The 57,671-nt window shown below is 70.0% G+C and carries 44 protein-coding genes and 1 tRNA gene (1 of these 45 running past the window's edge); 30 read left to right on the top strand and 15 right to left on the bottom strand.

Annotated features, from left to right (window positions below; translation table 11 throughout):
* Positions 1-719, bottom strand: partial view of an ATP-dependent chaperone ClpB gene (clpB, locus tag MUN33_RS00710; protein WP_244802992.1) — the start only. The gene continues 1,873 nt to the left of window position 1, outside the view; only the first 719 of its 2,592 coding nucleotides appear in the window; it begins with the start codon at positions 717-719; the stop codon falls past the left edge of the window.
* 189 nt (positions 720-908) lie between these two features.
* On the opposite strand from clpB, the gene MUN33_RS00705 reads away from it, so the two are divergent.
* Entirely contained in the window at positions 909-2,120 is a 1,212-nt protein-coding gene (locus MUN33_RS00705) for a ferredoxin reductase domain-containing protein (protein WP_244802991.1), read from the top strand.
* Positions 2,121-2,127: 7 nt separating this feature from the next.
* Here MUN33_RS00705 and MUN33_RS00700 read toward each other — a convergent pair whose 3' ends face one another.
* On the bottom strand, positions 2,128-3,027 hold the full coding sequence (locus MUN33_RS00700) for a carbon-nitrogen hydrolase family protein (protein ID WP_244802990.1): 900 nt from the start codon (positions 3,025-3,027) through the stop codon (positions 2,128-2,130).
* Positions 3,028-3,063: 36 nt separating this feature from the next.
* Here MUN33_RS00700 and MUN33_RS00695 point away from each other — a divergent pair, with 36 nt between their 5' ends.
* The 5 genes from MUN33_RS00695 (at position 3,064) to MUN33_RS00675 (ending at position 8,713) form a co-directional block, all read left to right on the top strand.
* Entirely contained in the window at positions 3,064-4,539 is a 1,476-nt protein-coding gene (locus MUN33_RS00695) for a SulP family inorganic anion transporter (protein WP_244802989.1), read from the top strand.
* A gap of 173 nt (positions 4,540-4,712) precedes the next feature.
* Positions 4,713-5,027, top strand: coding sequence for a hypothetical protein (locus MUN33_RS00690; RefSeq protein WP_244802988.1), 315 nt, complete (start codon positions 4,713-4,715; stop codon positions 5,025-5,027).
* Entirely contained in the window at positions 5,027-6,427 is a 1,401-nt protein-coding gene (locus tag MUN33_RS00685) for an alpha/beta hydrolase (RefSeq protein ID WP_244802987.1), read from the top strand. Before MUN33_RS00690 ends, MUN33_RS00685 begins: the two co-directional genes overlap by 1 nt.
* On the top strand, positions 6,428-7,597 hold the full coding sequence (locus MUN33_RS00680; protein ID WP_244802986.1) for an NAD(P)-binding domain-containing protein: 1,170 nt from the start codon (positions 6,428-6,430) through the stop codon (positions 7,595-7,597). It abuts the gene before it with no gap.
* A gap of 33 nt (positions 7,598-7,630) precedes the next feature.
* Positions 7,631-8,713 (top strand): LLM class flavin-dependent oxidoreductase, encoded by a 1,083-nt coding sequence (locus MUN33_RS00675; protein WP_244802985.1) that lies wholly within the window; start codon positions 7,631-7,633, stop codon positions 8,711-8,713.
* 45 nt (positions 8,714-8,758) lie between these two features.
* Here the strand turns inward: MUN33_RS00675 and MUN33_RS00670 are convergent, their stop codons facing one another.
* Positions 8,759-10,081, bottom strand: a complete 1,323-nt coding sequence (locus tag MUN33_RS00670) for a helix-turn-helix domain-containing protein (RefSeq protein WP_244802984.1) — start codon at positions 10,079-10,081, stop codon at positions 8,759-8,761.
* A gap of 134 nt (positions 10,082-10,215) precedes the next feature.
* On the opposite strand from MUN33_RS00670, the gene MUN33_RS00665 reads away from it, so the two are divergent.
* The 9 genes from MUN33_RS00665 to MUN33_RS00625 all read left to right on the top strand — a co-directional run bounded on the left by MUN33_RS00665 (position 10,216) and on the right by MUN33_RS00625 (position 21,339).
* Positions 10,216-11,553 carry a Glu/Leu/Phe/Val dehydrogenase family protein gene (locus MUN33_RS00665; protein ID WP_244802983.1) on the top strand — a complete coding sequence of 446 codons (1,338 nt, stop codon included), beginning with the start codon at positions 10,216-10,218 and terminating at the stop codon, positions 11,551-11,553.
* Between the two features lie 282 nt (positions 11,554-11,835).
* Positions 11,836-13,065, top strand: coding sequence for a YkvI family membrane protein (locus tag MUN33_RS00660; RefSeq protein ID WP_244802982.1), 1,230 nt, complete (start codon positions 11,836-11,838; stop codon positions 13,063-13,065).
* Positions 13,066-13,210: 145 nt separating this feature from the next.
* Positions 13,211-14,908 (top strand): alpha-keto acid decarboxylase family protein, encoded by a 1,698-nt coding sequence (locus tag MUN33_RS00655; RefSeq protein WP_244802981.1) that lies wholly within the window; start codon positions 13,211-13,213, stop codon positions 14,906-14,908.
* 71 nt (positions 14,909-14,979) lie between these two features.
* Positions 14,980-15,894, top strand: a complete 915-nt coding sequence (locus tag MUN33_RS00650) for an exodeoxyribonuclease III (protein WP_244802980.1) — start codon at positions 14,980-14,982, stop codon at positions 15,892-15,894.
* Entirely contained in the window at positions 15,891-16,577 is a 687-nt protein-coding gene (locus MUN33_RS00645) for a GyrI-like domain-containing protein (RefSeq protein WP_244802979.1), read from the top strand. The genes MUN33_RS00650 and MUN33_RS00645 overlap by 4 nt, the downstream gene beginning before the upstream one ends.
* A gap of 9 nt (positions 16,578-16,586) precedes the next feature.
* Positions 16,587-17,975 carry an alpha/beta fold hydrolase gene (locus MUN33_RS00640; RefSeq protein WP_244802978.1) on the top strand — a complete coding sequence of 463 codons (1,389 nt, stop codon included), beginning with the start codon at positions 16,587-16,589 and terminating at the stop codon, positions 17,973-17,975.
* Between the two features lie 21 nt (positions 17,976-17,996).
* Complete coding sequence (locus tag MUN33_RS00635; RefSeq protein WP_439647813.1) at positions 17,997-19,532, top strand: amino acid permease; 1,536 nt, start codon at positions 17,997-17,999, stop codon at positions 19,530-19,532.
* A 38-nt stretch (positions 19,533-19,570) separates the two neighbouring features.
* Entirely contained in the window at positions 19,571-20,461 is an 891-nt protein-coding gene (locus MUN33_RS00630; protein WP_244802977.1) for a PhzF family phenazine biosynthesis protein, read from the top strand.
* Between the two features lie 446 nt (positions 20,462-20,907).
* On the top strand, positions 20,908-21,339 hold the full coding sequence (locus tag MUN33_RS00625) for an MmcQ/YjbR family DNA-binding protein (RefSeq protein ID WP_244802976.1): 432 nt from the start codon (positions 20,908-20,910) through the stop codon (positions 21,337-21,339).
* A 3-nt stretch (positions 21,340-21,342) separates the two neighbouring features.
* Here the strand turns inward: MUN33_RS00625 and MUN33_RS00620 are convergent, their stop codons facing one another.
* Both MUN33_RS00620 and dnaJ read right to left on the bottom strand, forming a co-directional pair.
* Entirely contained in the window at positions 21,343-21,801 is a 459-nt protein-coding gene (locus MUN33_RS00620) for a heat shock protein transcriptional repressor HspR (RefSeq protein ID WP_244802975.1), read from the bottom strand.
* 20 nt (positions 21,802-21,821) lie between these two features.
* Entirely contained in the window at positions 21,822-23,024 is a 1,203-nt protein-coding gene (gene dnaJ, locus MUN33_RS00615; RefSeq protein WP_244802974.1) for a molecular chaperone DnaJ, read from the bottom strand.
* A gap of 191 nt (positions 23,025-23,215) precedes the next feature.
* Here dnaJ and MUN33_RS00610 point away from each other — a divergent pair, with 191 nt between their 5' ends.
* Positions 23,216-24,283 (top strand): hypothetical protein, encoded by a 1,068-nt coding sequence (locus MUN33_RS00610; protein ID WP_244802973.1) that lies wholly within the window; start codon positions 23,216-23,218, stop codon positions 24,281-24,283.
* Between the two features lie 56 nt (positions 24,284-24,339).
* Positions 24,340-25,440, top strand: a complete 1,101-nt coding sequence (locus MUN33_RS00605; RefSeq protein WP_244802972.1) for a hypothetical protein — start codon at positions 24,340-24,342, stop codon at positions 25,438-25,440.
* Positions 25,441-25,645: 205 nt separating this feature from the next.
* On the opposite strand, the gene grpE is transcribed toward MUN33_RS00605, so the two are convergent.
* Together grpE and dnaK are read right to left on the bottom strand one after the other, a co-directional pair.
* Positions 25,646-26,254: a nucleotide exchange factor GrpE gene (gene grpE / locus MUN33_RS00600; protein WP_244802971.1), complete on the bottom strand. Its 609-nt coding sequence runs from the start codon at positions 26,252-26,254 to the stop codon at positions 25,646-25,648.
* 2 nt (positions 26,255-26,256) lie between these two features.
* Positions 26,257-28,116, bottom strand: a complete 1,860-nt coding sequence (gene dnaK, locus MUN33_RS00595) for a molecular chaperone DnaK (protein WP_244802970.1) — start codon at positions 28,114-28,116, stop codon at positions 26,257-26,259.
* A gap of 199 nt (positions 28,117-28,315) precedes the next feature.
* On the opposite strand from dnaK, the gene MUN33_RS00590 reads away from it, so the two are divergent.
* From MUN33_RS00590 to MUN33_RS00565, 6 genes are all read left to right on the top strand, one after another.
* On the top strand, positions 28,316-29,245 hold the full coding sequence (locus MUN33_RS00590; RefSeq protein WP_244802969.1) for an alpha/beta hydrolase fold domain-containing protein: 930 nt from the start codon (positions 28,316-28,318) through the stop codon (positions 29,243-29,245).
* Between the two features lie 156 nt (positions 29,246-29,401).
* Positions 29,402-30,544, top strand: a complete 1,143-nt coding sequence (locus MUN33_RS00585) for a hypothetical protein (protein ID WP_244802968.1) — start codon at positions 29,402-29,404, stop codon at positions 30,542-30,544.
* A gap of 124 nt (positions 30,545-30,668) precedes the next feature.
* Positions 30,669-31,925: a pyridoxal phosphate-dependent aminotransferase gene (locus tag MUN33_RS00580; RefSeq protein ID WP_244802967.1), complete on the top strand. Its 1,257-nt coding sequence runs from the start codon at positions 30,669-30,671 to the stop codon at positions 31,923-31,925.
* Positions 31,926-31,937: 12 nt separating this feature from the next.
* Positions 31,938-33,251 carry a sensor histidine kinase gene (locus tag MUN33_RS00575; RefSeq protein ID WP_244802966.1) on the top strand — a complete coding sequence of 438 codons (1,314 nt, stop codon included), beginning with the start codon at positions 31,938-31,940 and terminating at the stop codon, positions 33,249-33,251.
* A gap of 39 nt (positions 33,252-33,290) precedes the next feature.
* Positions 33,291-33,479, top strand: coding sequence for a hypothetical protein (locus MUN33_RS00570; protein WP_244802965.1), 189 nt, complete (start codon positions 33,291-33,293; stop codon positions 33,477-33,479).
* Positions 33,480-33,502: 23 nt separating this feature from the next.
* A complete protein-coding gene (locus MUN33_RS00565; RefSeq protein WP_244802964.1) occupies positions 33,503-34,258 on the top strand; it encodes a response regulator transcription factor in 756 nt (251 codons plus the stop codon).
* Positions 34,259-34,558: 300 nt separating this feature from the next.
* Here the strand turns inward: MUN33_RS00565 and dcd are convergent, their stop codons facing one another.
* Positions 34,559-35,170 (bottom strand): dCTP deaminase, encoded by a 612-nt coding sequence (gene dcd, locus MUN33_RS00560; RefSeq protein WP_244802963.1) that lies wholly within the window; start codon positions 35,168-35,170, stop codon positions 34,559-34,561.
* 90 nt (positions 35,171-35,260) lie between these two features.
* Between dcd and MUN33_RS00555 the strand changes: the two genes are divergently transcribed.
* Positions 35,261-35,334: transfer RNA gene (locus MUN33_RS00555), tRNA-Gly, on the top strand.
* A gap of 87 nt (positions 35,335-35,421) precedes the next feature.
* Here the strand turns inward: MUN33_RS00555 and MUN33_RS00550 are convergent.
* The 4 genes from MUN33_RS00550 to MUN33_RS00535 all read right to left on the bottom strand — a co-directional run bounded on the left by MUN33_RS00550 (position 35,422) and on the right by MUN33_RS00535 (position 41,743).
* On the bottom strand, positions 35,422-37,221 hold the full coding sequence (locus tag MUN33_RS00550) for an oleate hydratase (protein ID WP_244802962.1): 1,800 nt from the start codon (positions 37,219-37,221) through the stop codon (positions 35,422-35,424).
* A gap of 16 nt (positions 37,222-37,237) precedes the next feature.
* A complete protein-coding gene (locus tag MUN33_RS00545; protein ID WP_244802961.1) occupies positions 37,238-38,956 on the bottom strand; it encodes an AMP-binding protein in 1,719 nt (572 codons plus the stop codon).
* Between the two features lie 65 nt (positions 38,957-39,021).
* A complete protein-coding gene (locus MUN33_RS00540; RefSeq protein WP_244802960.1) occupies positions 39,022-40,005 on the bottom strand; it encodes a GDSL-type esterase/lipase family protein in 984 nt (327 codons plus the stop codon).
* 265 nt (positions 40,006-40,270) lie between these two features.
* The gene (locus MUN33_RS00535; protein ID WP_244802959.1) at positions 40,271-41,743 is read right to left on the bottom strand and encodes a GntR family transcriptional regulator; all 1,473 of its coding nucleotides are present in this window, start codon (positions 41,741-41,743) and stop codon (positions 40,271-40,273) included.
* A 166-nt stretch (positions 41,744-41,909) separates the two neighbouring features.
* Between MUN33_RS00535 and MUN33_RS00530 the strand changes: the two genes are divergently transcribed.
* Positions 41,910-45,533 carry a proline dehydrogenase family protein gene (locus MUN33_RS00530; RefSeq protein ID WP_244802958.1) on the top strand — a complete coding sequence of 1,208 codons (3,624 nt, stop codon included), beginning with the start codon at positions 41,910-41,912 and terminating at the stop codon, positions 45,531-45,533.
* A 205-nt stretch (positions 45,534-45,738) separates the two neighbouring features.
* Entirely contained in the window at positions 45,739-46,470 is a 732-nt protein-coding gene (locus tag MUN33_RS00525) for a DsbA family oxidoreductase (RefSeq protein WP_244802957.1), read from the top strand.
* 19 nt (positions 46,471-46,489) lie between these two features.
* Here MUN33_RS00525 and MUN33_RS00520 read toward each other — a convergent pair whose 3' ends face one another.
* From MUN33_RS00520 to MUN33_RS00510, 3 genes are all read right to left on the bottom strand, one after another.
* Entirely contained in the window at positions 46,490-48,145 is a 1,656-nt protein-coding gene (locus tag MUN33_RS00520) for an MFS transporter (RefSeq protein WP_244802956.1), read from the bottom strand.
* Between the two features lie 893 nt (positions 48,146-49,038).
* Entirely contained in the window at positions 49,039-50,628 is a 1,590-nt protein-coding gene (locus MUN33_RS00515) for a VanW family protein (protein WP_244803070.1), read from the bottom strand.
* A gap of 242 nt (positions 50,629-50,870) precedes the next feature.
* Entirely contained in the window at positions 50,871-52,130 is a 1,260-nt protein-coding gene (locus MUN33_RS00510) for a glycoside hydrolase family 3 N-terminal domain-containing protein (protein WP_244802955.1), read from the bottom strand.
* A gap of 97 nt (positions 52,131-52,227) precedes the next feature.
* Between MUN33_RS00510 and MUN33_RS00505 the strand changes: the two genes are divergently transcribed.
* The 4 genes from MUN33_RS00505 to MUN33_RS00490 form a co-directional block, all read left to right on the top strand.
* Positions 52,228-52,812: a universal stress protein gene (locus tag MUN33_RS00505; RefSeq protein ID WP_244802954.1), complete on the top strand. Its 585-nt coding sequence runs from the start codon at positions 52,228-52,230 to the stop codon at positions 52,810-52,812.
* A gap of 58 nt (positions 52,813-52,870) precedes the next feature.
* Complete coding sequence (locus tag MUN33_RS00500) at positions 52,871-53,065, top strand: DUF2613 domain-containing protein (protein ID WP_244802953.1); 195 nt, start codon at positions 52,871-52,873, stop codon at positions 53,063-53,065.
* A gap of 24 nt (positions 53,066-53,089) precedes the next feature.
* A complete protein-coding gene (locus tag MUN33_RS00495) occupies positions 53,090-56,680 on the top strand; it encodes an alpha-(1->3)-arabinofuranosyltransferase domain-containing protein (RefSeq protein WP_244802952.1) in 3,591 nt (1,196 codons plus the stop codon).
* 434 nt (positions 56,681-57,114) lie between these two features.
* The coding region (locus MUN33_RS00490; RefSeq protein WP_255804934.1) for an MspA family porin at positions 57,115-57,671 on the top strand (557 nt) is incomplete at its 3' end.

The following is a 57,671-nucleotide window of genomic DNA, read 5'->3' as shown; positions in this document are numbered from 1 at the left end:
CTGATCAGCGTCTTGCCCCGCAGCGACTCGGGGACGTCGCCGGCGACGATACGCCGGGCGAGCCCTTCGACGATGGCGGTCTTGCCCACGCCGGGTTCACCGATGAGCACGGGGTTGTTCTTCGTGCGGCGCGACAGCACCTGGACGACGCGGCGGATCTCCTGGTCACGTCCGATGACCGGGTCGATCTTGCCTTCGCGGGCCCGTGCGGTGAGGTCGGTGGAGTACTTCTCCAGCGCCTGGAACTGGCCTTCCGGCTCCTCCGTGGTGACCTTGCGGTTGCCGCGGACGGACTCGAAGGCGCCACGGATGGCGTCGAACGTGCCGCCGCGGGCGTGCAGTGCCTTGGCCGCCTCAGAGTCGCCCTTGGCGATGCCGGCGAGCAGCACCTCGGTGGAGACGTAGGTGTCGCCGAGCTCCTCGGCGAGTTCCTGGGCGGCGGTGAGGGCGTTGAGGGCGTCCCGGTTGAAGTTCGGGTTCGCCAGGCCGGAGCCGGAGGCCTGGGGGTAGCCGGCGACGAGGTCGCGGGCGTCACGCAGGACACCGTCGGCGTCGACGCCTGCCGCCTGCAGGACGGGGCGGGCGATGGAGTCCTCCTGGTCGAGGATCGCCACGAGAAGGTGGGCCGGACGGATGTCCGGGTTCCCGTTGGCACTGGCCGACTGCAGTGCAGCCTGGAGTGCCTCCTGGGTACGGGTGGTGGGTGTGAATCCGCTCATCGTCAGTCTCCTGTTCTGCGTGTGCGTGCCGGGTTCTACTTTAGCGCGTCAGTATCAACTTTCGCTTACGGTCATTCCAACGCCAGTCATCTTGAGTCTGTTCCACTCAACCTTACTTTCTGTGTGTGATGTACGACACTTTTCCCGGGTGGACCGGAGGATCCGCGACGACGTGTCACAATGGTCCCCATGACAGACGAGAGGGGACGCGCGACCACCGACGTCGCCGCGCTGGACGCACTCGGTCCGGCGGTCCGGAGCGCCCGCACACGCATCGACGGCATCACCGCACGCGCCCGGGACCACCTCCGGACGCTCACCTCCCCGCTCGCCCCGGACCACTCACCCGCCACCGCTACCGGTGCGGCCGTGCCGCCGGCACCAGTCCCGCCGGAGATGCTGCGCCGGGCCATCCTGCACGCCGCGGACGGCATCGTCGCCGGCCAGACGGCGTTCACCGCCGACCACACCGCCGACCTCGCGGACATCGGCCGGGACATGCGCAAGTACGGGGTGACGCTGGCCCACTACGAGGCCGCGGCGGAAGCGGCCGGACGTGCCGTCTGCGAGGAGTTCGGTGTCCCCTACCCGGGGGTCGGCCTGACCTACCGTCGCGCCGCCGAGCTGGGCATCCCCGACGGACTGACCGAGCTCCTGCACGTCGTGGACGACGCCGTCCGCATCGTCGCCCTGGGCGCCGTCGAGGACGACGAGGCCGGGATCCCCGCGTGCCTGTCGGCGACGGTGCTCGACGTCGCACACCGCACCACCCGGACCACCGTGGTGCGCCTGCAGGCGTCCTCGCCGGAGACCGGCTGGGCGGGCCAGGCACTGGAGGTACGCACCCCGGCCATGCCGGACGTCTGGCACCAGTACGCCTCCGCCCTGCCGCCGAACCCGGCCGGCTACCTGGAGTTCCACTGCCCCGCGGCCGCCGGCGAACCGGAGGTCGGCGAGACGTGGGTCATCGCCAACCCGACCGGCGGCCTTGGGGTCCCGACCGGCGCAGACTCCCCCGCGACCGTCGTGATGATCGCGGTGAACACCGGACTCGCCGCCCTGCGGGCACTGGTCCTCGACCTGTCCAGCCTGGACGACCCGCCGCCGGTGCACCTGTTCTGGGGCGCCGACACCTCCCGTGACCTGCACAGCCTGGGGGACCTCCGGGGCCTGGAGGCCGGATTCCCCTGGCTCACCGTCACCCCGGTCGTGGTCGACGAGGACCACGTCACCGCCGCGGAGGCCGCGCTCGACGCCGCGTTGGGACGGACGCCGGGGGACGGACGACGCGACGGCGCCTTCGTCCTGGTCTCCGGCGACGACCCGGACACCGTCCGCCGACAGGTCCGCATCCTCACCGACGTCGGCGTCGACCCGGAGCAGATCATCGCCGAGCCGTGACGGTCCGCTACTCCCCGGTGGTGCCCCGGCGGCCGATCTCCAGGTCCTGACGGTGCCCCTTGAGCACGGGCAGTCCCTTGCGGACCTTCTCCACGTGGTTCGGGTCGATGTCGACCATGAGGATCTGGGCGACGTAGCCGGACTCGGCCAGACGTGCACCACCGGGGCTGACGATCACGGAGTGGCCGATGCCCGTCGGGCCGTCGTTCTGGCCGTACCGCTCCGGGGAACCCGGACGTGCCTGGCCGGCGGCCACCACGTAGCTGGTGGTGTCGAGGGCGCGTGCGGCGGTGAGGGTGCGCCACTGGTCGAGCTTGCCCGGACCGTCCGTCCAGGCGGTGGGCACGACCATGACGGTGGCCCCCTCCTCCGCCAGGGCGTAGAAGTGTCCGGGGAACCGGATGTCGTAGCAGGTCGCCAGGCCGATGGTCACGCCGTTGACGTCGTAGGTGACCCGGCGGGTCCCCGGCTTGACGGTGTCGGACTCGCGGTAGCCGAAGGCGTCGAAGGTGTGGATCTTGTGGTAGTGCTCCGTGCCCTGCGGCCCGGTGATCAGCAGGGTGTTGTGGACGCGACGGAACTTGTTCGCCTGGCCCGACCCCTCCACCGGTTCGGCCTGCAACTCCCCGGAGGGAAGCCGGTAGACGGTGTCGGCCGGGGTGAACATCCCGACGACCGCCGTCGTCCCGGCGTCCGCGGCCGCCTTGGCGACGGCCCTGGCGAAGGGACCGTCGAGCGGCTGGGCGACGACGTCCAACCTGCCCGCGTCGAAGGGGAACATCGCAGCCTCAGGGAACACCACCAGGTCAGCGCCATTCTCGGCGGAACCGGCGATATAGGATCTGATCTTCTCGAGGTTCTTGTCGACGTCCGGCACGGAGTTCATCTGGATGACGGCGATGCGCATGCTGCCAAGGGTACGTGACCGGTCTAGGATTGTCGGGTGAGTTCTTCTGTGGCCCAACGTTCCCCGTCCCGGGTGCTCGACGCACTCCGGAGCCCCCGCCTGCTCACCGTGGAGATCCTCGGCGGTCTGGTCACGGCGTTCGCCCTGATCCCGGAGTCACTGAGTTTCGCGATCGTGGCGGGGCTGGATCCGATGATGGGCCTCTACGCGGCGTTCACCATGGCGTGCGTGACCGCGGTCCTCGGCGGACGCCCGGGCATGGTGTCGGGGGCAGCGGGGTCGATCGCCCTGGTGATCTTCCCGGTCGCCCGCGATCACGGGGTGGAGTACCTCCTGGCCACGGTGATTCTCGGCGGCGTGCTGCAGATGGTCATGGGCGCGTTGGGGGTGGCCAAGCTGATGCGCTTCATCCCGCGGTCGGTGATGGTGGGTTTCGTCGACGCGCTGGCGATCCTGATCTTCTCCGCACAGCTGCAGCACCTGTTCGACGTCCCGTGGCTGGTGTACCCGTTGACGGCGGCCGGGCTGCTGGTGATCATCGTGTTCCCGAGGCTGACGACGCACTTCCCGGCCCCGTTGGCGTCGATCCTGCTGATCACCCTGGCGGTGATGGTGTTCAGCTGGGACGTGCCGACGGTCGGCGACCAGGGCGAGCTGCCGACGTCCTTCCCCGGGTTCGGCGTGCCGTCCGTGCCCTTCTCCCTGGAGACACTGGGGATCGTCGCGCCTTACGCGGTGGCCCTGGCCCTGGTCGGCCTGATGGAGTCGCTGCTGACGGCGAAGCTGGTGGACGACCTGACGGACACGCACTCGGACAAGACACGCGAATCCCTGGGCCAGGGTGCGGCGAATGTGGTGACCGGCTTCTTCGGCGGGATGGGCGGCTGCGCGATGATCGGCCAGACGATGATCAACGTGAAGCAGGCCGGCGCCCGGACACGGATCAGCTCCTTCCTCGCCGGGGTGTTCCTGATCGTCCTGTCGGTGTCGTTGTCAGACCTGGTGGGGCAGATCCCGATGGCCGCCCTGGTGGCGGTGATGCTGGTGGTGGCGTTCACGACCTTCGACTGGAACAGCGTACGTACCCTGCGGGTGATGCCGCTGTCGGAGACGGTGGTGCTGCTGGTGACGGTGGTCTCCACGGTGCTCACCAACAACCTGGCCGTCGGTGTGATCCTCGGGGTCCTCACCGCGATGGTGGCGTTCGCCCGCCGTGTGGCGCACCTGACCAGGGTGGTGCAGACCGACGGGCCGGGCGGCGGACGGTACCGGGTGGAGGGGCAGCTGTTCTTCGCGTCGTCCAACGACCTGGTGTACCAGTTCGACTACGCCGGGGACCCGGACGAGGTCACGGTGGATTTCTCGGGCGCCACGGTGTGGGATTCCTCGACGGTCGCCGCCCTGCAGGGGGTGCGCGAGCAGTATGCGCGACGGGGCAAGTCGGTGAGCTTCACTGGTCTGGACGCCACGAGCCGGGGGTACATCGACCGCCTGGAGGGCCGGCTGGGCTGACCTCGGCCTCGTCCGGGTTATGCACAGGGCCGGGGTGGTTCCGCGGCGAATTCGACGAAAGTTGTCCACAGGTTCGCCCGTCGCCGCCGCGGCCCCTTCTCCTTCCGCGTGCTCCTGTCGTAGTCTCCGTGGACCGCTGTTCACCGGATGCTCCAGGAGGCACCATGACGACCGTGACGACCGTATTCGGCATCGACCCTTCACAGGTCAGCGCGACAGCACACGCGTTGGACGCCGAGGCGTCCGAGGTGGCGGCGACCGCGGAACACCTCGCCGACGGCGTTCCTCCCGCGGCGTCCCTGCCGGGTGGACGGACCGTGGCGGCACTGGCCGAAGGGGCGGGCAGGGTCGCCGCGGCGGTGGACGGGGAAGCGCGGGTGGTCGAGGTCGTCAGCCGGGACCTGCGCACCTTCGTCGAGGCCGTGGACCTCGCAGAACAGGATGCGGCGGCGTCGTTGACGGCCACCACGCCGGGAGGTGGGCGCTGATGGACGTCCACGACCTCGCCGCGGCACCGATGGAAGACGCCGCCGAGGCCGCCGGACGGTGGACGTCGGCGGCACACCGGGCGGACTCGGCGGGAACGGCGGTGCGGAGGCACGGTGAGCTCCCGGGATGGACCGGCAGCGCGTCGGACGCGATGCGCCACCGCCTCGACGGTTCCGGAAACCGGCTGCTCGCCGTGTCGGTGGCGGCCCGGTGGGTGGGTACCGTCCTGCACCACCACGCCACAACGCTCGCCCAGGTCAAGGCACAGGTCGCCCCGGTCCTGTCCCTGTCCCGCGCCACCGGGATGCAGGTCTCCCCGGCCGGCACGGTGACCCCTCCGGTGCCCGTGCCACCGTTGAACGCGGTCGCGGCCGCCTCCTCACTGGTCCTGCACGCCTGCCGCGCCCTCGCCACCACCGTGGACGGCGCGACGGCGTCGGTCGTCTCTGCGGCATGTTCGGTCCGCGACGCCCCCACGGTGTCCGCGGTGGACCTCCGGACCCCGGACGCCGCCGCTGCCACCGCAGAACTCGTCGCCGCCCCCGGGGCCACCGCCACGTCGGTGACCATTCCCGGGGGACTGGCCGGGTCACTCGACAGCTCACGTGAAGAGGCGTTGCGCCGTGCGGTGGTCGCCAGCCGGCAGGAGCTGGCGTTACGCGGACTGGACCCGGACGCCGTCGGGGTGTCGGTGCAGCAGATCGGCGGGGAACCGACGGTCGTCGTCGGCGACATCCGGACCGCGGAGAAGGTCACCACGCTGGTCAGCGGTGTCGGCTCCGCCTCGGACGGTGCCCTGGTGGGCTCGGCCGCAGGTGCGGGCCGCATCGCCGGCTCCGGACACGCCGTCGTCGCCTGGCACGGCTACACCGCGCCGGGCACGGTGTTCCACGGGATGAGCCCCACCTACGCCGGTGCCGGTGCCCCGGCGCTCCGGCGTATGCAGTCGAGCCTGCGGGAGACGTCGGCGGAGGGCGCTGAGCTGCAGGTGGTCGCCCACAGTTACGGCACCACCCTGGTCGGGGCGGCGGCGCGTGACCCGTCCGCTCCCCTGGCCGCCGACACGCTGCACCTGCTGGGCAGCCCCGGTGTCGGGGTCGACCGGGCCGGGCAGCTGCATGTCGACGCCCTCGACGGGGACGCGGAGGTCCACGCCTGGCGCGCTCCTGGCGACCTCATCGGTGCGGCGACCGGGGCGCTCGGCGGTGTGCACGGGGTGGACCCCACGTCCGCGGGGTTCGGGGCCGACACCGCCGACGGGATCCCCGCCGACCGGCAGGGTGGCGTGGTCGGACGTATCCTGGGGCGCATGACCGACGGTTACCTGTGGTTCCGGGGCGAGTGGGACTCGCACAGCAGTTACCTCGCCGACGACCACGTCCTGGAACAGGTGCGCTGAATGTACCCGGTGATCGTCGTCGGCGCCGGGCAGGCCGGCCTCGCCGCGGCACACGCCCTGGCCCGCCGGGGGTTCACCCCGGGTCGCGGGATGCTCGTCCTCGACGGCAACGACGGGCCCGGCGGGGCGTGGCGGCACCGGTGGGACTCGTTGACCCTGGGACGTGCCCACGGCATCGCCGACCTGCCCGGGCTCCCGATGCCACGTCCCGACCCCGCCATCCCCGCCTCCCGGCTGGTGGCGGACTACTACGGGACCTACGAGGAGACCTTCGACCTGCAGGTCCGGCGTCCGGCGCGCGTGATCCGCGTCGAGGGGGACGCACCGGGGCCACTCACGGTGACGGTCGTGGTCGACGGGAGGTGCGAGCGGCTGCAGACCAGGATGCTGATCAGCGCCACCGGCACCTGGACGCACCCCTACATCCCCTACGTGCCCGGGATCGACACCTTCGCCGGGCGTCAGCTGCACACCACCGACTACACGCGGAAAGAGGACTTCGCCGGGGAGCGGGTGCTCGTCGTCGGCGGTGGGCTCAGCGCCGTGCAGTTCCTGCTGGAACTGCACGAACCCGGCGGGGCGGCGTCCACGGTGTGGGCCACGCGCCATCCACCGAACTTCGTGGAGCGCACCTTCGACAACGACGACGCCTCCTGGGGACGCGACGTGGAGCGGCGGGTCCGCGCGGACACCGAAAGCGGCCGACGCCCGGCTTCGGTGGTGCGCAACACCGGCATCCCTCCCCTGCCCGCCTACCTGGACGGTGTCGCGGACGGGACGCTGGTCTCCCGCGGCATGTTCACCGGCATCAACACCCGTTCGGTCACCTTCGGCGGCCCGGACCCGGCGGCCGACCCTGTGGCACAGCAGGAGCTGGTGCAGCCTGCCAGCTGGCGGCCTTTCCCCGCGGGGCACCGGGAGCCGGTGGACGTGATCTTCTGGAACACCGGTTTCCGTCCGGCGTTGACCCACCTGGCACCGCTTCACCTGCGGGAACGTGGCGGCGGGATCACCGTGGCCAACGAGGTCGAGGTGGTGCGCGACCGGCGGGTCCTGCTGGCCGGGTACGGGTCGACGGCCTCGACGGTGGGGGCGAACCGGGCGGGCCGCCTCGCCGGGCAGGTGGCGGCACAGCGCCTTGTGGAGATGCCGGACACGCCATATAGTTGACATATCAACTACTTCCGTCCCTCAGGAGACGTCATGAAAGCCTTCGGGTTCCTCAGCTTCGGCCACTACGACCTCGGGGCGTCCGGCCCCTCCACCCCGGGCCGCACCATGCCCGGCGCGAAGGAGAACATCAGGAACGCCGTGGAGATCGCCGTCGGCGCCGACGAGATCGGTGCCAACGGCGCGTACTGGCGTGTGCACCACTTCGCCCCGCAACACGCCGCCCCCATGCCAATCCTCGCCGCCGCAGCCGCCCGCACCTCGCGCATCGAGGTCGGTACCGGCGTGATCGACCTGCGTTACGAGAACCCCCTCCACCTGGCGGAGGAAGCGGCCCAGCTGGACCTGCTCGCCGACGGCAGGGTCGCGCTCGGCGTCTCCCGGGGATCGCCCGAGCCCGTGGACCGCGGATACGCCGAGTTCGGCTACCACCCGGAGCCCGACGACCCGAAGGGCGCCGAGATGGCGCGGCAGAAGTTCGACCGCTTCATGTCCGCCGTCGACGGACAGGGCATCGCGACCGCCCTCCCCCTCGACCAGCAGTACCCGCGGATGTACCAGCCGAATGCGCAGGTCCCGGTGATGCCCACGTCACTGTCACTGCGTAAGCACGTCTGGTGGGGCGCCGGTTCGCGCGACACCGCCGTGTGGGCCGCGCAGAAGGGGGTCAACCTGATGAGCTCCACCCTGCTGACCGAAGCCAACGGGGACGAGTTCTCCGACCTCCAGGCCGACCAGCTGCGCCTGTTCCGGCAGGCGTGGAAGGACGCCGGGCACACCTGGACCCCGCGGACGTCGGTGTCCAGGTCGGTGTTCCCGATCCTCACCGACACGGACCGCCGCATGTTCGGCTCCGGCGACGACGGCGGGGTCGGCTACATCGACGACAGCACCGCCACCTTCGGACGGACCTACGCCGACGAACCCGACAAGCTCGTCGAGCAGCTGAAGCAGGACGCGGCGGTGATGGAGGCCGACACCCTGATGCTGACGATCCCCAGCCAGCTCGGCGTGGACGCCAACCTGCGGATCCTGTCTGCCTTCGCCGAACACGTCGCCCCGGAGCTGGGGTGGGAACCGAACACCGACGGCCCGGTACAGGGCTACCCCGTCTAGGAGACCGGGATCCCGTCCAGGATCCCCGGCCCCACGCATCGCCCGTCAGGTCAGCGAGCCGGCGGTGTCGTTGCGCGGGGCGGACACGTCCGCCCAGCCCGGGAGCGCCGGCGGGGTCGGCACAGCGGCCCCGTCCCGTCGCCGCCCCTCCAGCAGCGCATGGAGCCGCAAGGCGATGTGGAACGCCGACGACGACCAACCGTCGTCGAGGACCCCGCCGACGACGTCGCGGATGCGCTGCAGCCGGTAGTGGAGCGTGGCGCGGTGGATGAACAAGCTGGCGCTGGTGGCCGTGGTGTTACGCCCGTGGTCGAGGTAGCTCAGGGCCGTCCGCCACTGGTCGGCGTTGCCCGCCATGGTGAGCCGGTGGGCCTCGGGACTCAACGCCTGGACCGTGGCCCCGGTCAACTGCCACCCGTACAACAGCCTCCACGCTCCGGCGTTCTCCCAGGACAACGGCTGCTCACCCAGCCCCGCCAACGCGGCGACCTCGGACAGGAAGCGCGCCCTGCGCATCGACCCCTCGGCCACGCCCGAGCTCTCGATCTCGGAGGACCCCACCGCCTCGACACGTGCCCCCGTGCTGGCCACGGCCTGTCCCAGGTCCGTCGCCACCCGGCAGGACTCCACCGCCGAACGGCTGCGCTCGACGACGACCAGCACGTCCTTGCCGTCCACACCCCCGACCCCGTCCGACACGAGGAACGGCCGGAGCGGGTGAACCCGGCCGAGCTCGAAGAGCAGACGCTGGAGCACGTCGTCATCGCCCTGCCCGACGGCGTCCAGCCGGGCGGCCGGCCCCTCCAGGCGCACGACCTGGACCGCGAGCGCACCGTCCTCGGGCAGGTACCCCTGTTCGACGGCGCGGGCCACCGCCCCCTCCACGCCACCGAGGATGTCACTGGTCAGGGTCCGCGCGCGGCCCGCCCTGCCGACCGCGCCGTGCGGACCGCCCCCGAGCAGTCCCGCCAGGGTGCCCGACAGCGCCGTCGCCGCCTCGATCTCCTCGTCGGTCACCGGCGGCTCGTCGAAGAGCCACAGGTACCCCAGCAGACGGTTGTTGCGGCGCACCGGGAAGCAGACGCGCGCCAGCATATCGAAATCCGGGTTGGCCGGTAGCCGCACGTGGGAGACCGCGTCCTGCAGGCCGTACCCGAGCATCCACGGCACCGGCTCCGGCGGCGACGACCGGTCGATGATCGCCGCGATCCGCCGGTCGTCGATCGCACCGATCTGGGCACTGGCGCACACCAGCTCGAGCGCCGGGTTGTCGACCGCCACCGACCGCCCCAGCGACTCCGCGAGATCGTCCACCAGCTTCTGCACCTGGGTGAGGTCCCAACCTGCACCGTTGCTCTTGTACGACATATGTCAAAACTAACTTCAACCGAATGCTGGTGACAAACCATCCTGTGATCCACGACCATGGCCTGCATCCCGATGGCCTGGATCACACCACCCCGGGTGATCCGGTCGGACACCACCGAACACAAGGAGACCACGTGGACCGCAGTATCTTCACCCCGCTCGAGAAGGCAGGCCTGACGACCCTGAAGCTCCAGTACAACTGGCGCACCGACGAGCACACCCTGTGCGCCGCACGCGAGTGGGACACCGAAACCGACTTCTCCCGCTACAACGCCGACTTCACCGCCTACACCACGCTGAGCCACGACGGCGAGTACCTCAACACCGCACAGGTCCGGGAGCTTTTCGCGGAGCACGGCCTGGCCGACTACCTCGACGAGGTCCTCGACCTGGTGCGTCAGGGCCGCCACGAGGGCATCGAGGCCTACTTCCACGCCGGCAAGAACATCCGCTTCATGTGCCACCAGCACAGCCGCCGCCTGGGACTGCGGAACAAGCACCACGCCATCATGGCCGGAGGGACCCGTCGCCACCCGCTGTCCACCCCGGAGATCGACGTGATCAGCGACGGGCTCAACCTCGGCCGCGCGATGAGCTTCAAGAACATCGCGGCCGGCCTGGACTTCGGCGGCTGCAAGACCACCGTCCACACCGACGGGATCGACCTGGACGACCTGGAGGCGCTGGGCTTCCTGGCCTTCGCGATCGACAGGTGCCGCACGATGACCAGCCCGGACCTGGCGTTCCCCACCGCCATGGCCGACGCCATCAACGAGCACTTCTCCATGCAGTTCACCAACGGCCCGAGCTCGCCGATCGGCGCGAGCGGCAAGCCCACCGCCTACGGCACCTACCTGGCCCTGCGGGAGGCCGTGCGCTTCACCGAGGGCGACGACGACCTGACCGGCAAGACCGCGGTCGTCATGGGCCTGGGCGAGGTCGGCTGGTACCTCGCGGAGCACCTCATCGACGCCGGCGCCCTGGTCACGGTCTCCGACCTGGACGCCGACCGGGTCACCGCCCTGCAGGACAAGCACCCGGACGCGGCGGTGGACTCGATCCCGGTCGACGAGGTCCTCACCCACGAAGCCGACATCTTCTGCCCGGCGGCGATCGGCGGCCTCCTCGACGACACGACGATCGCCGGGCTCCGTTACCGGTACGTCTTCGGTCCGGCGAACAACCAGATCAAGGCGACCAACCAGGCCGAGGAGGAGCGTCTGGCACAGCTGCTCCAGGACCGCGGGATCCTGTTCCAGACCGAATGGTGGCACAACACCGGCGGTGTCTCCGGCGGTGCCGAGGAGTACCTCAACGGCGCCGACGCCTCCCCCGAATCCCTGCGTAAGCGCGTGGAGGACATCATCCCCCGCAAGACGCGCGAGAACCTCGAGCAGGCCCGGGCCAAGGGGGTCACCCCGACGACCAACGCCTACCTGACGTGTGTGGAAACCCTCTACGGGGACGTCTAGCCCGTCCAGCGACTCCGGCCGCTGCGTCCCCTGCGCCCCCCTGCGCCCCCTGCGCCCACCACCACACCACCACGAAAGGTGCACCGATGACTGTCTCGGTCACACGGCACGTCCCACCACCACAACCACCGTCGACGCCCCCTCGTGGACCGGCAACCACCGGGTCCGCGTCCCCCGGCACACCGGGGGCACCGGAGGCACCGACACCGGGGCGCGCCACCGTCCCCCACCCCGACAACGCCGGACGACCCGGACGGCCCGGACGACCCGGAGGGATCTGACATGACCGACCACAGCACACCGACCAGCACACCGACCAGCACACCGACCAGCACACCGACCAGCACCCGGCCACAACACCAGACGTTCGGGGACGTCTCCACCGTGTTCGGCCGCATCAAACACATCCTGCTGTTCACGGGCGCCCAGTGCTCGTTCTTCATCGGCGCCGGCATCGCGACCGGCCAGGAGAGCATGCAGTACTTCACCGCCCACGGGTGGTGGGGCATGGCCGCGATCATCGTCGTGATCGTCCTGTTCTCCTGGATCCTGTCGTCGTTGACGGAGTGGGGCAGGCGACACCGCGACGACAGGGTCGACCCGTTCGTGGACATCTGCGGAAAGTTCCTCGGCACGATCCTGCGTATCTGCGTCCCCGTGTTCGTCTTCATGATCGCGGTCACGATGTTCTCCGGCGCCGGGCCCCTCGTCGCCGACGTCTTCAGCCTGCCGATCTGGGTCGGCACCATCAGCATGGCCGTCATCGTCGCCGTCACCCTCATGCTCGGCTTCCGCAACCTCGTCGAAATCATCGGACGCATCGGGCCGCTGGTCATCGTCATCATCGCCGTGGTGACCGTATGGGTCGTCATCGAGAACGCCGGCGCACTGCAGGACGCGAACGAGAACCTCGCCCAGTACCCGCCGACCAAGGCCACCGACAACTGGTTCCTCGGCACCGTGCTCTACTGCACCGCCGTCCTGATCATCGCCGTGCCCTTCCTGACCCGTCTCGGCCGCACCGACCGGGCTGTACGCACGACGGTGGCGCCCAGCACGCTGACCGGGTTCGTCTACGGCGGGGTCATGGCCGTGTGCGCGCTGGCCCTGCTCGCGACGCTGCCCCGGACATTCGACCAGGCGACGCCGCTCGTCATGCTCGGTATCGACCTCGCCCCGTGGCTGGGCTACGTCTTCTCCGGAATCACCCTGCTGGGCATCTACTCCACGGCCGCCCCCATGCTGTGGACCGTGGCCGACCAGTTTCCCGTGAAAACGGGTCCCAGCTACTCCGCCATCTGCCTCGTCCTCACCGTCGCCGCCCTGGTCGGCGGACTGACACTGCCATTCGAGGACCTCGTCGGCTTCGTCTACCCCTCGACCGGCTACTTCGGGCTCGTGTTCTTCGGGATGATGGCGTTCCGCCAGGTCGTGGCGCGGGTCCGCCGGCGACAGCGGCACCCCTCCGTCGCCACCGGGGAGCAGGCCCGCGACGACGTCCCCGCCCACTGACGAACCCCGCCACAGCACCTGTGACCGTCCCCGTGGCTGTCCCCGTGGCCTTGCACGCCGCGGCCATGGTGTCATAGGTGCGCCGCCATCCCCCGGCCCGCCCGGACGGGACCAGACACCTTCAATCCACAGAGGAGAAATGACGATGCGCGTCACAATCGGTGACTTCCTGCTGACACGACTCAAGGACATCGGGATCACGGAGGTGATCGGCGTCCCGGGCGACTTCAACCTGAACCTCATCGAGCAGATCGACGAGACCGACGACCTGCGCTTCGTCGGTACCTGCAACGAGCTCAACGCCTCCTACGCCGCCGACGGCTACGCACGCTCGCGGGGGGCGTCGGCCCTGCTGACGACCTACGGCGTCGGAGAGCTCAGCGCCCTCAACGGCATCGCCGGGTCCGCGGCCGAGCACGTCCCGGTGATCTCCATCGCGGGGGCACCGCCGCTGTTCGCCACCGAGGGCCGCTACGACCTGCACCACACCATGGCCGACGGGAACTTCCGCAACATGCTCGACAGCATCGGCGAGTTCACCGCCGCGGCCGTGCGCATCACCCCGATGAACGCGGTGGAGGAGATCGACCGCGCCCTGCACACCTGCCTGCGGGAGAAGCGCCCCGTCCACGTCCAGCTCCCGTCCGACATCTCCCACCTGACGATCGACGCCCCGGAGACCGCGTTCGACCCCGCACTCCCCGCCAGCGACCCGGAACGTCTGGAGTCCGCACTCGAGCGGATCCTGGAGCTCTTCCGCGCCGCCCACCGGCCGGTGATCCTGGCCGACCTCGACGCAGACCGGCACGGCTTCGTCCCGCTGCTCCAGGAGTTCGCGGAGAAGACCGGGACGCCCTACGCACACCTGAGTTCCGGAAAAGGGCTCCTCGACGAGCAGAGTCCCCTGTTCCTCGGTGTCTACAACGGCCGGGGCTCCGCACCGGAGGTCCGCGAGGCCGTCGAGACGTCCGACTTCCTGGTCACCACGACGCCGCGTTTCATCGAGGCCAACTCCGGCGCCTTCACCCACAACCTGCCGGCCGGGGCGACAATCGATGTCGGCGACCAGCACGTGAGCATCCACGGCGAGCACTACGTGGGGATCACCGTGCTGGAACTCCTCCAAGAACTGGTCGAACGCGTCGACACCGGCCCGGCCGCCACCGCGTCCACCGCCCCGGCCACCGCGTCCACCGCTCCGGCGGAGACGCCGGACTGGGAGGTACTCCCCGACGCACCCCTGAGCCAGGAACGCATCTGGCCCCGGTTCGCCCGGTTCTTCCGGACCGACGACGTCGTCATCACCGAGGCCGGGACGTCCACCATCGGCCTCGGCCCGCACCCGCTGCCGTCCGGGGTCAAGTACATCAACTCGAGCATCTGGGGGTCGATCGGCTTCACCCTGCCGGCGTTGCTGGGGAGCCAGCTCGCCGCACCGGAGCGACGCCACCTCCTGTTCATCGGCGACGGCTCGTTCCAGCTGACCGCACAGGAGCTCTCGACCATCCTCCGTGAGGACCTCGCACCCGTCATCGTCCTGGTCAACAACCGCGGCTACACCATCGAACGCCTGATCCTCGGGATGAACTCGGCGTACAACGACATCGCCGCATGGAACTACGGCCAACTGCCCGCCGTGTTCCGGCCCGACACGACGATGGTGTCCTACTCCGCCTCGACGGAGGGCGAACTCGAGAGGGCTCTCGACGACATCGAGAAGTCCCCCCACGGGGCCTTCCTCGAGATCCACCTCGACCCGGAGGACGCGCCTGCCGGACTGAAGTCCTTCGGCCCCATGACCGCCGAGTTCGACTACGGTCCCCGGGGTCCCCGGAACCCCTGACCGGGACGTCCCCGGACACCGCCGGACGTCCCCGGACGTCCCCGCACACTGCCGGAAGGTACCCTCGGTGCATGCTCCGCGTCGCCACGGTCAACGTCAACGGGATCCGCGCCACCCACCGCCGGGGGTTCGGTGACTGGTTGGCGACCCGCGGCTGCGACGTGGTGACACTGCAGGAGGTGCGGGCCCAGGCCGACAAGCTCCCGGACGGGGCGTTCGGCGACTACCACGCGGCGGTGGACACCGGCGACGTCGCGGGACGCAACGGGGTCGCCGTCCTCACCCGCCAGGCACCCGCAGCCGTACGGTCCTGGAGCGGTACCGCGCTGCTCGCCGGCCCCGGCGCGCTCCGGGAGGTCCCCGCGCCGGACCGCGTGACGCTGGCCCGGGAACTGCGGGCGGTCGCCGGCCAGGGCCGCTACCTCGAGGTCGACCTGGCGGACCACCCGGTCACGGTCGCCAGCCTCTACCTCCCCAAAGGCGGGCTCCCCGCGGAGCTGCAGCGTCCCGGGCGGATGCGCGAGGCGCCGGACGGCGGTGCCCGCTACAGGCGCAAGATGGCCTTCATGGCCGGCTTCTCCCGCTACCTCACCCGCACCCGTCGGGCGGCCACCGCGGCAGGACGGGAGTTCCTGCTGACGGGGGACCTCAACATCGCCCACACGCGTCAGGACCTCGCGGCGTGGCGCCGCAACCAGCAGAACGACGGTTTCCTGCCGGAGGAGCGGGAGTGGTTCGGCGACCAGTTGTCCGCCCGCACGCTCGTCGACGTCGTCCGGCGGCTGCACCCGCAGGAGGACGGCCCGTACTCGTGGTGGTCCTGGCTCGGCCGGTCCTTCGCGACGGACGCGGGCTGGCGGCTGGACTACCACCTCGCCACTCCCCGTCTGGCACGGGCCGCGGTGGGCGACAGCGTCGACCGGGACCACCACGGCGTACGGCTCTCCGACCACTCCCCGGTCGTCGTGGACTACGACCTGGCATGACCACCGGCAAGATCGACCTCAAGAAGACCCTCGACGCCTACCGCGACACACGGGGGACGTTCCGCGTCGTGGACGTGCCGACGTTCCGGTACATCATGGTCGACGGACACGGCGACCCGAACACCTCGCCGCTCTACCCACGGTCACTCGAGGCCCTCTACCCGGTGGCGTACGCGATGAAGTTCGCCAGCAAGCGCGACCTGGGCCGCGACTACGTGGTCCCGCCGTTGGAGGGGTTGTGGTGGGCCGAGGACATGGCGGCGTTCACCACCGCCCGGGACAAGTCGCGCTGGTACTGGACGATGATGCTCATGGTGCCGCCGTGGGTCGGCCGCGACATCTTCGACGCGGCGGTACAGCAGGTGGCGGCGAAGACGGCGAAGACGGCGAAGACAAAGGCGACGCCGGAACGGCTGGGCGACATCCGGCTGGAGGAGCTCTCCGAGGGACGGTGCGTGCAGACGCTCCACATCGGCTCCTTCGACGACGAGGCCGCCGTCCTGGAGCGGATGCACGGGGAGTTCCTCCCCGCCAACGGACTGCGCCTGGACGGGACCCACCACGAGATCTACTTCAGCGACCCACGCCGGACGGCACCGGAGAAGCTCCGCACCCTGCTACGCCAACCGGTCGCGCCGGCGAGTGCACCTGCCCAGGACAGTCCCGGGCCGTCTCCGGTATGACTGGACGACATGAACTCCAGCGCCTCCCCAGACCTGCGGACCACGTCCACCCGCCGCCACGGACACACCGTCCGGGAGCACCACCTGACCGTGCCTCTGGTCCACCCAGGCGTACACACCCCCGGCGCGTCCACCTCCCCTGACCCCCGCACCATCGAGGTCTACGCCCGTGAGTACGTCCCCGACGGCGGCGAGGACCGTCCCGCGCTGCTGTTCCTCCAGGGCGGCCCCGGCCACGGTGCTCCCCGGCCCGTCGCGGACGGCGACGGCGGCGTCCTGTCCGGCTGGCTGGGCGAGGCGCTCCGCCACTACCGGGTGTTCCTGTTCGACCAGCGCGGCACGGGACGCTCGACGCCGGTCGACGTCGCCGTCCCCGAAGCGCTCGGCCCCACGCCGCGGGACCAGGCCGACTACCTGACCAGGCTGCGTGCCGACAGCATCGTCGAGGACGCCGAACTGCTCCGTGACGCCCTCGGCGAGGAGCCGTGGTCGCTGCTCGGCCAATCCTTCGGCGGGTTCTGCATCACCACCTACCTCTCGCGGCGTCCCGGAGGGGTGCGGGAGGCGTTCTTCACCGGCGGTCTGCCCGGGTACATCGCCGACCCACACACCCGGGTGGATGACATCTACCGGGCGACCTTCGCCAAGACCGCGGTCCGCAACGACCGGTTCTACGCCCGCTTCCCCTGGGCGGAGCAGCGTGTGGCGGAGATCTGCCGTCACCTCGACGACACCGAGGAGACGCTGCCCACCGGGGAGCGTCTGACCTCGCGCAGGTTCCGCACCGTGGGCATGGAGCTGGGCCGTACCGGCGGGTTCGACACGCTGGCCTACCTGCTGGAGGACCCGTTCCGCAGTGTCCCGGGCAGCCCCGGTGCGGCGGGACGGCGCCGGCTGCGCACCCCGTTCCTCACCGGCCTGTCCGCGCACCTCAGCGTGTCGGACGCACCGTTGTACGCGGTGATCCACGAGACGATCTACGGCGTCGACGGTGCCACGGACTGGTCGGCCCACCGTGTCCGTGAGGAGGTCCCCGGCTTCGGCGAGCACGCGGGACGCACCGACGGTCCCCTCTACCTCACCGCCGAGCACTTCTTCCCCTGGCAGTTCGAGGAGGACCCGGCGCTCCGGCCGTGGAAGGCGGTCGTCGACCTCCTGGCGGCGAAGGACGACTGGACGCCGCTGTACGACGCCGCGCAGCTGCGGCAGACCGAGGTGCCCACGGCGGCCGCGGTCTACCTGGACGACATCTTCGTCCCGTTCGAACTGTCGATGGAGACCGCCGCGACGATCCGGGGCCTGCGTCCCCACGTCACCAACCGGTGGGAGCACAACGGGATCAGCCAGGACGGTGCCGCTATCCTGCGCCATCTGCACGCGCTGGTGAAAGATCACTGATCCGGGATAGTCTGTCTCCCCGTGACTGACACCTCCACAGACCCCGGCAGCTCCAGTACCCGGGAGCACCCGGCCCGACGGGACACCGTCCGCCTGCCGACCCTGGTCTCCCTGATCGTCGGCTCCTGCGTGGGTGCCGGTATCTTCGCCCTGCCGCAGAACATCTCCGCCGTGGCCTCGCCGGGTGCCGCGGTCATCGGCTGGGTCGTCACCGGCATCGGCATGCTGTGCGTGGCCTTCGTCTTCCAGGCGTTGGCGCACCGCAAGCCGAAGCTGGACTCCGGGGTGTACAGCTACGTCCGGGGTGGACTGGGCGACTTCGTGGGCTTCGCCTCCGGCTGGGGCTACTGGCTGGGCAGCATCATCGCCCAGGTCGGCTACGCCACCCTCTTCTTCGGGTCCCTCGGCCACTTCGTCCCGCTGTTCGCCGACGGGCAGTCGCTGGTCCAGGCGTTCTTCGTCTCGGGGTTGAACTGGGTGATCTTCCTGGCGCTGTCGCGCGGGGTCCGTCAGGCGGCGGTGCTGAACGTGGTCACCACCGCGGCGAAGCTCCTGCCGATCCTCGCCTTCCTCGGGATCCTGGCCTTCGCCGGGTTCCACACCGAGGTCTTCACCGCGGACTTCTGGGGCTCGGCGGCGACCTTCGGCGCCGACGCCGATGAGGCGTCTAGCCTGTCCGACCAGGTCAAGGGCATGATGCTGTTCACGGTGTGGGCGTTCATCGGTGTCGAGGGGGCGTCGACCTACTCCCGGCGCGCCCGCCGACGCAAGGACGTCTCCCTGGCGACGCTGCTGGGCTTCCTCACCGTGTTCCTGCTGCTGGTGATGGTCAGTTTCCTGTCCTACGGTGTCGCTCCCCGCGAAGAGCTCGCGGCGATGGGCGACAACTCGATGGCCGAGGTCCTCGAACTCGTCGTGGGCCCGTGGGGTGCCGGGCTGGTGTCGGTCGGCCTGTGCATCTCCGTGCTGGGCGCCTACGTGTCCTGGCAGATGCTGTGCGCCGAGCCGATCACCCTGATGGCGCAGGACGGGCTGCTGCCCCGCCGGCTCGGGTACGTCAACCACCGCGGCGCGCCGGTGGTCGCCCAGCTGTTCTCCGCAGTGGTCATCCAGCTGTTCATCGTGGTCTTCTACCTCAACGAGTCCGCCTACACCACGATGGTGCAGCTGGCGACGTCGCTGTACCTGATCCCCTACCTGTTCTCCGCGCTGTACCTGGTGTTCCTGTGCACCCGCGGGAAGGGGCTGTCCCACCCGGACGCGGGGACGAAGTTCGACCTCTCCGGACCCACCGTGGACTCCCGCACCAACCGCGTGCACCTGCTCACCGGGACCCTGGCATTGGTGTACTCGCTGTGGCTGTTCTACGCCGCCGACGTGAAGTACGTCCTGATGGGCATGGTGCTGATCGTGCCGGGCATGGTCGCCTACGTCATCACCCGCCGCCGCGCAGGTGGACGGGTGTTCAACCCCTTCGAGTGGGTCATCGCGGTGGGCGTCACCGTGGCCGCGGCCGTCGCCGTGGTCCTCATCGTGCAGGGCACGCTGAGCCTCTAGACCTGAGCATCTAGACTTCAGCCTCTAGACTCCGGGGTATGACCCACCACCGCTTCGCCCAGGTCGACGTCTTCTCCAGGGAGCCCTTCCGGGGCAACCCCGTCGCCGTGATCCTCGATGCCGACGACCTCACAGAGGAGCAGATGCGGCGCATCGCCCGCTGGACGAACCTGTCGGAGACCACGTTCGTCCTTTCGCCCACCGGGGATGCTGGGGGCGCCGGGACGCCGGCCGACTACCGGCTGCGGATCTTCACCCCGGGCGGGGAACTGCCCTTCGCCGGCCACCCCACCCTCGGCAGCGCCCACGCGTGGCTGGAGAACGGCGGGACGCCCCGACGGTCGGACGTGATCGTCCAGGAGTGCGCCGCGGGCCTGGTGGAGGTCCACCACGAGCCCGGGGCCGCGGCCCCGCTGTCCTTCACCGCCCCGCCCACGACCCGGTCGGGACCGCTGTCCGACGACGACCTCGCCAGGGCCTGCACCGCCCTGCGCATCGACCCGTCCGACGTCGTCGCCCACCAGTGGGTGGTCAACGGCCCACAGTGGGCGGCGGTCCAGCTCGGGAGCGCCCGGGACGTGCTCGACCTGGAGCCGGACTTCAGCGTCGTCGACGACATGGACATCGGTGTCTTCGGCTTCTACGGCGACGCGGACCCGGACCGTCCCGCGGACCTGGAGATCCGCGCGTTCACCCCGTCCGACGGCATCGGCGAGGACCCGGTGACCGGTTCCCTCAACGCCTCCGTCGGCCAGTGGCTGGTCCGCACCGGCGTGGTGGACGGCCCCTACACCGCCGCCCAGGGCACCGTCCTGGGCCGGACCGGACGGGTACGGGTCACCCCGACCGGGGACGGCGGCGTGCGGGTCGGTGGCGCCACCACCACGCTGTTCAGCGGCAGCGCGGTGCTGCCTGAGCCCACCAACTGACCCGGCGCCTCCTGTCCCCCCTCCCCCGATGTCGGATTGTCGCCCTCCGGTGCAGCAGTCAGGCCCGAAACCCTGCCTGGGAGGGTGATCGCGCGACATCGTCGGATCGCAAGGGTGCGCTCGCCCGAAGCAACGTGCCCCGTGGGACTCGACCGTGAAGACCATGGAGACCGTGCATCCCACGGAGCAACCCCAGGGGACGGTGGGACCAACCCCCGGGGTTGCCGTCTCGCGAAATCAGGAGCCACGGGAACAACCCGCCCACACCCCTACCGCACCGACGTCGACGACATTGAGCGCCTCGACCGCCTCGACCGCCTCGACCGCCTCAGCCTCTCCGAGACCGGCCGTATCACCTACGACCTTCCCCCAGGGGGCGTAGGTCCCCGCTCCCCACCACCGAGAATGTACCGTCGGAAGCGAACCCAGATGAGGAGAGGGACAACGTGGACAGCACAGGGAACACCACACCCCCGGACGACACCGGCGGCGAGGCCCTGCAGGAGCGTGCCCGGGTACGCGCCCGGGAGCTCCCCGTCTCGGAGCTGACGCACCCGTTCGGCCCGGAGTGGGACGTCTACAAGGTTCGGGGCAAGGTGTTCATGCTGCACACGGAGGTCACCGGCGAGCCGATCGTGATCCTCAAGGCCACCCCGGGCGACAGTCTGGCCCTGCGGCAGCAGTACGCGGACATCACCCCCGGCTACCACATGAACAAGAGGCACTGGATCACGCTGCACCCCACCGGGGCCCTGCCTACCGGGCTCGTCGACGAGCTCGTCACGGAGTCCTACCTGCTGGTGGTGGAGACGATGCCGCGGGCCCGGCGTCCCGTCGACCCCGCGACCTTCGCCCGGGACGCTCAGGACCGCCGCTGACGGTCAGCGTCCGTCGCCCGACGCGGCGTCCTCTCCCCCGTCGCCGCCACCGCGTCCCCGGCGGCGGCGCTGCTCCCACAGCACCACCGCGGTGGAGCGGGGGACATGGACGATCTCACCACGACGCCCGCCCCGGGCGGACTGCTCGGCCGAGGCGAGCCGCAACCGCAGCTCGTCCACCTCGTCCCGGAGGTCACGCACCTGGTTCTGCAGGTCGATGATCGCCTTGATCCCGGCGAGGTTCACCCCCTCGTCGTGGCTGAGCCGCTGGATCTCCTGCAACTGCTCGATGTCGTCGCGGGAGTAGCGTCGCCCACCGCCACTGGTGCGTTCGGGCGAGACCAGCCCCAGCCTGTCGTACGTGCGCAGGGTCTGCGCGTGCATCCCCGTGATCTCCGCGGCGACGGAGATCACGAACACCTCCCGGGACTCGCCCGGGTCGTCTCCGTTCCGGTCACTCATCGTCAATCACCAGCTGCCTGTCAGTTCCCGGACCAGCCCGCACGGGGGTCGAAGCCGGTCCGCTTCTCCTCCTCAGCGTAGTGACGCAGCGCACTCGCCGCGCCCTCGTCGAGGTTCTTCGGCACCGCGACCTTCACCGTCACCAGCAGGTCGCCGGAGGCGCCGTTGCGCTTGGTCACGCCACGGCCCCGGACGCGCAACGTGGTGCCGTCCCCGGTGCCGGCCGGGATCTTCACCCGTACGCGGGTGTCCAGGGTCGGCACGGTGACCGCCCCGCCGAGGGCGAGCTCGGTGAAGCTGACCGGCACGGTCATCTTCAGGTCGTCGCCGCTGCGGGTGAACAGTTCGTCGGGCCGCACGTGGACGGTGACGAAGAGGTCACCGGCGGGACGTCCGCGTTCCCCGGCCTCGCCCTGCCCGGCGAGCCGGACCTTCTGGCCGTCGACGACACCGGCGGGCACGCGCACCGTGATCGTCCGGGTGCGGGTGACCCGCCCGGTGCCCGAGCAGTCGCTGCAGGGGTCCTCGATGCGGGTGCCGGTGCCGTTGCAGTCCGGGCACGGGCGCGAGAACCCGAAGGCGCCTCGGTTCTCGGAGACCACGCCGGCGCCGGAACAGGTGCCGCACCGGGCGCTCGAGGTCCCGGGCGTCGCACCCGAACCGTGGCACGTCGTACAGGCCGCCGGGCTGGTCAGCCGGATCGGGACGGTGACACCCTTGGTCGCCTCACGGAAATCCAGGGTGATCTCGGTCTCGACATCGGCGCCCCGGGACCGCCGCTGGGTACGCGTCCCGCCGCGGGACGCCCCGGACCCGCCGAACATGTCACCGAAGACGTCGCCGAAGCCACCGCCGCCACCGCCGGCCCGGTTGAACAGGTCGCCGAGGTCGAAACCGTCGAAACCGCCGGCTCCACCTGCTCCACCGCCACCGGGGGCACCACCGAAGCCGCCGAAGCCGCCTCCCGGTGCGCCGTAGCCGCCGCTGGCGACCATCTGCTTCAGTTCGTCGTACTCGGCGCGCTTCTCCTTGTCACCGAGGACGGAGTAGGCCTCGGAGGCGGTCTTGAACCGGTTCTCGGCCGCGGTGTCCCCCGGGTGTGCGTCGGGATGGTTCTCCCGCGCGATCTTGCGGTACGCCTTCTTGATCTCGTCGGCGTCCGCGGTGGACGACACGCCGAGGTCGGCGTAGTAGTCCTTGTCGATCCACTCCTTCTGGGCCACCTGGTTCCTCTCTTCCTGAACAGTTCCCGGTTGTGCCGGGTCTCCGGTCGTGTGCTTGTCTCTCCGGGGGCCGCCGTCACTGTCCGCGGGTCCCGGAACCCTCTCATGAAACTTGAGCCTATCACGCTAAGGTCTATCTCCTGCAACGCATGACGCACCGCCGTCATTCCCGCCTGTTAGGCTGGATTCCCATGTTCTCCAGAGCCGGCCGGAAGCGCCCCACCACTCGGCGGGTCGTCGACCCGGAGGCACCCGACACGATGTTCCCCCACCTCGCCCGATGGCGCGCCGACCTGGTACGCGAGGAGGCGATGCGCACCCTCCACGCCGAAGGTTTCGACACCTCCTGGACGGCCGACGGCGGCATCCGTGCCACACCCGCCGATCCACGGCTGCACCGCGTCATCAGGCTCGACGGCCTGGCGCACCGCATCGCCTCGGCACCGTACATCCCCTCCCCGGACGTCACCGCACTCGTGCGGGACTTCGTCACGGCACTGCTCGCCGAGGCCGACGTCGACGGCGTCACCGAGGCCGAGTTCCTCCGCCGGCTGCGCGTCCGGCTCGTACCGCAGAGCACCCTGGACGCCGCGCCCGGCACCGTCGCCGACGCCGCCCGGGACTTCACCGGGGACCTCCGGGCCTCCCTGGCCCTGGAACCCGCGGACGGTGCAGGTCCGGCGACCACCCTGAACGACCTCGCCCTCGCCGCCCACGGCACCGCCACCGCCGGCCAGCTCGACGACCTCCACCGTGTCGCCCACCGCAACACCTGGCAGGACCTGGACGACGCCACTATCGAGGTCGCCACCGTCGACGAGATGGCCGGGTTCGCTGAACCCACCGGGTCTGCCGGGTCTGCCGGGGCCGCCGGCTCCACCGGGGCCCGCCTCCATGTCATCGAGTCGGACTGCCGCAATCTCGCGAGCGCCCTGCTGTTCCTCGACGACCTGCTGCCGCGCTGGCTGCCCGACGTCGACGCCTCCGCCGGGGTCATCGTCGCCGTCCCGCACCCCCGGATGCTCCTCGTCAGCGAGGTCGCCACCGGCCAGGAGCTGATCGACGGCATCAACACCATGACCACGGTCGCCCTCACCGAGCTGATGTCGACACCCGAACCGCTCACCGCCCGGCTGCACCTGGCCTACGACGGCCACGTCCACGCGTTCACCGACGTGACCATGGACGAGGAGGGGCAGCAGATCCTCCAGGTCGAACCGGACAACTACCTGTTGTCGCGCCTCGAGGGCGGGAACTGACGCCCGGACCACGATGCTCTACCGCGCGGTGTGACCGGGCGATAGTGTGGATAGGCATGTTCTTCCGAAACGGCCCGAAACGGCGCACCGGTCGGCGGGACGCCGCCCCCACCGCACCGGACGGCATGTTCCCCCACCTCCCGCGGCACCGCGCGGACTTCCTCCGCCAGCAGACGCTGCGCCTGCTCGACGACGAGGGTTTCGACACCACCCTGCGGGAGGACGCCGTGATCGAGGCCCGCCACGTCACACCGGCGGAGAACCCCGCGGACGCCCCGGTGCCCGCGACGTTGTTCATCGGGTTGGAGGCGCTCTCCCTGCAGCTCGCCGACGCCGGCGCACACGCCAGCGGGTCCGAACTGCTCGACCTCATCCGGCGCCACATCCGGTCCCACACCTCCTCCGCCGTCCGTCCCGGCCCGACGGCGTTCTCCGCCGCCGACTTCCTGCGCTACCTGCGCATCCGGCTGACGACCGCGGAGACACTCGGGGCCATGTCCGGCTCCTTCGACGACGCCTCCCGCGCCCTCGCGGGCGACCTGCATGTCTCACTGGTGCTCGATGCACCGGACAGTGTGGTGGTGCTCGACGACGCCGCCCTGGCCGCCCACGGTTCGGCGACGGCCGAGGAGCTCGGCGACCTGTACCGGGTCGGCTACCGCAACACCTGGCAGGACCTCACCGAGTGCCGTGTCACCACGACACCCGTGCAGGAGTTCGTGCAGGGTTCGGTGAACGGAGCCCGGAGGGAGGCCGGGCAAGGTCATGGCGCCGGCGTGGACCCGGCCGCACGGTACTGGACGGTGGAGTCCGACTCGTTCTTCCTGACCAGTGCGGTGGAGTTCCTCGACGAGATCCTGCCCCGCTGGATCCCCGACCTGGACACCTCGGCCGGGGTGCTCGTGGCGGTCCCCCACCGGCACCTGATGCTGGTGCGCGAGGTGAGCACCGGACAGGACCTGGTGGACGGCATCAAGGCCATGAGCACCGAGGCGCTGACCCGGCTCCGGAGCAACGCGGGTCCGCTCAGCGCCCGGCTGCATGTCGCCCACGACGGAACGTTCACCGCGGTCACCGACGTCTCCACCAGCGTGGACGGCCAACAGGTCGTGGCCATCCAGCCGGACGCCTACCTGGCCTCCCGCATCGAGTCCTGAGCTGTACCGCGGGGCGGGGATGGCGGTCAGCCGAGGCTACCCCCAGCCCACCCGAACCCAGACAGCAGAAAAGTCTCCGCCCGTGCACGTCAATCGGAGAGAAACGTGCACGGGCGGAGACTTTTGCGGCCGATGGGCCGCCGGAATGCCGGACCGGCAGACCAGCAAACCAGTGGCCCGTCCGGCCAGACGGCCCCGCAGTCGCCTACCGGTCGGCGATGACCACCATGGCGGTCCGCAGCACCCGGTCGCCCATGCGGTAGCCCTTGCGCAGGACGGTGCCGACGGCCTTGTCGTCACCGCTGGAGGCGTCCTGCACGGCCTCGTGCTTCGACGGGTCGAACTCGTCGCCCTCGGCACCGAAGGTCTCGACCTTCAGTCCCGCCAGCACGGAGTCCAGCTTGTCGGCCACGGCCTTGAGCGGCCCGTTGAGGTCACCGTGCTGCTCGGCGAGGTCGAGGTCGTCCCGGATGGGCAGCAGGGACGCGGCGACGTCGGCCTTGGCCGCTTCACCGATACCCACCCGGTCCCGTTCGGTACGACGACGGTAGTTCGCGTACTCGGCGGTGACACGCTGCAGGTCGGCGGTGCGCTCGGCGAGCTGGATCTCCGCGTCGGAGAGCTCACCGGAGTCGTCGATGTCAGCCTCCGCGGTCTCGGCGACGCCGTCCTCGGAGTCACCGGCGAGCGCCTCGGCCACCTGAGCGTCGGCACCCTCGGCGACGACCGCGTCCTCTTCCGGCGTGGTCTCGGCCAGGTCCGGCGAGGTGTACTCCTCGTCGGTCACGGCCGGGTCACCGGGGTTGTCGGGCATGGTCACTTGGAATCATCCCCGGACTTGGTCTCGTCCTCGTCGACGACCTCGGCGTCGACGACGTCGTCCTCCGCGGAGGCACCCTGGGCACCCTCGGCACCCTCGGCGTTGGCGGCCTCGGCCTCGTAGATGGCCTTGCCCATCTCCTGGCTCTCGGCCGACAGCTTCTCGACGGCGTCCTTGACGGCCTCGATGTCGTCGCCCTTGAGCGCCTCGTCGACGGCTGCGGCAGCCTCCTCGACCTTGGTCTTGGTCTCCTCGGAGACCTTGTCCTCGCTCTCGGACAGGAACTTCCGGGTCTGGTAGGCCATGGACTCGGCGGAGTTACGGACCTCCTGCTCCTCGCGGCGCTTCTTGTCCTCCTCGGCGTGTGCCTCGGCGTCCTTCACCATCTGGTCGATCTCCTCCTGGGACAGACCGGAGCCGTCCTGGATGGTGATCGAGGTCTCCTTGCCGGTGCCCTTGTCCTTGGCGGTGACGTGCACGATGCCGTTGGCGTCGATGTCGAAGGTGACCTCGATCTGCGGCACACCACGCGGGGCCGGGGCGATGCCGCCGAGCTCGAAGGAGCCGAGCAGCTTGTTCTGCTGGGCCATCTCGCGCTCACCCTGGAAGACCTGGATCTGCACGGAGGGCTGGGAGTCCTCGGCGGTGGTGAAGGTCTCCGACCGCTTGGTCGGGATGGTGGTGTTGCGCTCGATGAGCTTGGTCATCACGCCGCCCTTGGTCTCGATACCGAGGGACAGCGGGGTGACGTCGAGCAGCAGCACGTCCTTGACCTCACCGCGCAGGACGCCGGCCTGCAGGGCGGCGCCGACAGCGACGACCTCGTCCGGGTTGACGCCCTTGTTCGGCTCCTTGCCACCGGTCAGTTCCTTGACCAGCTCGGAGACGGCGGGCATACGGGTGGAACCACCGACGAGCACGACGTGCTCGATCTCGTCGACGGAGATGTCGGCGTCCTTCAGCACGGCCTCGAAGGGCTTCTTCGTGCGGTCGAGGAGGTCCTGGGTGATGCGCTGGAACTCGGTGCGCGACAGGGTCTCGTCGAGGAACAGCGGGTTCTTGTCCTGGTCGACGGTGATGTACGGCAGGTTGATGCTGGCCTGCTGGGAGCTGGACAGCTCGATCTTGGCCTTCTCCGCCGCCTCACGCAGACGCTGCAGGGCCATCTTGTCCTTGGACAGGTCGACACCGTGGGCGGTCTTGAACTTCTCGACGAGCCAGTCGACGATGCGCTGGTCCCAGTCGTCGCCACCGAGGGAGTTGTCGCCGGAGGTGGCGCGCACCTCGACGACACCGTCGCCGATCTCCAGCAGGGAGACGTCGAAGGTACCGCCACCGAGGTCGAAGACCAGGATGGTCTGCTCCTTGTCGCCCTTCTCCAGGCCGTAGGCCAGCGCAGCCGCGGTGGGCTCGTTGACGATACGCAGGACGTTCAGGCCGGCGATCTGGCCGGCGTCCTTGGTGGCCTGACGCTGGGCGTCGTTGAAGTAGGCGGGCACGGTGATGACCGCGTCGGTGACGTCCTCACCGAGGTAGGACTCGGCGTCCCTCTTGAGCTTCTGGAGGGTACGGGCGGAGATCTCCTGGGCGGTGTACTTCTTGCCGTCGATCTCGCTGGTGGTCCAGCTGTCGTCGCCGATGTGGCGCTTGACGGAGCGGATGGTGCGGTCGACGTTGGTGACCGCCTGGTTCTTCGCGGACTGGCCGACGAGCACCTCACCGTTCTTGGCGAAGGCGACGATCGACGGGGTGGTCCGGGCGCCTTCGGAGTTGGCGATGACGGTGGCCTCGCCACCTTCGAGCACACTGACGACCGAGTTGGTGGTTCCCAGGTCGATACCGACTGCACGTCCCATAATGACTTCCTCCTGCTGTTCTTGAGCTTGTTAAGTGAGTCGCGCTCAAGTCTGCACCTGACATTCCGAGGTGTCAACCTGAGTTGAGTGCTTGCGACTCAATGTCTGACATACCGTACAACCCGCGGCCCCGGAAAGTTGTTCCCGATCCGCTCAACTTTTTTCCGGACGGTGGCGGACTCCCCTAGGATCGACGTCCATGAGCCTGCAGATGCGCCTCCTCGCCGCCCTGTCCGCCCTCCCCGGACGGAGCACCTGGTCCTCGGCGGAGAACGTGCGCGACCTCATGGAACGACCCCGTCCGTCGGCACCCGTGCCCCACGAGCTCTACCAGGTCAACCACGTGGTCACCGACACCGTCACCACCGACGACGGCACGTTCACCACCCACAGCCTGGTGCCGGCCACCGACGCCCCGCGGGACACCCCGCTGGACATCTGCATCTACGTGCATGGCGGCGGCTACGTCCAGGGCCTGGGCACCGTCCACTGGAACCTCGTCAGCGACATCGCCGGCGCCGGGACGAAGGTCGTCGTCCCGGACTACGGACGCGCGCCCGGGTACGAGGCCACCGCCGCCGCCCGCCTGCTCGACGCCGTCCTCGAACGCGCGGTCGCCGAGGCCGACGCCGCCGACCTGGGCATCCGCCTGGTCGCGGACTCCGCCGGTGCCGGACTCGCCCTGGGGTGGATGCTCGACCGGCTCGGGCGTGCCGGGACCACCGCGTCCCAGGCCGGGCGGATCCGCCGGATCGACCGGGTCGCCCTGATCTCCCCCTGGCTCGACGCGACCTGCGACAGCCCCGGCACCGAGGACCTCGTCGCCGCCGACCCCCGCCTGAACCCCGACGCGCTCCGCGTCGCCGGCGAGGCGTGGGGACGCCAGGCGGGCGTCCGGTCGGTGCTGGTCAGCCCACTGACCGCGTCGGACGAGCTGCTGGCGTCGCTGCCGGAAGTGCACACCTGGAGCGGCACGCGGGACGTGCTGCACGCCGACGCCGCACTGCTCGCCCGACGCACGGGGTGCCCGACCACCGTCGTCGACGGTGCCCTGCACAACTTCCCGCTGCTACGCACACCGGAGGGACGGGCCGCACGCGCCGAGGTCATCGCGTTCCTGGCGTCCTGACGACGGCGTCAGCGTCCCCCTGCATCGCACGACGACACGGCCGACGCCGCCGGGGATTAGGGTGACGGTGTCCGGCGGTTAGAATGGACCCGACCGTTCCATGCGCCGATGCCATTCGGCCCGCCGCAGAACCGTGTGACGAGATGAAGAGACCAGATGAGTAACCCCTCAGACCCCCAGCGCCACCACGGTGCCGACCTCCCGCGCGACACCGACGCGTTCGAGGACACCGAGTTCTCCATGGGCGACCGGACGGGAGCCGCGGAGACGTCCGTCGGCGGTTCCGGCGCGCCCCGGGGGGCCGAGGGCTACGACGCGGAGGTCGCCTCCACCGGTGACGGGCAGGAGACCAACCGTGAGGTCATCGACGCCGAATCGACCGAGGTGACCGACGGGGCCGAGGGCGCCGACGGGACTGAGGGGGCTGCCGCGGCGCCGCTGGGTTCCGCCCGCGACCCCGAGGTCACCGGCATCATCCCGATCGTCGACGACGAACGCATCGCCGAGCACGAGCAGAAACTCAACGACACCACCGCGACCACCGTCCTGCCCACGGCCGCAGCAGTCGGCGCAGCCGGCGCGGGAGCCGCCGCCTCGGACGGCACCGCAGCCGCCGGCACCGGCTCCTCCGACGCTGACGACGCCGCTGGTGCCGGCTCGTCCGACGACGGCTCCGGGGCGGACGGCCCGCCGCCCGGCGACGGCTCACGCCCCTGGTACGCGCCGTTCCCCACCTGGGGCTGGATCCTCGTCATCGGTGTCGGACTGTCCGTGGTCGGCGCGGCGACGGCCGTCGCACTGATGACCTCCGGCGACGAGGACGAACGGCACTCCCCGTACTCCAGCGTCGTCCCGGAGTACCCGCGGCCCAAGGCGTGGGACTCGAAGAACCCGATCGAGCCGGCTCAACCCGACAACAGCGCCGGCTACTACTACGAGCCTCAGCCCGAGAAACCGGAGGAGTACGCCCCCTCCACGGCGGAGGAGACCGAGGACGCCGCACCGTCCAGCCGGGCGCCCTCCCCCAGCGAGCCGAACCCCGGGAACGGCGGCGGCACCGGCGGAAACGGTGGCAACGGCAACGGCGGTGGGAACACCGGCGGCGGCAACGGCGGTGGCCAGACCACCCCGGGCAACCCCGGCGACGGCAACGGCAACGGAGGCGGTGACACCGGCGGCGGAACCGGGGGTGGCGGAACCGGCGGGGACACCGGTGGCGGGACCGGCGACGACACCGGCACGGGCGGCGACACCGGCGGCACCGGGACCGGCGACACCGACGGGGCCACCGGCAACTGACCACCCTGATCGGGGCAGGGGTGGGGCAGGATAAGGGCAGGATCAGGGCCCGGTCGACAGCCGGCGCCACCCAGTTCGGGCAGTCGGCTGTCACCGCGGCGGGGTGACTGGCACAATTGCTGGAATGAGCACTGAAGAGAAGAACGCGACAGGGGCCCGGCAGCCGCGCCCGCTGGACCAGTCGACGAAGCTCCAGAACGTCCTCTACGAGATCCGTGGCCCGGTCAACGCCGAGGCCGAGCGGATGGAGGCGGACGGTCACCGCATCCTCAAGCTCAACACCGGCAACCCGGCGGCCTTCGGGTTCGACGCGCCGGACACGATCGTGCAGGACATGATCGCCGCCCTGCCGTACGCGCAGGGGTACTCGCAGTCGAAGGGGATCCCCTCGGCCCGCCGGGCCATCGTCGCCCGCTACGAGATGGTCCCCGGTTTCCCGGCGTTCGACATCGACGACGTGTTCATCGGCAACGGTGTCTCCGAGCTGATCACGATGACCACCCAAGCCCTGCTCAACGACGGCGACGAGGTGCTCATCCCCGCGCCGGACTACCCGCTGTGGACCGCGGCGACGACCCTCTCGGGCGGCAAGCCGGTGCACTACCTCTGCGACGAGGAGGACGACTGGGCCCCGTCGATCGAGGACATCGAGTCGAAGATCACCGAGCGCACCAAGGCGATCGTGATCATCAACCCGAACAACCCCACCGGCGCGGTGTACAGCCGCGAGGTCGTGCAGAAGATCGTCGACATCGCCCGTGCGCACTCCCTGCTGCTGCTGTCCGACGAGATCTACGACAAGATCCTCTACGACGACGCCGTGCACGTGAGCACCGCGTCGCTGGCGCCGGACCTCCTGTGCATCACCTTCAACGGCCTGTCCAAGGCCTACCGTGTCGCCGGCTACCGCGCCGGCTGGGCCGTGATCACCGGGCCGAAGGAGCACGCGAAGGGCTTCATCGAGGGCCTCACGCTGCTGGCGTCCACCCGGTTGTGCGCCAACGTCCCGGCCCAGTACGGCATCCAGGTGGCGTTGTCGGGGCGGCAGTCGATCGACGACCTGGTGCTGCCCGGCGGACGTCTGCTGGAGCAGCGCAACACCGCCTACACCAAGCTGAACGAGATCCCGGGGATCAGCGTGGTCAAGCCGATGGGCGCGTTGTACGCCTTCCCGAAGATCGACCCCGAGGTCCACGAAATCCACGACGACGAGCAGTTCATGTTCGACCTGCTGCGCTCCGAGAAGATCCAGATGGTGCAGGGCACGGGCATGAACTGGCCGTCCCCCGACCACTTCCGGGTGGTCACGCTGCCGTGGAAGCAGGACCTCGCCGAGGCCATCGAACGGCTGGGGAACTTCCTGTCGTCCTACCGCCAGTAGGACGCCCCGGACGTGAACGCCAGTTCCAGGACGCCTCACCGTCCCCGTCGGCTGCCGCCTGTCCTCCGCACCCGACGTCTCACGCAGCTCGGCGTGATCGAGACGGTACTGGCCACCGTCCTCACCGTCTTCGAGCTCGCCTCGACCCCGGACGACGCGTTCGTCGGCACGGCCCTGCTCGCCGGGGCCACCCTGCTCCTCGTCGCCGGCACCGCGAGGATCCCGGTCGCCGCGTCGATGCTGTCGCTGCTGCTCGTGCTCGCGGCATTCGTGGTCAACGCGGCCGACGGGGTCGTCCCGCTGTACTCGATCTTCTTCACGATGCTCATCGTGGAGATCGTGGCCGCCTGCGGACAGATCCTGCTGGGCGGGTCGCTGGCGTGCGCCCACTGGGCGCTCTCCGCGGTCGACCCGCAGGCCGGCGCCCTGTCCACGGACGTCACCGCCCTCACCCTGGTCGGTGCCATGCTCGCCGCCGCATTCCTCATCGGGTGTTTCCGGGCCAACCACGCCCGGCAGCAGGAGAGGCTCCGGACGTCCCTGGCCGAACAGGAGCGGCAGCAGCGCCTGGAACTGGCCCGCGAGCTCCACGACTCCGTGGCCACCTCACTGACCAGTGTCGTCATGCAGGCGCAGGCCCTGACCCTGCTCCCTCCCGGCGACGGGGCGACCCACCGGGAGGGGCTCGACAACATCTCGGACTCCTCGCGCGAGGCACTGTCCAACCTGCGGACGATGCTGCGGCTGCTCAACGAGAACCCCAACCGCACCTCGTTCCGCACACGCGTGGCCAGCCCACCCCTGGAGGTCGCCATAGCCAGGATGCGGCAGGAGCTCGAAGCGCATTCCCTGGACCTGCGCCCGACGGTCGACCTGCCGGACGACGTCGCCGCGGTGGTGAACGCGACGGACGTCCCGGGCATCCCGGGTACCACGGGGACCCCGTGGATCGACCGGGACACCGCGGTCAAGGTACTCACCGAGATGACCGCGAACGCGGCGAAACATGCCGCGCCGCATACCACCGTGGACCTGACCTGCACTGTCCAGGACGGTACGTTCGTGGTCACCATGGTCAACGCCGTGCCGTCCCGCCCCGGACACACCACGTCTCCGGACGGCGACGATGTGGTGTCGACGGAGATGGGGGTGGGCTCCATGCGCGCGCGGGCGACGAAAGCCGGGGGTACGTTGGAGGCTGGCCTCACCGTCCCCGGTGATGAAACGGGCAGCGTGCGGACGGGGGAGGGTCCTGCACTGGGGGGACCGGAGTCCCGCCTCTGGCGTACCACCCTCCGACTGCCTATAGTCGTTATCAAATCTTGATAAACGCCCCTCACCCCGATCCTAGGAGCAACCGTGCCCATGTTGCCTGCTCACGGCCGCCGTCTTCTCCTGGCTGCCACCACCGTCGCGCTCACCGCCGGACTGTCGACAGGTGTCGCCGCCGCCGACGCCCCGGGCTCCTCGTCCTGGGTCGACTCGAAGCGCGCCATCTCCGACATCGCCAGCTGCAAGTACCACCCGTCCCTGCCCTGGTGCCGTAAGCGCTGAGGACGACCAGCCCCCTGTCTGACATGCCTTCTCCCCCTGTCCGTCTGCTGATCGTCGACGACGACCCCCTCGTCCTGTCGTCGCTCCGCCTCTACTTCGGCTCACCCGCCGGCGCGTCGATCGACCTGGTCGGCGAAGCCACCAGCGGCCCCGAGGCGCTCGAGCTCCTGGCGGCACACGCGGCGGACACACCGGTCGACGTGGTCCTGGCCGACATCCACATCCCCGGCATGGACGGGGTCGAACTCCTCGGACACATCCGCCAGCTCCCGGACCCGCCGGTGTTCGTGGCCATGACCGCGCTGGACGAGGAGGAGACGATGCTCTCGGTCCTCGCCCAGGGCGGGCGCGGCTACATCCTGAAGAGCGCGCGCCCCGAGTTCATCATCGACACCGTCCTCGCCACGGTCAGCGGCGGCACCGTGGTCAGCCCGCAGCCGGCGTCGAACCTGGTCCGGCACCTGACACCGGAGGTCCGGGGAGACCGTCCCGCCGCCGAGGCCGAGCCCCCGACGCCGGAACTGTCGGTACCGTCGGGGCCGTCGGGGCCGTCGGTGCCTGCGTCGTCGCTGCCCCGGATGTCCGCCGCCGAGGAGACCACCCTCGCCCTGCTCTGCATCGGACTGTCGAATTCCGAGATCAGCCGGAGGACCGGGCGCTCGTCGAGCACGGTGAAGAAGCAGGTCTCGCAGCTGCTGGGGAGGTTCGGCGCATCCACCCGCGTACAACTCGCCGTCCTCGCCGTCGGCGCCGGGTTCCGCCCGGACGACGTGGTCTGAGCCCCCGAACACGCCCCACCGAACACGTCAGTAAGGCGGCAGGGACACCCCAGTGCGTTGCCATGGATCTTTAATCCACGGCTCGTAGATTGAATGTCAGCGCCTTCGGAGGCCACTGAGACACCGTGATCACGGTGGTCACCGGAGTCACCGCCCGAGTACCGACCGTCGCACCGACGGCCCCCGACGGAAGGACCCGTATACGGCAGTTGAGCATTCTCCTCTTGAAACGTCAGCGCCCCGCCCCCGGCAGCAGTCATGCTCCCGGGGGCGAGGTGTGTGTGGAGACCGCCGACGCCGCTACGGACGGAAGTTCAGGTACGCCTTCGACGGCGTCGGCCCCCGCTGCCCCTGGTACTTCGAGCCCAGTGGGCCCGAACCGTAGGGGGACTCGGCCGGGCTGGACAGGTTGAAGAGTGCCAACTGCCCGATCTTCATCCCCGGGTAGAGGGCGATCGGCAGGTTCGCGGTGTTCGACAGCTCCAGGGTGATGTGGCCGGTGAAACCGGGGTCCACGAACCCCGCCGTCGAGTGGGTGAGCAGGCCGAGCCGACCCAGGGACGACTTGCCCTCCAGGCGGGCGGCCAGGTTGTCCGGCACCGTCACCAGCTCCAGGGTGGAGCCGAGCACGAACTCGCCGGGATGCAGGATGAAGGCCTCGGCGGCCACTCCCCCGTCGTTGACGTCGGTCCCGTCCTCGCCGGTACCGTCACCGACCTCCACGAGGGTGGTCAGGTCCTCCTGCGGCAAGCGCGGGTCGATGTGCGTGTACCGGGAGTTGTTGAACACCCGGAAGTAACGGTCGAGACGCACGTCGATACTTGACGGCTGGATGAGGGTCGGGTCGAACGGGTCCAGGGCGAGGTCGCCTGAACCGAGGGCTGCGCGGATGTCTCGATCGGAAAGAAGCACGTCACCTACCCTAGCGGACCAACCCCTACCCCGTTGTCTCACCCCGTCGCTCGACTGTGTTAGAGTCGTCTGCAGTGCGCAAGCATGACCGCCGATGTAGTTCAATGGTAGAACATCAGCTTCCCAAGCTGAATACGCGGGTTCGATTCCCGTCATCGGCTCCACAGCACGTCCAGAGGGCGTCCCCGGAAAGTTCGGGGACGCCCTCTGGTCGTCGTCGGGGGGTACGGCGGTGGGTGGCCGCCCGACACTCAGCGCTTCAGCAGACCGGAGTCCTGCAGCAGTTCCTCCACCCACGTACCGTTCAGCTTCGCGCGCAGCCTGGAGGTGATGAAGCGCGGCACCGGCAGCGGGAACCTCGATGTCAGAGGCTGCTCCTCGAGGCTCCTGCGGTCCCGGAGGTGGTAGGTCGCCTTCAGCAGTTCACGTAGGTCGTAAACCGAACCGAAGACCTCGGGGACCCCTCGTTCCACACCCATGAACGTGTACACGGCCTCCATGGCGGTGCGCACGGAGTACTCGGTGGTGAACACCGTGTCCCGCGACGGGGACTCGGCGAAGTTACCGATGAAGGCGAGGTTCTTCGACCCCTCCGGCACCACGTCCGGACGGTCGCCGGCGCGCCGCGGCATGAAGTACGACGTGATGTACGGCATGTACACCGGGTTGGTGTTCACCGACTCATGTGCCGACATCTCCGCGATCTGGTCCACCGGGACGCCCAGGTGGTAGAGCCATTCCCGGGTGATCTCCTCGCCGGTGCAGTCAACGATGGGCTTGCGGACGTAGTCGCCGTCGACGTCGGAGTAGAGGGCATAGATCCACACGACGATCTCGTTCTCGTTCTGCGACGTGAAGTGCGGCTGGCGGTGGACCGCGAAACTCAGCAGCCAGGACGAGTCCGTGACGGTGATGATGCCGCCGGTGTTGACCTTGCCGTCGTGGAGGGAACGCTGGGTGAGTCGTTCGATGAACGGCTCGACCTTCCCGTCCTTCAGTGTGGCGGTGGCGGAGACGTACCAGCTCTTCTCCGGGAGGTTCCGGTAGAACACCCCGGGGCGTCCGAAGTCCTTCGACTTGGCGGCGAGGTTCTCCCACAGGTTCCAGGATCCGCCGGGCTCGGTGGTCACGGGTGCCGACGTGTCGTGGTCGCCGTAGGTGGTGGACTCGGTGATGGACCCGTTCGTCACGAACACGACGTCGTCCTCGCTCAGCGCGATCGTCTGCACGCCGTCCCCGGTCTCGACGTGCAGCGCCGTGGCCGTCTTGGACGGTCCGTCGATGTCGACGTCGATGTCGACGACGGTAGTGCCGTAGCGGACGTCCACGTCGTGGTCGAGGAGGTACGTCAGCACGGGGCGGACCATGGAGTCGTACTGGTTGTAGCGGTTGAACTTCAGCGCCGTGAAGTCCGGCAGCCCGCCGGTGTGGTGGATGAACCGCATCACGTAGCGGCGCATCTCGATCAGGGAGTGCCATTTCTCGAAGGCGAACATCGTGGCCCAGTAGAACCAGAAGTTGCTGGCGAAGAACTCGTCGGAGAAGTAGTCCCCGATCGTGCGCCCCTCGAGTGTGTGCTCGGATGCCGTGACCAGTTTGACGATCTCCAGCTGGGCCTTCTCCGTGAGGGTGAAGTCGCCGTCCGAGGGGACGCGGTTGCCCCGCTGGTGGATGAGGCGGCAGTTGGAGGAGTTGGGGTCGTCCTTGTCCAGCCAGTAGTACTCGTCCAGGTAGGACGCTCCGGGGATCTCGAGTGACGGGATCGAGCGGTACATGTCCCAGAGGCACTCGAAGTGGTTCTCCATCTCGCGTCCGCCGCGGGTGACGAAACCGATGTCCGGGCGTTCGGCACCGTCGAGCGAGCCGCCGGCCACCGGGAGCTCCTCGATGAGGTGGATGTTCGTGCCCGGCATCTGCGCGTCACGGATCAGGAAGGTGGCCGCGGCGAGCCCCGCGAGCCCCGTCCCGACGATCCAGGCGTGCCTGTCCTCGATGCCCTCGGGTTTCCGCGGGCGGGCGAAGGCCTCGTAGTTTCCGTTGGAGTAGTACATGTCGGTCCTCAGCTTTCTACCGGGTCGTGCCCGGGGTGTCGGGGAGCAGGCGTGGGACGACCTTCCCGGAGTCGTTGCGTGGCAGGGTCTCGACCCGGACGATGTTGTCCAGGGCGCAGAACCGGTTGACTCCGGCGAGGACGGCGTCGTTCAGTTCCCCGTCGGTGATCTCGTGGTCGGTGACGATGTAGGCGTCGAGCGTGGCCACCAGGTCACCCTGGTGGCCGATGACGAAGGCGTCCCGGATCTGGGGAAGGGTCAGCAGGAACTCCTCGATGGCCCGGGGGTGGATGTTCTCCCCGCCCCGGATGACCATGTCGTCGGCGCGACCGCAGACGTAGAGCCTGCCGGAGTCGTCGATGAACCCGGTGTCCCCGGTGGACAGCATGCCGTCGACGACGTCGCCGGAGTCCTTGTCGGAGAGGAACCCCAGGGAGGTCATGGAGTTCGACGAGTAGATGACGCCGGTGCCGCCGGGCGCCACGGGGCGTCCGTCGTCCCCGATGATCGCCAGACGCACCCCCGGACCGGGACGGCCCGCGGTGGTGGGGTCGGCGGCCAGGTCCGCGGCGGTGGCCAGGGTGATCTGGCCGTGCTCGGTGGAGCCGTAGAAGTTGTGGACCACGCCCGTGCCGTCCCCGAACCGTGCGTTGAGTTCCACGACGAGCTCCGGCGGGATGGCGTTGCCGGCCGAGACGATGTAGCGGATCCCGGACACGTCGACACCCCCACCGACGCCCGCACCGACGTGCTCGCCGACGCCGGCGAGGATCTGGCGCAGGTAGACCGCCGCGGAGACGATGCCGGTCACGTCGTGGCGGACGATGTCCCGGATGTCGGTCTCGCTGTCGAACCAGCGCCGGGTGAGCAGGGTCGACCCGGTGGCCATGGAGATGTGCAGGTTGAGCCACCCCCACGCGTGGAACAGACCGACGGACAGCTGGATCACGTCGCCGGAGCGGAACGGGATCCGCTCCAGGATGCTGCCGAGTACCTTGGGTGTCCGCGGGACCGGCAGGACGACGGCCTTCGGGACGCCGCGGGTGCCCGACGACATGATCACCGTCGACCGCTGGGCGGGGCGGCCCGGTAAGGCGACGTGTCGGTACTCACTCCGTCCGGCGGCGACGAGGGACTCCAACGAAGCCGGCTGGCCAGGCTGGCCCGGCGCGTGCGCTTGCGCGTCACCGGACCACTCCGCCACGGTGACCTTGTTGGCCGTGGAGAGCTTCTCCAGCACCTCGGTGAACTCCGCGTCGATGAAGGTGACGCTGCTGGGGTAGTCGTCGGCGATGTCCTGGAGCTGCGTCAGCGATGACCCGGGGTTGAGGATCTTGGCCTCGGCACCGAGGTAGGCCGCGGCGATGAGCGGCAGGACGAGGCCGCGGCTGTTCCTGGCGATCACCGAGATCGACGAGATGTCCGCCCCATCCGGCCCGTCCGGCTCCGAGTAGGTCCGCAGGCTGCGTGCCAGTGCCCGGGCCTGGTCGCGGAGTTCCGCGTAGCTCAGGGAGCCGTGGTCGTCGATCAGGGCGGTGCGGTGCGGGAACGAGGTGGCGCTCATCTCCACCAGGGCGGCCAGGGACATGCCCCACCTGCCGACGGCTCCGATCAGTCCGGCGGATTCCCGCGGTCCGCCCGTCCTCAACACCCCAGCCCGGACCAGTGGTGGGAGCGACCCGAGCATCTGGGTCACCTGGGTACGTGCGGACACGTGTGTGCCGTGTGTGCGCATGCTGCCTCCTTCAGGCATCGTGGGGCCTCTGTGGGGCCCGGTTTCTCCCCGGGAACCGGAGGGGGTCAGAAGGTCGCCGCGATGGTCTCGGCGGTGTGGGTGACACCCCTGTTGGTCATGTGGACCGGCAGGTTGTAGCCGGAGACGTTCGTGGTGTCGATGACACCGGCGATCAGGCGGGCGTCGTCCGGGGCGCATTCGCCGCGTCCTGCGGTGGCTCCGCGGATGTCGGCGAAGACGACGTTGTCACGCGACCGGGCGGCCACGAGTTCCTTCGACCAGTCGTGGATGTTGACCTCGGCGTCGCGGATCCAGAAGGCGGGGATCCCGATGTCACCGGGGATCATCGCGACGTGGAGGAGGCACTGTTCGGCGGTCTCGGGCTTCGAGATCGTCGGGTAGTCGGCCACCGTGATCCGGGCGTTGGGGGCGGCGGCCCTGATGCGGTTGATCGCGGTGTTCATCGCGTTGGTCCACAGGACCTTCTGCTCGGCGTAACGCTGCTGGAGGTTGACGTAGGTGTCGGGCAGCCCGTTGGCGAGGACCTTGCCCATCAGCCAGCTGTAGGAGTCGTTGAACCCGAACTGGATGACCACGTTGGTGGTGGCGGCGTCGAGGGCCTTGTCCGCCAGGGCGTTGTCGATCTCCCCGTTCAGCGTCATCGCCGGGGTCCCCGGCGTGTACGCCATGGCTCCCGGGCAGGAGTAGTCGCGGACGGTCAGACCGGTCATGCGCCCGATCTGCCGGGGAGCGTTGGTCGAGGACTGCCCGCACCCGTGGGCGGTGTACCGGGACAGGGGCGCCGCCAGACCGGTGTCGATCGGGATGCCGGCCTGTTCCGCCGCGGCGCGGACCTTGGCGCCGACGGTCTCTGCCGGGGTGGGGTTCGAGAGGTAGGAGTCACCGAAGGTGACGAGGTTCCCGGCGTCCGCGGCTACCGCCGGCGGTACCGCGACGACCGTGCCCGCCGCCGCGACGCCCCATGCCGCCACGAGAGCGAGGGCAACTCCCCTCACCGACTTTTTCCCGGCCGTGATATTCTTCAGCACTGGAGTACCTTTCCTGCAGAAATAGTGCCCCGTGGGAGAATTGAGACCGTGGCAGGCGGTATTCTCCCCGATATTCAGGGGCAGGACGTGGTCACGGTACTCCAGCAGCTGACCAGCGGCGACAATTCGGGGGGCCACAGAAAAGCCGTCCGTCATAAGTATTCGTCATATCACCACGGTACTGCGGACGTGATACTCGACCGGGAACGGAATTACGGCATGATTAATATTCTCCCGGCATGCCCCCGGTCCCCGCCGCCGCGCCTCAGGCCTCCCCCACCAGACGCTCCCACAACGCGGGGTCGAAGGTCGTCGGCGACACGTACGCCATATGGCGGACCGCGTTGTCCAGCTTCGCCCGCCACACCTTCAGCGCCCCGTCGACGTTCCCGGACAACAGGGCGTTGAGGATGTAGCGGTCGTCGCCGACGATGCGGCGCACCGCCGGGGTGTAGTCGAGCTGCAGCACCGAGATGAACATGCGCAGGCGCAGCGTGAGCGCGTGGAACACCCGTGACGACTGCGGCAACCCGCTGGCGTCGGCGAGGGTCTGCTGGAAGTGCAGGTCCGCGCCGTCCACGTCGGAGGCGGTGCCGTGTTCGGCCGCGGCCACCACCGCCCGGAGCGCCAGCTGGGGTGCCAGCATCTGCTGACGCGAGCGGCCCGAACACGCGCGCAGCAGCACCCGACCGACCTGCAGCCGGGCCGCGTACAGGTCGATGATGTCGCTGCCGGTGACCAGTGGCAGGGCGAAGGCTCCGCCGGACGCGGTGAGCAGCCCGTCGTCCACCATCCGGCGCATCGCCGACCGGACGGCGGAGACCGGGATCTCCATGTGCTTCGCCAACCGGGTGCTGGTCACCCGGTCGCCGGGCCGGAACCCGGCGTTCATGATCTCCTTACGCAGGGCGATCGCGATCTGCTCGGTGACCGAGAGTTCGTTCTGCAGATGTCTCGGTGTCGCACCCGCCCGGGCGTTGGTCGGCGGCGGGTACTCCGCCAGAGATAAGTAGTTCGAGTCAAAATCCGCGTCGATTTTCGTCCGACGTGCCCCGGGCGCCCCGGATTCGGCCCGCTCCCACTGCAGTCCGTGCAGCCCGTGGCCCACCGCGACGGACACCTGTGCGAGCAGGTCACCGGGTATCGCGTCGACCGTGGGCGCGCACGCGTCCAGGACGGCGGAGAGCTGGCCGAGGAAGCCGTCCCAGCTCTGTCCCCCGGGTTCCCACATCACCCGGACGACACCGGCGGCCGGGTTCTCGTCACCGGCGTCGAACGTCGCCTGACTCTGCGGCCACCCCGAGACCCCCGCGACGCGCAGCGCCGCCATCAACGACGTCGCCCGCCGCGCCGACGCCTGACGCTCCCCGCTGCGGGCGTCCCGGTCGGCCGCACCCCGGTCCTCGAAGAGGAGGGTCACCCGCGGGTACTCGACCCGGAAACCGGTCATCCACAGACCACCCGAGGCGGACACCGGATCCGTCACCGGGTCCGTCACCGACTCGGCCGCGCCCGCGCGGATCCGCCGCATCGCCCGACTGACCACGGGCTGACTCAACCCCGTCATCAACGCGATACGGCGGGTGGAGTAGTCACGGCCGCCGACGCGGGGACCCGCCGTCGCGAGGACACCGGCGACGATCTCGTCGGCCACCTCCTGGATCCGGGGACGCCCCCGCCGCGGTGCCTCATCCGTGTCGGCGGTGCCCGCGTCGACGGGGGCCTGGTCCTGGGTCATGGACACATCGTGCCACAGCATTCACCCCACACACGACATTTTTGACTCAAAGTAGCGCTGCCGCCGGAACTGGGGCTCCCCGCGATGCGGACATAGCGGCGATACTCGACCAGTATCAGTGGAAACCGATCACGACAGATCACGACGACTTCCGAGGAGGACAACCATGACGACCGCGGACCCCGCAGCTGACAAGGCGACGACCACCACAGGCTCGACTGCGAATACCGTGAAGACGGCGGACGGGCACGCCGGCGTCACGACCGACCACCTCGCCCCGCTGGCCGACGCCGCCGTCGCCAAGGTCACGGCCTGGCTCAACGCCAGCCGCGCCTCCGACGTGAAGACCAACCCCTCCGCCGAGCGCCTCTCCGCCGTGCTCTCCGACCCCAACGGCCTCGACTTCACCGTCGGCTTCGTCGACCGCGTCGTGCGCACCGAGGACCAGCGCGCCGCCGGACGGGCCCTCGCCGAACTCGGCACCATCATGCCCGACACCCTCAGCGCCCTGGACAAGGCGCAGATCCGGATGGGCTCCGCGCTGGCCCCGGTCATCCCGCAGGTCGTGGTGCCCGCCGCCCGCCACCGGATCCGGTCGATGGTCGGCCACATGATCGTCGACGCCCGCGACAACAAGCTGGGCAAGGCCGTCGCCGAACTCACCGCCGGCGGACACCGCCTCAACATCAACCTCCTCGGCGAGGCCGTGCTCGGCGAGAAGGAGGCCGACAACCACCTCGAGGAGACCCGCCGCCTGCTCGCCCGGAAGGACGTCGACTACGTCTCCATCAAGGCGTCCTCCATCGCCTCGCGCATCAGCCTCTGGGGCTTCGACGACACCGTCGACTACATCGTCGGACGACTCACCCCGCTCTACATCGAGGCCGCCCGCGCGCCGAAGGGCTCCAAGTTCATCAACCTGGACATGGAGGAGTACCGCGACCTCACCCTGACCATCGCCGTCTTCCGCCGCCTGCTCAGTCTGCCGGAGACGAAGAACCTCGAGGCCGGCATCGTCCTGCAGGCCTACCTCCCCGACGCGCTCGGCGCGATCCAGGAGCTCGCCGCCTTCGCCGACCAGCGCGTCGCCGACGGCGGTGCCGGCATCAAGGTCCGCCTGGTCAAGGGCGCCAACCTGGCGATGGAGACCGTGCACGCCGAGGTCGCCGACTGGCCCGTCACCACCTGCGGATCCAAGCAGGCCACCGACGCCAACTACAAGCTCGTGCTCGACTGGACCATGCACCCGGAGAACATGCGTGGACTGCGCCTCGGCGTGGCCGGCCACAACCTCTTCGACATCGCCTTCGCCCACCTGCTCTCCGTGGAGCGCGGCGTCTCCGACCGCGTCGAGTTCGAGATGCTGCAGGGCATGGCCACCGAGCAGGCCGAGGCAGTGAGCTCCGACGTCGGACAGCTGCTGCTCTACGTCCCCGCCGTGCGCCCCCAGGAGTTCGACGTCGCCATCTCCTACCTGGTGCGCCGCCTGGAGGAGAACGCCGCCAGCGCCAACTTCATGTCCGGGATCTTCGACCTGGAGCCCGGCAACGCGATCTTCCGTCGCGAAGAGGCCCGCTTCCGCTCCTCCCTGGACGACCTCGGCGAACTGATGGAGGAGAACGGCTACACCGCCCCGCTGCCGAACCACCGCCAGAACCGCGCGACCGAGGTCGAGCCGTCCTCCGACGAGCTCGCCGCGTCCTACACCTCCGGCCTGCCCGTCTTCCACAACGAGCCGGACACCGACCCGTCGCTGCCCGCCAACCAGGCCTGGGCCGCGGACGCCATCGCCACCTCCGCCACCGACGGCTGGCTGGACGCCCAGACCGCACCGGTCATCGTCGCCGACGACGAGGTCGACGCCCTCGTCACCTCCACCCACGACGCCGCCGCCGACTGGGCCGCCGTGCCCGCCGCCGAACGGGCCGCGATCCTCTACCGCACCGCCGACCTGCTCGCCGCCCGACGCGGCCACCTGATCTCGATCGCCGCCGCCGAAGTCGGCAAGGCCGTCTCCCAGGCCGACACCGAGATCTCCGAGGCCATCGACTTCGCCCGCTACTACGCGCACTACGCCCTGGAGCTCGAGGAGGTCGACAACGCCAGCTTCACCCCGGACAAGGTCGTCCTGGTCACCCCGCCGTGGAACTTCCCGCTGGCCATCCCCGCCGGCTCCACCTTCGCCGCGCTCGCCGCCGGTGCCGCGGTGATCCACAAGCCGTCGAAGCCGACCCCGCACTGCTCCATGGCCATCCTGGACGCCCTGTGGGACGCCGGTGTGCCCCGCGACGTCCTGCGTGGCGTCTACCCGGCCGACCGCACCGCCGGACGCAGCCTCGTCAGCCACCCGTCGGTGGACCGCGTGATCCTCACCGGCGCCTCCGAGACCGCCGCGATGTTCGAGTCCTGGCGCCCCGAGCTCAAGATCAACGCCGAGACCTCCGGCAAGAACGGCATCATCGTCACCCCCGCCGCCGACCGTGACCTCGCCGTGGCCGACATGGTGTACTCCGCATTCGGCCACGCCGGCCAGAAGTGCTCCGCGGCGTCCCTGGGCATCCTCGTGGGCAGCGTGTACTCCTCGGAGCGCTTCCGCCGCCAGCTCGTCGACGCCGCGTCCTCGATGATCGTCGACTGGCCCACCACCATGCGCGCCGACATGGGCCCGCTCACCGAGCTGCCCAGCGACAAGCTCGAGCGCGCCCTGACCACCCTGGAGGACGGCGAGACGTGGCTGCTCAAGCCGCGCCAGCTCGACGACTCCGGCCGCCTGTGGTCCCCCGGCATCAAGGACGGCGTGAAGCCCGGCTCCTTCTTCCACCTCACCGAGGTCTTCGGCCCTGTCCTGGGCCTGATGAAGGCCGAGGACCTGGACGAGGCCCTCGCACTGCAGAACGCCACCGACTTCGGGCTGACCGGCGGCATCCAGAGCCTCGACCCCGCCGAGGTGCGCACCTGGGTGGAGCGCATCGAGGTCGGCAACGCCTACGTCAACCGCGGCATCACCGGCGCCATCGTCCAGCGCCAGTCCTTCGGCGGCTGGAAGCAGTCCTCCGTGGGCCTGGGCTCCAAGGCCGGCGGCCCGAACTACGTGATGCTCATGGGCAGCTGGGCCGACGACACCACCGTCCCCGCCGACGTCGCCCCCACCGGCTCCGCGCCGGTCGACGGGTACATCGCCGAACTGCAGCGCAACGGCGCACTGTCCGACGCCGACGCCGCCTGGCTCGCCGAGGCCGCCCGGTCCGACCTCAGCGCCTGGGAGACCGAGTTCGGCACCCCGCGTGACGTCACCGGCCTCACCGCCGAAGCGAACATCTTCCGCTACCGGCCCGCCCACATGGTGCTGCGGGTCAGTGCGGACGCCCGCCCCGTCGAGGTCGCCCGCGCCGTCGTCGCCGCCCACCGTGCCGGCTCCCCCGTCCGGGTCGTCGTCGACCCCGCGGTGAGCCCCGAGGTCACCGACGTGCTGGCCGTCTCGCCCCGACTGGGCGTCGGCGAGCAGCAGGTCACCGCCGACGACGACTCCTTCGCGACGCGGCTGTCCGCCGGTGTCCTCGACGACGGTGTCGGCGCCCGCGTGCGTGTCATCGGCACCCGGAACCCCGAGACGCTGGAGAAGCTCGCCGACCGGCCCGAGGTCTGCCTGCTCGACGACGAGGTCACCGCCTCGGGTCGGGTCGAGCTGCGCCTGTGGCTCAAGGAGCAGGCCGTGTCCATGACGCTGCACCGCTTCGGCAACCCGAGCACCGAGTTCCACGCCCTGGCCGACGAGATCCGGCGCGGGTAGGGCGATCCGGGTGGCCCGGCCTGGGCTGGTCCTGGGCTGGGTTTGGCGGGGCCCGCCGCGCCGCCGCGCTGCTTCCGGCACCTTCGCACCCCAGAAGACTCTTCTGTAAATATGACCTGGGCTTTTGCATTGTTAAGATGGTTATGGGGTGCGATGACCGCCGGGCCGACGGAATACCCGCCCAGGCACGCGTGTTGACCGGACCATGAACATCGACATCTGGTCCGACGTCGCCTGCCCCTGGTGCTACATCGGCAAACGCCGGTTCGAGTCCGCCCTCGCGGCATTCCCCCACCGCGACGAGGTGACCGTCACCTGGCACTCCTACCAGCTCGACCCGACGTTGCCCGACCACGACGACCGGTCGGAGGCGGAGTACCTCGCCGCCTCCAAGGGGATGCCCGTCGACCAGGTCCGCCAGATGTTCGGCCACGTCGCGGAGCAGGCCGCCGCCGAGGGCCTGGAGTACGACTTCGACGCACTCGTCGTCGCCAATTCGATGAAGGCGCACCAGCTGATCCAGCTGGCGAAGGAGACCGGCGGGGAGGGCTCCACCGCCGCCGTCGACACCGTGGAGGAGGCCCTGTTCCGGGCCCATTTCGAGGACGGTGAGGACATCGGATCGGCGGACGTGCTGACCCGCATCGGTGTCGAGGCCGGGCTGGACGCCGACGCCGTCACCGCCGAGCTGGAGTCCGGGTCACGGATCCCCACGGTCAGGGACGACGTCCGGCGTGCGTCCTCGCTCGGGCTGAACTCTGTGCCCACCTTCGTACTCGACATGGAACTCGCCGTCCCCGGTGCCCAGCCGGTGGAGGTCTTCACCCGGGCGCTCGAGCAGCAGTGGGAACGCTCGCATCCGGCGCCGACCACGCTGCCGACCGTCCCGGGTGCCCGCGACGGCGGGGCCTGCGGACCGGACGGCTGCCCGGTGTAACCCCCTGCCCCCGTGACGGCTACTTCGTCCCCGTGCCGTCCTTGCCGCGGATGAAGACCACGCTGGCGACGGCACCGACCACCGCCAGGACCGCGGCGATGATGAAGATGCCGTGCAAGCCGTCGATGAAGAAGCCGAGGGTCTCCTCGGCGAAGGTCGGGGACCTCTGGGCGATCTCCTGGAACAGTCCGCCCTCAGCCGCCTGACGGAGCTGGCTCTCCATCGCCGGCGGCATCGCGGGCGGGAACTGCATCCCGTCGATGCCCGCGTTCACCCGGTCCGACAGGTACGCCCCGTAGACCGCCACGCCGAAAGCGGTACCCAGCGGCAGGGCGGTGTTCGCCAGCCCGGTGGCCATGCCGGTGCGCTCGGACGGCACCACCGCCACCGCCAGGGACATCACGTGCGGCAGCATCAGCCCGGTCCCCGCGCCGAGCACCAGGTACATCGGCAGCAGGTCCGCCCACCCGGAGTCGACGTCCATCACCAGGCCCAGCATCAGCCCACCGGCGACGACCAGCATGCCCACCGCCTGGACCACACCGACCGGCACCCAGCGCACCAGGGCGATCCCCGCCGCCGAGAAGAGCACCATCGGCACCGCCAGCGCGCTGGAGACGTAGCCGATCTCCAGGGCGGACAGCCCCAGCTGGCCGGCGAGCCACAGGATGAGGAAGGGCATCATCCCGAAGCTGAACATGCGGGAGGCGAAGGCGTTGAAGGTGACGGTGGAGAACGAGGGGATCCGGAACAGCCGGAAGTCGACCATCGCACGGTCACGCTTGGAGAGCTCGAACAGGATCAGGGCGATGAACAGCAGGATGCCGGCGGTCAGCGCGGCGATGATGATCTCGCTGGTCCACCCCTGCTCCTGCCCGTCGATGATGCCGTAGTTGACCAGCACCAGCGAGACGATGATCAGCACGATCGCCCACGGGGAGATCCGGGCGCCACGCACGGCACCGGCGGCGCCCGTAGTGCCCGGAGCACCCACCGCCCCCGCGGCCCGGCGCGCCTCCCGTTCCTGCCGGTGCAGGTCGGGGATGAACACCAGGGTGGCGACCATGACGAGGATGCCGATCGGGATGTTGATCGCGAAGATCCACTCCCAGGTGCCGGTCTCGACGAGCAGTCCGCCGACCAGTGGGCCGAAGGCGCTCGCGGCACCACCGATGCCCATCATCGCCGCGACGGCGCGAGTGCGCTTCGCTGAGGATGTCGGGTCGTCCTGGTCGAAGGCGTCGGCGAGCAACGGGGTGCAGGTGCCGAAGACCAACGCCCCGCCGGCGCCCTGCAGTGCGCGGAAGCCGATGATGCCGGCCTCGGTGCCGGTGAGCACGCAGCCGATCGACGCCCCGAGGAACAGGACGTGGCCGATGAGGAAGATGCGTCTGCGTCCGATGATGTCCGACAGGCTCGCCGCGGCGAGCAGGAGGGAGGCGAAGGTCAGGCTGTAGGCGTTGATGACCCACTGCGCACCGGACAGGGACAGTCCGAGGTCCGCGGTGATCGCCGGAAGGGCGACGAGGACGATGGTGATGTCGATGGTCATCATCACCGTCGACAGGGCCGCCACGGTGAGACTCCAGCCCACGGGACGCGGGGCGGGTCGCCGGTGGCGGCCGGCGGTGCGTCGTGGTGACGCCGGAGTGGGCGCCGGGGTGTTCTCAGTCATCCTCTAACTGTATCGGAGGTGAAAAGGCCACCCTTGACCCAACTCCCCGGGAGCCGTCCCAGACCCAGGGTAAGGACGTAAAACACCCGGCAGCGGGCGGGGTCCCCGACATTCACACAGCATGTTAAGAAAGTAAGTTAAGCATATGCTTGCTGAATTTCCACCCCCGGGCGACAGCCCGCCCGTCCGAACGTAACACACGCGGAACAGAAACGATAGTGCACCTGTACTGGGTGTATGCTGTCACGATTCTCGGGGGACGCCAGCAGGGTAGCCAGGTGGCCACCCCCACGGCACGTCGACCGCCATTGCAGATGGCCAGGTGGCCTGCCTATCTTCATGGCACGCCAGCAACGGGGCGGCCGGGAACCCGGTCCCTGACCTGGCATACAACTCAACAGCCCACCGTCGGCCACCCCGGGTACAGCACCCCTCAACGCCCACGTCGCACCGTCCCCCCTCTCCTCTCTCCGATGGTGCCTTCCGCGTGGAAAACGCCCGGAGCCTCTCCCCCACGACCCCGGCGGTGCGGTACATGAGAAACAGTCGAGCCCGCCACAGGGAACACTCCCCGGTGGCGGGCCCAGCTGCACGCGGGGCACCCCACGGTCGGACGGCAACCTCCGTCCCGCACCGCATCCGGGCACAGAAAAGCCTGTACGCGACAGAACGTCACATACAGGCTCCAATGAGGCGGAACGTCAGATCACAGACCGCCGAGCAGCAGGTGAAGAAGATCGCCGACGATAGCAACAAGACCAGCAACAAGACCCATGATGATTCTCCTTACGAGGGGTGAGTCCCGGCATTCCCGGGAACTAGTCGCTACGTTAGGGCTGCTCTGTAACCGGCCGGTTTCACCGGCACTACAGTTCCGTTAGAGCTGTTTCAGGTCAGCCGCGGCAGGTCACGATCGGCGACGGGTCGTACACCGTCGTCGTGGTCTCGCGCGAGACCACCGCGCCATCGAGGTCACGCACCGTGCGGGTGTCCGTGACGGTGAAGCCGCGTCCACCCGAGGACGGCGAACAGTTGTCACCGGACAGCTCGATACGCTCTGGGTCGGTGAAGTTCGTGCGCGGGCCCGGCTCGGACTCGACCTCGACCTGTTTCACCCCGCGCAGGTCCACCGTCAGCGAACTGGAGTCCGCGCGCGCCTCGATCAGCACCGGGGTGTCGAAGGGGTTCTTGAACTGCAGGTCGATGGCGCCCTCGAAGACCGTGGCCTCGCGCCCCGCCGGATACCTGCTGATGTAGTAGGAGTGCGGGGTGTGCGCCACATCCTCCATCCCAGCGAAGTAGGACGCGTTGTACAGGGTGGTGGCGAACTGGCTGATGCCGCCGCCGACCGCCGTGTCCGCGTGACCGTCCTGGATCACGCCGGCGTCGACGTAGCCCTGCGCCTCCCCGCGCGGTCCGGTGTGTCCGTTGAGGCTGAAGGTCTCGCCGGGCAGCACGATCGCCCCGTCCACCTGCTCGGCGACGCGACGGATGTTCACCCCGGAGTCGGCGGCGAAGCCACCGGAGGTGAAGGACCCGACGACGTCGTCGAAGCTGGCCTTCTCCGCCATCTCCGTGGTGTAGGTGGCCTTCTTCTCCTCGTAGGTCACCTCGTGACGACGCTCGGTCGTGTCGAGCAGTTTCTCCTCGATCGGGTCGAGGGTCTTCTCCCAGTCGATGAGCACACCGTCCTGCGACGGCGTGACCTCGAGGTCGCGTCCGACACCGGTGAACCCGGCGTTACGGAGCTCGACCTCGGTGTCGCCGAGCTGTTCGTCGAGGATCTCCCGGGCCGCGTCACGGTCCCAGTCGACCCGGAAGTCACCGTCCTCCGGGACGAAGGTGACGATGCGTCCCATGTCGGCCGGACGCAGCACACCGTCGGTGTCGTCACGGCCCGCGAAGACGACGTCACCGTCGGTGACCTTCCCCGCGACGTCCCGGACGGCCCGGTCCGCGGCGTCCCGACGGACGTCGGCCTCGGTGACGTCGGCGTCCACGTTGACCCGACGCCGGTCGTTGAGCCAGTTGTCCCGCACCGCCGTGCGCACTTCCCCGGGGTCCACCGTCTGCCCCGCGACGTCGTCGACGACCTCCGGCGTACCGGTGTCGTCGATGGACAGCTGCGCGTTCTCCGGCTCGCGGGTGAGCTCCTGCTCCACGCGGGTGAGGGTGCGGTCCAGCAGTTCGTCGTTGTAGGCGCTGACCGTGCCGACCTCACGCTGCTGGAAGAAACTCATCACACGGGTGACCGGGTTCAGCGGCTGCTGACCGGCCTGGTCGATCGTCGCCGCCCAGTCGACGGACAGCCCCGACTGCGCCGGGTCCAGGGTGGTCGACATGTCGCCGGCGGTCACCTCTACCTCGGCACGGGCACTGTCGGACAGTTGGTTCTTCAGCCGGGCTTCGGCCTGCGCCGTCGACATCGACCCCACGTCGACGCCACCGACGGTCACCCCGCGGGGCACGTAGCCCTCCGTCATGATGATGTCGGTGGCGTAGAGGATCCCGCCCAGCCCGACAATGCCAGCGAGGGTCCACACCGGCCAGAGCCGACGCTTCCGCCGGTGCTTACTACCCTGGGAGCCCCACTGGTCCCCCGACGGGTCGGCCGATCCTGTGGTGCTGCTGGCGTTGGGGTTTCGACTGCTCACGACAATCACAATAACCCGTCATATTGCCCCGGCGATACCCGAGACCCGGGCCGCGCCCCGGGTCCGGCACCTCAGACCGCGCAGAGCCGTCCGGCGGCCTCCGTGAGCCGGCCACGGTCGAGTTCCCCGTTCTCCACGGCGGCGACGAGCCCGGCGACCGTCGCCGGGACGTCGGCGGCGGTGGACGTCAGCGGGGCGTCCGCCCCGGCCCGCAGCGCCTGCACCACCGCCTGCGGACCGTCGTGCAGGTCGGTGATGGCCTGCATACCGGTAAGGTCGTCGGTGAAGACGATCCCGTCGAAACCGGGACCCTTCTCCCCACCGGCCCCGCCGGCTCCGCCGTCCCCGCCGATCCCGTCGCGCAGCAGCGCGTACGCCGCCGGGTTCAGCGACGACGGGGTCTCAGCGCCGAGGACGCTGCCGTCACCGGTGTCGAGCCCCGGGGTCTGCATGTGGCCGACCATCACCGCCACGCCCGGGATCTGCGACAGCTCCGCGAACGGCGCCAGGTCCGCCCCCATCTCCCCGACCGGCGGGGTGGTGACCGTGCCTTCGTGCGAGTCGCCGGTGGCGTGCCCGTGGCCCGGGAAGTGCTTGATCACCGGGGTGACCCCGGCGTCGAGCAGTCCGTCCACCGCGGCGCGGCCGTAGCCGGTGACCACACCCGGGTCGTCGGAGAACGCCCGGTCGCCGATGGCGTTGTCGCTGATCGACTCCCCGCCGGCGAGGTCCACCACCGGCGCGAAGTCCATGGTGATTCCCAGCTCACCCATCTTCCGGCCGTGCTCGGCGTAGATGCCGCGCACCTCCTCCGGTGACCTGGTCTCCGCCAGCTCCCGTGCGGACGGCAGGTCGCCGATGACCGACCCGAGCCGTTGGACCTGGCCGCCCTCCTCGTCGACGGAGACGGTGAGCTCGCCACCGGCGTCCGCGGCACGCTGTTTCAGTGCGGAGATGCTGCGCCCCGGGTCGCCCTGGCCGTCGAGGATCGACAGGTCGGTGGACGACCCGATGAAGATGTGGCGCACCCCGGCGTCAACCGCCTGCACGGCGTCGTCGAAGCCGACCACCCCGACAGCCAGCGTGGACGCGGCGAGGGTCGCCAGGTCCTGTTCGCCGTCGACACAGGACGTGGGCTGCTCCGCAGGCGGCGTCGCGGGGTCCGACGCTGTCGCCGAGGCCGCGGGGGACGCCGCGGTGGTCGGCGCGTCGTCCGTCGTCCCGCCCGTGCCACCGTCCTGCGGGGAACAGGCCACCAGGCTGAAGGCCAGCACCCCCGCCGTCGCGACGGCGAGGACGGTGGCCGGGGTACGGCGTCGGGCAGTCACCACGCGTGACCTCCTCTTTCTCGTGTCGACCGACGGGGCGCCGGACGGATGTCGGACGAATGTCGTCCTCTCCCTCCCCGACCGTACTACGCTCGTGGGCATGGCTAGCGAATCCAGGAATGAGACACCTCGAGCCGGCTCCTTCTCCGGGGACACCGTCCTCATCGCGTTCGACGGCTCCGACGAGGCCCGTGGCGCCATCGACTACGCAGGACGTTTCCTGTCGACGAAGAACGCCTACATCCTCACGGTGTGGGAACCGATCCACCGGCAGGCCGCCCGGACCGCCGGCATGAGCGGCATGATGCAGCACGACTGGTCGGCCGTGACCGACGACACCGAGGACCCCGCCTACGCCGACGCCGTGGCGATCTGCCGGGAGGGCGTGGCGCTGGCCGAGGCACGGGGGTTCGCCACCGAACCGTTCCTCGTGGAGTCCGCCACCGCGATCTGGAGCGCGATCGTCGACGCCGCCCACGAGCTCGACGTCAGCATCATCGTCGCGGGCTCGCGCGCGTTGAGCGGCTGGCGGTCCCTGCTGCAGTCCAGTGTGTCCGACAGCCTGGTCAAGCACGCCGGCCGCGCGGTGCTGATCGTCCCGCCGGTCGACGACGACACCGACGCCGGGACCGACACAGGGACCGACGCAGCCAGCGGAAATGGTCCGGACGGGGCGACCGGGTAGTATCATCTGGTGAATATCGTCCGACGCAGCACCACCGACCACCACTGACGGGAAGACCATGCCCACCGAGACTGACTCCCAGCCCCGCCGCACGCTCGGCCCCGCCATCGCCTCCGCTGTCGTCGGCGTCGTCCTCGGCGGCGCCGCGGCGCTGTTCGCCGGCAGTGTCGCCGACTCCTCGGACCTGCCGTCGAACAAGATCGCCGTGGACGACGCGGTGATGGGCTCGGTCCAGTACGGCGAGCGTCGTTAGGCAGCACAGACAGGACTGGCAGGTGTGACACTCTCCCGTCGCGGCTGGGGACTCGCCGGGCTGCTGTGGCTCCTGCTCGCCCTGGCCCAGGAGCCGGGGCTCACCGTCGCCGACACCAAACACGACCTCACGGCGAACCCGTGGGGTTTCCTCACGCAGGCCCTGTCACCGTGGACGGACGTCTTCCCGCTGGGGCAGCTGCAGAACCAGGCGTACGGCTACCTCTTCCCGCAGGGCCTGTTCTTCGCCCTGCTCGACCCGGTGCCCGACTGGCTGACCCAACGGTTGTGGTGGGCGCTGCTGCTGTTCCTCGCGTTCGCCGGGGCGGTCAGGCTCCTGGAGGCCACCGGCACCGGGTCGCGGGTGTCACGCCTGGTGGCGGGGGTGCTGTTCGCGCTGGGCCCGCGGATCCTCACCACGCTCGGGGCGATCTCCTCGGAGGCGTGGACCGTGGCGCTGGTGCCGTGGATCATGCTGCCGGTGGTGCGCGTCCTGCTGCCCGGGCCCGCACACGGGCCCGCGACACGACCCACGTCACGGCGCCTCGCCGCCGCCGGGCTGGGTTCGGCCATGGTGGTGTTGTGCCTGGGTGCGGTCAATGCGGTGGCGACGCTGGCCGCGGTGGTTCCCGCGGTGCTGTGGTGGCTGGCCCAGGGGGTGTTCGCCACCGCCGGTGGTGCCGGCAGTGCTGCTGAGGCGGCACAGCGTCGGCGCACCGCCTGGCGGTTCGCGGCCTGGTGGGTGCCGGGGGGCGTCCTCGCCTGTTTCTGGTGGGTCGGCCCGCTGCTGGTCCTGGGGCGGTACTCCCCGCCGTTCACCGACTACATCGAGGCCTCGGGGCTGACCACCCACTGGTTCAACCTGGGCGAGGTCCTGCGCGGCGCGACGAGTTGGACGGCCTTCCTGTCCACGGAGCGTCAGGCCGGCTTCGCCGTGGCCACCGAGGCCGTGTTCGTGGCGGCGACGGTGGCGGTGGCGCTGCTGGGACTGGCGGGGCTGGCCGGGGCGCGGGGCCGGATGCCGTTCGCCGGGTCGTGGTTGGTGGTCCTCGGGGTCGGGCTGGCGGTGTTCGGGGTCGCGGCCACGCCGTTCTCCCCGGTCGCCGAGCAGGTCCAGGGGTTCCTGGACGGCGCGGGGGCCCCGCTGCGCAACCTGCACAAGTTCGACGCCCTGGTGCACCTGCCCCTGGTCGCCGGTGTCGCCCACCTGTTGGGCGGGCTCACCGTCCCCCGGGACGCCGCGTCCTGGCGGCATCCGGAGAAGAACCGCCCGGTGGTGGTGACGACGGCGGTCGTGCTGGTCGTGGCGGCCGCCACCGCCCCGGCGTGGTCCGGACGGCTCGTGCCGCAGGACGGCTACCGGGCGGTGCCGTCGTCGTGGCAGCAGGCCGCGGACTGGCTCAACGACCCGGCCCACGGTGCCGACGACACCCGCACCATGATCCTGCCGGAGGCACGTTCGGCCCGTCAGACCTGGGGAAACACCCGGGACGAACCGGCGCAGGCGTTACTGGACGTGCCGTGGGTGGTGCGCGACGCCGTCCCGCTGGTGCCCCCGGAGGCGATCCGGGGGCTCGACGGGCTGCAGCGTGAGTTCGCCGCCGAGGGGGCGTCCGGCGCGAACCCGGCGCTGGCCGACGCCCTGCTGCAGCAAGGTGTGGGCTACCTGCTGGTACGCACCGACCTGGCCCGGGCCGCCGACACGCCCGGCGCCCGGGTCGTCCTGAACACCCTCACCCGGTCCGCCGCTGCGGACGGGTTCACCGAGGTCGCCGATTTCGGTGGGGGCGACATCCGGATCTTCCGGGTGGACGGTCAGGTGGACGGTCAGGCGGACGGTCAGGCAGGGGCCGGCGGGCCGAGCGGTACCCGCGTGGTCGGTGCCGGGGACCTGGAGGTCACCGCCGGTGGCCCGGAGGTGCTGCCGCGTCTCGCCGCCGCCGATGCCGCGGCGGGGCACGGCCCCCGCGACCGCATCCTGGTGCAGGACGTGCCGGACGGACTCACGGGTGCCGCCGGACCGGTCGGCCGAACCCCGGAGACCGTCACCGACACCCCTGCCCTGCGGGAACACAACTACGGCAATGTCACCGGGGCGGAGTCCGACATCCGTGCCGCCGACGACGCCCGCAGCACCCGCAACCCGGTCCGGGACTACCCCACCGGGCTCGCCGACTCCGACCTCACGCAGGTCCGGGAACGCGGCGGCAGGGTCACCGCGAGTTCCTCGGCGGCCGACCCGACGTCCCTCAACGGTGCGGAGCCGTACTCCGGCCCCTCGGCCGCCGTCGACGGTGTCGGGGAAACCGCGTGGCGGCCGGGCACCGGTTCCCCGGTCAACCAGACGCTCACCCTCGAGCTGGACAGGCCGCGCAGCCAGATGTCGCTGTCGGCGCGCACGCCCGGCAGCCCGCTGCGGGTGCAGGTGACGACCTACCTCGACGACGAGACCGTGGCCTCGACGACCACGCTGGTGCCGGGTTACCGGGAGGCCGACACCACCGTCCGTCCCGTCGTCCTGCCCAGTGGCGAGGCCGACCGGGTGGAACTACGGATCGTCGGTTCCTGGGGCGACGCCGGTCTCAGCGAGGTCACGCTCACCGAGCTGGACAGCGGCCGGGACGTGACCCCCCGGCGGGACATCGTCGTGCCGGCCACGGACCATACGCCCCGGCGGTGGGTGCTGGGCCAGGAGGTCTACGAGTTCGAGATGCGCCGGACGATCACCGTTCCCGGCTCTGGGCCGGTGCCCGTGACGGTGACCTCGGACCGGTGCGCGGCGGGACGGCAGACCGTGAGCACCGTCGACGGTGTGCCCGTGGCCTGTGGCGACAGGGTGCTCCTCGACCCGGGCGAGCACGAGGTCCGCAGCCGTGACCGGTGGGTGTCGCTGGACGTGCAGGACAGTGCCGCCGGTGGCACGGGTACCGACGGTGGTGACCGGGTCGTCGTGACCTCCACGGCGGTGAACCCCGGGCGCGCCGCCGAGTTGGAGGGCACGGCCCTGGCCCCGGTGACGGTCAACGGGTGGCAGCAGGGTTGGGTGGTTCCCGCCGGTGCCGCCGCAGGGATGTCCGACACCGAGATCGCCTCGGCGGTGGACGTCCGTTTCACTGCCACGGACACCTACCAGCGGTGGTTGGGTGTGGGCCTGGTCGGCGCCCTGGTCCTGCTGGCGGCCTGGCTGTTCGCCTGGTGGCCCGGCCGGCGTACCCCCGGCGAGCGCCTGGAGGCGGAGGGTCCCGGTGGCCGTGTCGGGCCATCCGGACGCGTGCTGGTCGGCGCCGGAATGCTCGCACTGTGCGCCGGTATCGCCGGGTTTCCCGGGGTCGTTGTCGGCGCGGTGACGACGGCGCTCGTCGTCGGTGTCCCGGCTGCGCTCCGACGTCTCCCGGAGCGGTCCGCGGCCTCGCGAGGCGTCCGGGCCCTGTGCCGGCTGACGCGACCGGTTGCCCTGGCGATGCTCCTCGGCGGTGCGGGCGCAGTGCTGATGGTGCGTGGTCCATGGGGCGGTGACTACGCCGGGTACTCGTGGGTCACCCAGTTGCTGTTCCTCGGGTGCGTGGTCGCCACGGTGTGCGGGGCGACTGGCGGAGGACGCGCCGGACGGTCCTGAAAGGCCCTAGCTTGCGTCTCCTGGGAGCCCCGCCATGGGCGCCCCAGCGCACCTCGGTACCCTCCGGGGCACCCCCGAAATGAGGTAATCCACCAAACACACATAGACAACGTTGTAACGACACAACGTCCGCTGAGATTGATCTGTGACCTTTTCGTGACCACACGGTGAACATTGCTCACCTGTCCTCGCAGGACAGCCTCGCGCGGACAGTGGCCCACGCCGGAAGTGCCCGGTTCCCAGCAGATATGGTTTCCACCGGCTATGTAGATGACACATCAACTACCCGGGCCTCAGATCTGCTGCATGAGACGATGTCGACGCCCCGCCGGCTCCGACCTGCTCTCACTGCGAGGACAGGGGTTCGCATCCGTGATGAAAATGTAATGATATTTCACCCTGCTTTTGTCTGGAGCGTCCGTTACGTTGTCGCCATGACGTTTACCACCGAGACCGCAACCCCGACCGCACGCAGGACCAGACGCAGGCCCGCCCGCACGATCGCCACCGCAGCCGCCAGCATCGCCGCGGCCACCACCCTCGCGATCACCGCGATCAGTCCGGCCGCCGCCGCACCCACCCTGCCTGATCTGCCCGATCTGCCGTGGCCGGTGCCGGTCACCGGTGGCCCCACCGACCTGCCCGACCACCAGGTGTCCCGCACCACCGCCGACGGCTGGGTCCTGCACGCCGCCACCACCGACGAGTCGATCAACATCGCCCCGCCCCTGGACGCTTCGGCCACCACCGGTGAAGCCTTCGCCACCCTCACCGGCAACGTGTGGATCGACGGTGACGGTGCCCCTGACCTGACCGGGGCGATGTTCGACGCCGGCTACCAGATCGGCTGCGGGGTCGACGTCTCCGGCGGGGTGGACGTCGAACTCGCCGGCACCGCGGGTATCGCCCCGCACGCCGACGCCGGCATCGAAGGCGGTCCCCATGTGCAGGTCGAGCTGCCCAACGTCACCGGCGTCTCCGCCGGCGCTGA

It is taken from the genome of Corynebacterium kalidii (assembly GCF_022869005.1).
In the GTDB taxonomy this organism is placed as follows: domain Bacteria; phylum Actinomycetota; class Actinomycetes; order Mycobacteriales; family Mycobacteriaceae; genus Corynebacterium; species Corynebacterium kalidii.
Note: the sequence above shows the minus strand (reverse complement) of the source record. Positions and strands in the feature narration are given on the sequence as shown.

Bases quoted from the DNA above. Each gene is read 5' to 3' on its own strand.
- MUN33_RS00680 (WP_244802986.1), top strand. From the start codon at position 6,428: ATGTACCCGGTGATCGTCGTCGGCGCCGGGCAGGCCGGCCTCGCCGCG.
- MUN33_RS00670 (WP_244802984.1), bottom strand. From the start codon at position 10,081: ATGTCGTACAAGAGCAACGGTGCAGGTTGGGACCTCACCCAGGTGCAG.
- MUN33_RS00565 (WP_244802964.1), top strand. From the start codon at position 33,503: ATGCCTTCTCCCCCTGTCCGTCTGCTGATCGTCGACGACGACCCCCTC.
- MUN33_RS00525 (WP_244802957.1), top strand. From the start codon at position 45,739: ATGAACATCGACATCTGGTCCGACGTCGCCTGCCCCTGGTGCTACATC.
- MUN33_RS00530 (WP_244802958.1), top strand. From the start codon at position 41,910: ATGACGACCGCGGACCCCGCAGCTGACAAGGCGACGACCACCACAGGC.
- MUN33_RS00550 (WP_244802962.1), bottom strand. From the start codon at position 37,221: ATGTACTACTCCAACGGAAACTACGAGGCCTTCGCCCGCCCGCGGAAA.
- MUN33_RS00640 (WP_244802978.1), top strand. From the start codon at position 16,587: ATGAACTCCAGCGCCTCCCCAGACCTGCGGACCACGTCCACCCGCCGC.
- MUN33_RS00580 (WP_244802967.1), top strand. From the start codon at position 30,669: ATGAGCACTGAAGAGAAGAACGCGACAGGGGCCCGGCAGCCGCGCCCG.
- MUN33_RS00520 (WP_244802956.1), bottom strand. From the start codon at position 48,145: ATGACTGAGAACACCCCGGCGCCCACTCCGGCGTCACCACGACGCACC.
- MUN33_RS00535 (WP_244802959.1), bottom strand. From the start codon at position 41,743: ATGACCCAGGACCAGGCCCCCGTCGACGCGGGCACCGCCGACACGGAT.
- MUN33_RS00500 (WP_244802953.1), top strand. From the start codon at position 52,871: ATGCCCACCGAGACTGACTCCCAGCCCCGCCGCACGCTCGGCCCCGCC.
- MUN33_RS00705 (WP_244802991.1), top strand. From the start codon at position 909: ATGACAGACGAGAGGGGACGCGCGACCACCGACGTCGCCGCGCTGGAC.
- MUN33_RS00610 (WP_244802973.1), top strand. From the start codon at position 23,216: ATGTTCTCCAGAGCCGGCCGGAAGCGCCCCACCACTCGGCGGGTCGTC.
- MUN33_RS00545 (WP_244802961.1), bottom strand. From the start codon at position 38,956: ATGCGCACACACGGCACACACGTGTCCGCACGTACCCAGGTGACCCAG.
- MUN33_RS00645 (WP_244802979.1), top strand. From the start codon at position 15,891: ATGACCACCGGCAAGATCGACCTCAAGAAGACCCTCGACGCCTACCGC.
- MUN33_RS00585 (WP_244802968.1), top strand. From the start codon at position 29,402: ATGAGTAACCCCTCAGACCCCCAGCGCCACCACGGTGCCGACCTCCCG.
- MUN33_RS00650 (WP_244802980.1), top strand. From the start codon at position 14,980: ATGCTCCGCGTCGCCACGGTCAACGTCAACGGGATCCGCGCCACCCAC.
- MUN33_RS00515 (WP_244803070.1), bottom strand. From the start codon at position 50,628: ATGACGGAGGGCTACGTGCCCCGCGGGGTGACCGTCGGTGGCGTCGAC.
- MUN33_RS00570 (WP_244802965.1), top strand. From the start codon at position 33,291: ATGTTGCCTGCTCACGGCCGCCGTCTTCTCCTGGCTGCCACCACCGTC.
- grpE (WP_244802971.1), bottom strand. From the start codon at position 26,254: ATGCCCGACAACCCCGGTGACCCGGCCGTGACCGACGAGGAGTACACC.
- MUN33_RS00630 (WP_244802977.1), top strand. From the start codon at position 19,571: ATGACCCACCACCGCTTCGCCCAGGTCGACGTCTTCTCCAGGGAGCCC.
- dnaK (WP_244802970.1), bottom strand. From the start codon at position 28,116: ATGGGACGTGCAGTCGGTATCGACCTGGGAACCACCAACTCGGTCGTC.
- MUN33_RS00620 (WP_244802975.1), bottom strand. From the start codon at position 21,801: ATGAGTGACCGGAACGGAGACGACCCGGGCGAGTCCCGGGAGGTGTTC.
- MUN33_RS00605 (WP_244802972.1), top strand. From the start codon at position 24,340: ATGTTCTTCCGAAACGGCCCGAAACGGCGCACCGGTCGGCGGGACGCC.
- MUN33_RS00655 (WP_244802981.1), top strand. From the start codon at position 13,211: ATGCGCGTCACAATCGGTGACTTCCTGCTGACACGACTCAAGGACATC.
- MUN33_RS00660 (WP_244802982.1), top strand. From the start codon at position 11,836: ATGACCGACCACAGCACACCGACCAGCACACCGACCAGCACACCGACC.
- MUN33_RS00505 (WP_244802954.1), top strand. From the start codon at position 52,228: ATGGCTAGCGAATCCAGGAATGAGACACCTCGAGCCGGCTCCTTCTCC.
- MUN33_RS00675 (WP_244802985.1), top strand. From the start codon at position 7,631: ATGAAAGCCTTCGGGTTCCTCAGCTTCGGCCACTACGACCTCGGGGCG.
- MUN33_RS00685 (WP_244802987.1), top strand. From the start codon at position 5,027: ATGGACGTCCACGACCTCGCCGCGGCACCGATGGAAGACGCCGCCGAG.
- MUN33_RS00700 (WP_244802990.1), bottom strand. From the start codon at position 3,027: ATGCGCATCGCCGTCATCCAGATGAACTCCGTGCCGGACGTCGACAAG.
- MUN33_RS00590 (WP_244802969.1), top strand. From the start codon at position 28,316: ATGAGCCTGCAGATGCGCCTCCTCGCCGCCCTGTCCGCCCTCCCCGGA.